Source organism: Mesorhizobium sp. C264A, assembly GCF_040324515.1.
Taxonomy (GTDB): Bacteria; Pseudomonadota; Alphaproteobacteria; order Rhizobiales; family Rhizobiaceae; genus Mesorhizobium.
In genome coordinates this window covers 1,654,769-1,711,133 of the sequence record NZ_JAMYVY010000002.1, presented here as the reverse complement: position 1 = coordinate 1,711,133, position 56,365 = coordinate 1,654,769, and the positions used below count along the sequence as shown (strand labels likewise).

At 63.1% G+C, this 56,365-nt stretch carries 51 protein-coding genes, 1 tRNA gene and 1 pseudogene (2 of these 53 cut by a window edge); 15 read left to right on the top strand and 38 right to left on the bottom strand.

Going from position 1 to position 56,365, the window contains the following annotated elements:
- Positions 1–989: the 5' portion of an MFS transporter gene (locus tag NKL04_RS27345; protein WP_023700254.1), read on the bottom strand. The gene continues 550 nt to the left of window position 1, outside the view; the window shows 989 of its 1,539 coding nt (coding positions 1–989); its start codon is at positions 987–989; its stop codon lies off the left edge, out of view.
- A gap of 142 nt (positions 990–1,131) precedes the next feature.
- Between NKL04_RS27345 and NKL04_RS27340 the strand changes: the two genes are divergently transcribed.
- The 5 genes from NKL04_RS27340 to msrB all read left to right on the top strand — a co-directional run bounded on the left by NKL04_RS27340 (position 1,132) and on the right by msrB (position 5,316).
- Positions 1,132–1,995, top strand: a complete 864-nt coding sequence (locus tag NKL04_RS27340; protein ID WP_023698426.1) for a LysR family transcriptional regulator — start codon at positions 1,132–1,134, stop codon at positions 1,993–1,995.
- Positions 1,996–2,053: 58 nt separating this feature from the next.
- Positions 2,054–2,500, top strand: a complete 447-nt coding sequence (locus NKL04_RS27335; RefSeq protein ID WP_023668728.1) for a GNAT family N-acetyltransferase — start codon at positions 2,054–2,056, stop codon at positions 2,498–2,500.
- A gap of 306 nt (positions 2,501–2,806) precedes the next feature.
- Positions 2,807–3,997, top strand: a complete 1,191-nt coding sequence (locus tag NKL04_RS27330) for a vWA domain-containing protein (RefSeq protein WP_023700253.1) — start codon at positions 2,807–2,809, stop codon at positions 3,995–3,997.
- A 16-nt stretch (positions 3,998–4,013) separates the two neighbouring features.
- Complete coding sequence (locus NKL04_RS27325; RefSeq protein WP_023684142.1) at positions 4,014–4,811, top strand: MBL fold metallo-hydrolase; 798 nt, start codon at positions 4,014–4,016, stop codon at positions 4,809–4,811.
- A gap of 100 nt (positions 4,812–4,911) precedes the next feature.
- The gene (gene msrB / locus NKL04_RS27320) at positions 4,912–5,316 is read left to right on the top strand and encodes a peptide-methionine (R)-S-oxide reductase MsrB (RefSeq protein WP_013529102.1); all 405 of its coding nucleotides are present in this window, start codon (positions 4,912–4,914) and stop codon (positions 5,314–5,316) included.
- Positions 5,317–5,377: 61 nt separating this feature from the next.
- Here msrB and NKL04_RS27315 read toward each other — a convergent pair whose 3' ends face one another.
- From NKL04_RS27315 to NKL04_RS27255, 13 genes and pseudogenes are all read right to left on the bottom strand, one after another.
- The gene (locus tag NKL04_RS27315) at positions 5,378–5,689 is read right to left on the bottom strand and encodes a hypothetical protein (protein ID WP_023688926.1); all 312 of its coding nucleotides are present in this window, start codon (positions 5,687–5,689) and stop codon (positions 5,378–5,380) included.
- A 7-nt stretch (positions 5,690–5,696) separates the two neighbouring features.
- Positions 5,697–6,137, bottom strand: coding sequence for a hypothetical protein (locus NKL04_RS27310; RefSeq protein WP_023694568.1), 441 nt, complete (start codon positions 6,135–6,137; stop codon positions 5,697–5,699).
- Between the two features lie 92 nt (positions 6,138–6,229).
- Positions 6,230–6,490: a DUF2312 domain-containing protein gene (locus tag NKL04_RS27305; RefSeq protein ID WP_023668722.1), complete on the bottom strand. Its 261-nt coding sequence runs from the start codon at positions 6,488–6,490 to the stop codon at positions 6,230–6,232.
- Between the two features lie 149 nt (positions 6,491–6,639).
- Complete coding sequence (gene pyc, locus NKL04_RS27300) at positions 6,640–10,098, bottom strand: pyruvate carboxylase (RefSeq protein WP_023700252.1); 3,459 nt, start codon at positions 10,096–10,098, stop codon at positions 6,640–6,642.
- A gap of 279 nt (positions 10,099–10,377) precedes the next feature.
- Positions 10,378–11,499, bottom strand: a complete 1,122-nt coding sequence (locus NKL04_RS27295) for a branched-chain amino acid ABC transporter substrate-binding protein (RefSeq protein ID WP_023668720.1) — start codon at positions 11,497–11,499, stop codon at positions 10,378–10,380.
- A 137-nt stretch (positions 11,500–11,636) separates the two neighbouring features.
- Entirely contained in the window at positions 11,637–11,984 is a 348-nt protein-coding gene (locus tag NKL04_RS27290) for a DUF6867 family protein (protein ID WP_023668719.1), read from the bottom strand.
- Positions 11,985–12,096: 112 nt separating this feature from the next.
- The gene (locus NKL04_RS27285; RefSeq protein ID WP_023668718.1) at positions 12,097–12,825 is read right to left on the bottom strand and encodes an ABC transporter ATP-binding protein; all 729 of its coding nucleotides are present in this window, start codon (positions 12,823–12,825) and stop codon (positions 12,097–12,099) included.
- A gap of 20 nt (positions 12,826–12,845) precedes the next feature.
- Positions 12,846–13,952 (bottom strand): annotated as a pseudogene (locus tag NKL04_RS27280) (ABC transporter ATP-binding protein); the annotation flags it as partial.
- Positions 13,952–15,547 carry a high-affinity branched-chain amino acid ABC transporter permease LivM gene (gene livM, locus NKL04_RS27275; protein WP_023688923.1) on the bottom strand — a complete coding sequence of 532 codons (1,596 nt, stop codon included), beginning with the start codon at positions 15,545–15,547 and terminating at the stop codon, positions 13,952–13,954. The pseudogene NKL04_RS27280 and the gene livM, both read right to left, overlap by 1 nt.
- 4 nt (positions 15,548–15,551) lie before the next feature.
- Positions 15,552–16,454, bottom strand: coding sequence for a branched-chain amino acid ABC transporter permease (locus NKL04_RS27270; RefSeq protein ID WP_023688922.1), 903 nt, complete (start codon positions 16,452–16,454; stop codon positions 15,552–15,554).
- Positions 16,455–16,912: 458 nt separating this feature from the next.
- Positions 16,913–17,914 carry a 4-hydroxyproline epimerase gene (locus NKL04_RS27265; protein ID WP_023700251.1) on the bottom strand — a complete coding sequence of 334 codons (1,002 nt, stop codon included), beginning with the start codon at positions 17,912–17,914 and terminating at the stop codon, positions 16,913–16,915.
- Positions 17,915–17,927: 13 nt separating this feature from the next.
- Positions 17,928–19,109, bottom strand: coding sequence for an NAD(P)/FAD-dependent oxidoreductase (locus tag NKL04_RS27260; protein WP_245271364.1), 1,182 nt, complete (start codon positions 19,107–19,109; stop codon positions 17,928–17,930).
- 287 nt (positions 19,110–19,396) lie between these two features.
- The gene (locus tag NKL04_RS27255) at positions 19,397–20,290 is read right to left on the bottom strand and encodes a dihydrodipicolinate synthase family protein (RefSeq protein WP_023700249.1); all 894 of its coding nucleotides are present in this window, start codon (positions 20,288–20,290) and stop codon (positions 19,397–19,399) included.
- Between the two features lie 69 nt (positions 20,291–20,359).
- On the opposite strand from NKL04_RS27255, the gene NKL04_RS27250 reads away from it, so the two are divergent.
- Positions 20,360–21,049 (top strand): GntR family transcriptional regulator, encoded by a 690-nt coding sequence (locus NKL04_RS27250; protein ID WP_050589759.1) that lies wholly within the window; start codon positions 20,360–20,362, stop codon positions 21,047–21,049.
- Between the two features lie 36 nt (positions 21,050–21,085).
- On the opposite strand, the gene NKL04_RS27245 is transcribed toward NKL04_RS27250, so the two are convergent.
- Both NKL04_RS27245 and NKL04_RS27240 read right to left on the bottom strand, forming a co-directional pair.
- Positions 21,086–21,385 carry a hypothetical protein gene (locus NKL04_RS27245; RefSeq protein ID WP_023684132.1) on the bottom strand — a complete coding sequence of 100 codons (300 nt, stop codon included), beginning with the start codon at positions 21,383–21,385 and terminating at the stop codon, positions 21,086–21,088.
- 202 nt (positions 21,386–21,587) lie between these two features.
- Positions 21,588–23,084, bottom strand: coding sequence for a CoA-acylating methylmalonate-semialdehyde dehydrogenase (locus NKL04_RS27240; RefSeq protein WP_023684131.1), 1,497 nt, complete (start codon positions 23,082–23,084; stop codon positions 21,588–21,590).
- A 364-nt stretch (positions 23,085–23,448) separates the two neighbouring features.
- On the opposite strand from NKL04_RS27240, the gene NKL04_RS27235 reads away from it, so the two are divergent.
- From NKL04_RS27235 to NKL04_RS27225, 3 genes are all read left to right on the top strand, one after another.
- Entirely contained in the window at positions 23,449–24,330 is an 882-nt protein-coding gene (locus tag NKL04_RS27235) for a LysR family transcriptional regulator (RefSeq protein ID WP_023693153.1), read from the top strand.
- A 123-nt stretch (positions 24,331–24,453) separates the two neighbouring features.
- A complete protein-coding gene (locus NKL04_RS27230) occupies positions 24,454–24,894 on the top strand; it encodes a phospholipase A2 family protein (RefSeq protein WP_023700248.1) in 441 nt (146 codons plus the stop codon).
- On the top strand, positions 24,891–27,041 hold the full coding sequence (locus NKL04_RS27225) for a phospholipase D-like domain-containing protein (protein WP_023700247.1): 2,151 nt from the start codon (positions 24,891–24,893) through the stop codon (positions 27,039–27,041). Before NKL04_RS27230 ends, NKL04_RS27225 begins: the two co-directional genes overlap by 4 nt.
- Before the next feature lie 101 nt (positions 27,042–27,142).
- Here NKL04_RS27225 and NKL04_RS27220 read toward each other — a convergent pair whose 3' ends face one another.
- From NKL04_RS27220 to rsfS, 8 genes are all read right to left on the bottom strand, one after another.
- Positions 27,143–28,399: a D-amino acid dehydrogenase gene (locus NKL04_RS27220; protein ID WP_023688912.1), complete on the bottom strand. Its 1,257-nt coding sequence runs from the start codon at positions 28,397–28,399 to the stop codon at positions 27,143–27,145.
- A 93-nt stretch (positions 28,400–28,492) separates the two neighbouring features.
- Positions 28,493–29,602, bottom strand: coding sequence for an alanine racemase (gene alr / locus NKL04_RS27215; protein WP_031209187.1), 1,110 nt, complete (start codon positions 29,600–29,602; stop codon positions 28,493–28,495).
- A gap of 271 nt (positions 29,603–29,873) precedes the next feature.
- Positions 29,874–30,389, bottom strand: coding sequence for an RNA pyrophosphohydrolase (locus NKL04_RS27210; protein ID WP_023700245.1), 516 nt, complete (start codon positions 30,387–30,389; stop codon positions 29,874–29,876).
- Between the two features lie 2 nt (positions 30,390–30,391).
- Complete coding sequence (locus NKL04_RS27205; RefSeq protein ID WP_023700244.1) at positions 30,392–31,573, bottom strand: divergent polysaccharide deacetylase family protein; 1,182 nt, start codon at positions 31,571–31,573, stop codon at positions 30,392–30,394.
- Between the two features lie 183 nt (positions 31,574–31,756).
- On the bottom strand, positions 31,757–33,082 hold the full coding sequence (locus tag NKL04_RS27200; RefSeq protein ID WP_023668701.1) for a S41 family peptidase: 1,326 nt from the start codon (positions 33,080–33,082) through the stop codon (positions 31,757–31,759).
- A 1-nt stretch (position 33,083) separates the two neighbouring features.
- Entirely contained in the window at positions 33,084–34,442 is a 1,359-nt protein-coding gene (locus NKL04_RS27195; RefSeq protein WP_352724658.1) for a murein hydrolase activator EnvC family protein, read from the bottom strand.
- Positions 34,443–34,564: 122 nt separating this feature from the next.
- Entirely contained in the window at positions 34,565–35,047 is a 483-nt protein-coding gene (rlmH, locus tag NKL04_RS27190; protein WP_023700243.1) for a 23S rRNA (pseudouridine(1915)-N(3))-methyltransferase RlmH, read from the bottom strand.
- Positions 35,048–35,109: 62 nt separating this feature from the next.
- On the bottom strand, positions 35,110–35,487 hold the full coding sequence (gene rsfS / locus NKL04_RS27185; RefSeq protein ID WP_023668698.1) for a ribosome silencing factor: 378 nt from the start codon (positions 35,485–35,487) through the stop codon (positions 35,110–35,112).
- A 241-nt stretch (positions 35,488–35,728) separates the two neighbouring features.
- Between rsfS and NKL04_RS27180 the strand changes: the two genes are divergently transcribed.
- Positions 35,729–36,583: a mechanosensitive ion channel family protein gene (locus NKL04_RS27180; RefSeq protein ID WP_023736854.1), complete on the top strand. Its 855-nt coding sequence runs from the start codon at positions 35,729–35,731 to the stop codon at positions 36,581–36,583.
- Positions 36,584–36,598: 15 nt separating this feature from the next.
- Here the strand turns inward: NKL04_RS27180 and NKL04_RS27175 are convergent, their stop codons facing one another.
- From NKL04_RS27175 to NKL04_RS27165, 3 genes are all read right to left on the bottom strand, one after another.
- Entirely contained in the window at positions 36,599–37,879 is a 1,281-nt protein-coding gene (locus NKL04_RS27175) for an MFS transporter (protein WP_023700241.1), read from the bottom strand.
- A 74-nt stretch (positions 37,880–37,953) separates the two neighbouring features.
- Positions 37,954–38,586 (bottom strand): nicotinate-nucleotide adenylyltransferase, encoded by a 633-nt coding sequence (locus NKL04_RS27170; protein ID WP_023700240.1) that lies wholly within the window; start codon positions 38,584–38,586, stop codon positions 37,954–37,956.
- 203 nt (positions 38,587–38,789) lie between these two features.
- Entirely contained in the window at positions 38,790–40,070 is a 1,281-nt protein-coding gene (locus NKL04_RS27165) for a glutamate-5-semialdehyde dehydrogenase (RefSeq protein ID WP_023700239.1), read from the bottom strand.
- Positions 40,071–40,148: 78 nt separating this feature from the next.
- Here NKL04_RS27165 and NKL04_RS27160 point away from each other — a divergent pair, with 78 nt between their 5' ends.
- Positions 40,149–40,634: a hypothetical protein gene (locus tag NKL04_RS27160; protein ID WP_023668693.1), complete on the top strand. Its 486-nt coding sequence runs from the start codon at positions 40,149–40,151 to the stop codon at positions 40,632–40,634.
- Between the two features lie 26 nt (positions 40,635–40,660).
- Here the strand turns inward: NKL04_RS27160 and proB are convergent, their stop codons facing one another.
- Positions 40,661–41,788 carry a glutamate 5-kinase gene (gene proB / locus NKL04_RS27155; RefSeq protein WP_023668692.1) on the bottom strand — a complete coding sequence of 376 codons (1,128 nt, stop codon included), beginning with the start codon at positions 41,786–41,788 and terminating at the stop codon, positions 40,661–40,663.
- 2 nt (positions 41,789–41,790) lie between these two features.
- Entirely contained in the window at positions 41,791–42,822 is a 1,032-nt protein-coding gene (gene obgE / locus NKL04_RS27150; protein WP_023668691.1) for a GTPase ObgE, read from the bottom strand.
- Positions 42,823–42,989: 167 nt separating this feature from the next.
- Here obgE and NKL04_RS27145 point away from each other — a divergent pair, with 167 nt between their 5' ends.
- Positions 42,990–43,853, top strand: a complete 864-nt coding sequence (locus tag NKL04_RS27145) for an endonuclease/exonuclease/phosphatase family protein (protein WP_023700238.1) — start codon at positions 42,990–42,992, stop codon at positions 43,851–43,853.
- A 190-nt stretch (positions 43,854–44,043) separates the two neighbouring features.
- Here NKL04_RS27145 and NKL04_RS27140 read toward each other — a convergent pair whose 3' ends face one another.
- The 3 genes from NKL04_RS27140 to NKL04_RS27130 form a co-directional block, all read right to left on the bottom strand.
- The gene (locus NKL04_RS27140; RefSeq protein ID WP_023700237.1) at positions 44,044–44,631 is read right to left on the bottom strand and encodes a GNAT family N-acetyltransferase; all 588 of its coding nucleotides are present in this window, start codon (positions 44,629–44,631) and stop codon (positions 44,044–44,046) included.
- A 132-nt stretch (positions 44,632–44,763) separates the two neighbouring features.
- A complete protein-coding gene (rpmA, locus tag NKL04_RS27135; protein WP_015315190.1) occupies positions 44,764–45,033 on the bottom strand; it encodes a 50S ribosomal protein L27 in 270 nt (89 codons plus the stop codon).
- Between the two features lie 99 nt (positions 45,034–45,132).
- On the bottom strand, positions 45,133–45,840 hold the full coding sequence (locus NKL04_RS27130) for a 50S ribosomal protein L21 (RefSeq protein ID WP_023700236.1): 708 nt from the start codon (positions 45,838–45,840) through the stop codon (positions 45,133–45,135).
- Positions 45,841–46,203: 363 nt separating this feature from the next.
- On the opposite strand from NKL04_RS27130, the gene NKL04_RS27125 reads away from it, so the two are divergent.
- Positions 46,204–46,293, top strand: a tRNA-Ser gene (locus NKL04_RS27125).
- Between the two features lie 140 nt (positions 46,294–46,433).
- Here the strand turns inward: NKL04_RS27125 and NKL04_RS27120 are convergent.
- Positions 46,434–48,413, bottom strand: a complete 1,980-nt coding sequence (locus NKL04_RS27120) for a putative bifunctional diguanylate cyclase/phosphodiesterase (RefSeq protein WP_023700235.1) — start codon at positions 48,411–48,413, stop codon at positions 46,434–46,436.
- Positions 48,414–48,680: 267 nt separating this feature from the next.
- Between NKL04_RS27120 and NKL04_RS27115 the strand changes: the two genes are divergently transcribed.
- Positions 48,681–49,727 (top strand): class I SAM-dependent methyltransferase, encoded by a 1,047-nt coding sequence (locus NKL04_RS27115; protein WP_023684116.1) that lies wholly within the window; start codon positions 48,681–48,683, stop codon positions 49,725–49,727.
- 276 nt (positions 49,728–50,003) lie between these two features.
- Here NKL04_RS27115 and NKL04_RS27110 read toward each other — a convergent pair whose 3' ends face one another.
- Positions 50,004–50,897 carry an SDR family oxidoreductase gene (locus NKL04_RS27110; protein ID WP_023700234.1) on the bottom strand — a complete coding sequence of 298 codons (894 nt, stop codon included), beginning with the start codon at positions 50,895–50,897 and terminating at the stop codon, positions 50,004–50,006.
- A gap of 126 nt (positions 50,898–51,023) precedes the next feature.
- Between NKL04_RS27110 and NKL04_RS27105 the strand changes: the two genes are divergently transcribed.
- Positions 51,024–51,962, top strand: a complete 939-nt coding sequence (locus NKL04_RS27105) for an AraC family transcriptional regulator (RefSeq protein WP_023693170.1) — start codon at positions 51,024–51,026, stop codon at positions 51,960–51,962.
- 769 nt (positions 51,963–52,731) lie between these two features.
- On the opposite strand, the gene NKL04_RS27100 is transcribed toward NKL04_RS27105, so the two are convergent.
- From NKL04_RS27100 to kduD, 4 genes are all read right to left on the bottom strand, one after another.
- Positions 52,732–52,884 (bottom strand): hypothetical protein, encoded by a 153-nt coding sequence (locus tag NKL04_RS27100; RefSeq protein WP_023684112.1) that lies wholly within the window; start codon positions 52,882–52,884, stop codon positions 52,732–52,734.
- 396 nt (positions 52,885–53,280) lie between these two features.
- The gene (gene recQ / locus NKL04_RS27095) at positions 53,281–55,119 is read right to left on the bottom strand and encodes a DNA helicase RecQ (RefSeq protein WP_023700232.1); all 1,839 of its coding nucleotides are present in this window, start codon (positions 55,117–55,119) and stop codon (positions 53,281–53,283) included.
- A 264-nt stretch (positions 55,120–55,383) separates the two neighbouring features.
- On the bottom strand, positions 55,384–55,722 hold the full coding sequence (locus NKL04_RS27090) for a cupin domain-containing protein (protein WP_023700231.1): 339 nt from the start codon (positions 55,720–55,722) through the stop codon (positions 55,384–55,386).
- 10 nt (positions 55,723–55,732) lie between these two features.
- Positions 55,733–56,365: the 3' portion of a 2-dehydro-3-deoxy-D-gluconate 5-dehydrogenase KduD gene (gene kduD, locus NKL04_RS27085; protein ID WP_023700230.1), read on the bottom strand. Its footprint extends 135 nt past the window's final position; 633 of the gene's 768 nt are visible here — the last part of the coding sequence; its start codon lies beyond the right edge, outside the window — the gene reads right to left on this strand; it ends in the stop codon at positions 55,733–55,735.

Below are 56,365 nucleotides of genomic sequence, written 5' to 3'. Positions count from 1 at the left end.
AGCGGGATGGCAATTCGTGCCTGATAGCGCGCGCGAATGCGCTCGGCGATCGGCGGCATCACCATGAAGGGCAGCGTGTAGACGAGCAACAGCAGGCCGGTCGTCGTGCTGTCATAGCCGAGAACGCCCGAATAATAGATCGGCAGATAGATGATGAACGGCCAGTAACTGAAATTCATGCCGATGGCGCCCATGATCGCGCCGGAAAACTGGCGGATGCGGAACGCGGAGAAATCGAACATCGGATAGGGATTCACCCTCTCGGCCACAAGGAAAGCGATGAACGCAGCCACGGAGGCTGATATCACGCCGATGCGGGCGCTGGTCCCGAGATCCGCACCTTGCGTGATCAGATAGGAAAAGCCGAACACCGCCGCCGACAGCGTCAGCATGCCGGCCCAGTCGAGCTTCTGGGCGTTGTGATCGCGCGATTGCGTGACACCGGCGCCGATAAAGGCGAGCGCCAGGATCGCCAGCGGCACGTGGATGAGGAACACCCATTGCCAGTTCGACAGCGCCACGATCAAGCCACCGATGGCGGGCCCGAAACCGAGCCCGATGCCTGAGACGACGCTCCAGGCGACGAAAGCCTTGCCGCGTTCGCGGCCGTCCTGGAACTGGTGAGACAGCACGGCGACGCTGCAGGTCAGCATCGCGCCGCCGGCGAGGCCTTGCAGGAAGCGGGCGGCTATCAGCAGTGCAGCACTCGGAGCCAGGCCGCACAGCAGCGAGGCGAGGCCGAAGGCGACGGTGGTGATCACCATCACGCTCTTGCGGCCGAAACGGTCGGCCAATGTCCCTGTCGCCATCAGCACTGTCGTGCAGGCGATGGTGTAGGCATTCATGATCCACTGCAAATCCCTGAAATTGCCGGCGAGCACGCTTTCCAGTTTCGGCAGGATCACCGGCACGCTGGAGATTTCGAGCCCGAACAGCAGCGACGCCAGGCACACGCCGGTGAGCGCTATGGTGTTTCGTTGAATTGGCATATCGATCTCTTTCCATCCGAGCATGAGGCGCTCTTCAAACCGCGACCAGTTTGAGATAGAGGAGACTCGACCATGAAAAAAGGCTATGCTCGGCTATATCAGAAATGACAAAACGGAATGATCGGCCCAATGGAGTGCTGCGATGACCAGTCTTGATGTGGACGCCGTACGAACCTTTGTGATGGTGGCCGATCTGCAGAGCTTCACCCAGGCGGCATCGGCGCTGGGCAGCACGCAGGCGACGATCAGCGTCAAGCTGCGCCGCCTTGAGGAGAAGCTCGGCGCGCGATTGATTGAAAGAACGCCGCGCCGCGTCAGCCTGTCGGCACGAGGCGCCGTCTTCCTCCCCGCCGCGCGTGACTTCCTTGCCGCGCACGAGCGCGCCATGGCGGAGTTTGCGTCAGCACCGTGCCGGCTTGCGCTCGGCTTTGTCGATCATGCCGCCGGTCCGGCGCTGTCCATTCTGATTGCCCAGCTCCATGCGCACGATCCATCGCTGACGCTCAGTTTGAGGATCGATACCAGCACGGTGCTCAAGGAAGCTTTCGATCACGGCGAGCTCGATGCAGTCATCGTGCACCGCGAAGGCGACAGCCGTCCTGGCCGGACCTTGTCGCGCAACCACTATGGCTGGTTCGCAGCACCTTCCTTCGAGTGGCAGCGCGGAACGCCGTTGCGCCTCGCGCTCTTAAGCACCGTGTGCAACTGTCCGGATCGTGTGCGGGCGGTCGAGGCGCTGGACAAAGCAGGCATCGCCTGGGAGGAGGCCTTCGTCGGCGGCGGCGGCGCGGCCGTCAACATTGCGATATCGGCGGGCTTTGCCGTTTCGGCGCTGGCTCACTGCGTCGCTCCGCCCGGCCTGATCGAGGTTGGCCGCAAGCTCGGCCTGCCGTCGCTTGACCCCTCCGAAGTGGTCCTGCATTCGCACAATCTGGCGCCGCGGGCGCGTGACGCGCTGCAAATGCTGGCGACCGCATTTCGCGAGTACAATTCGCCGGTGGATTAGGCGATGGTGTTTCCGATCTGATTCCGCCGGAATCCGATAAGGCTTTGGAGGAACCGAAATGACGGAGATCACCGTCCGCCCGCTGGCGCTGGCCGACCATGCCGACTGGCGGCGGCTGTGGACTGCCTACCTCACCTTCTACGAGACCAAGCTGCCCGACGAGGTCTACGACATCACCTGGAAACGACTGTTCACGGAAGGTGAATTCGAACCGAAGGGGTTTATCGCCACGCTCGACGGCAAGGCGGTCGGCCTGACCCATTATCTCTATCACCGCTCCGGCTGGTCGGAGAAAAACAACTGCTACCTGCAGGACCTGTTCGCCGACCCTGATGTGCGCGGCAAGGGCATCGGTGCGGCCCTCATTGAAGCGGTCAAGCAGGAAGCCGGCAAGATCGGCGTCAAGAACGTCTATTGGATGACCCACGAAACCAACGCCACAGCGCGCAAGCTCTACGACCATGTCGCGCGGCGGACAGGTTTTATCGAGTATGATCTGCTATGATGCGAGCGCGATCGAAATAACGCGGAAGGAGCCGAATGATCCGCTATGTCGGAATCGTGGATGGCAGTGACGGCGTTTGGGGAGTGCGGATGCCCTATCTCGCCGGCTGCCACGGGGCCGGCGCAAACCCGGCTGAAGCGATAGCCGATGCCGCGTCGGCTATGCGCGAATGGGGCGGAAGCCCGCATCGCAAAGCACTTGCCCATGCCCAACCCACGTACTGTGGCAAATCTTCTGCAATCCGGCGAAATCGACAGTGCCCGTGGCGACTCCGCCGTGACCGTTCGGCATAGATAACGGCCAACCATGTTCCTCCCCTTCTTTCTCGAACTAAAGGCCGCGCGGGTTCCCGTTTCGCTCAGGGAATATCTGTCGCTGCTGGAAGGGCTGGAGGCCGGGCTGGTCGACTATGACGTCCAGGGTTTTTACTACCTCGCCCGCGCCGCGCTTGTGAAGGACGAACGCCATATCGACCGCTTCGACCAGGTGTTTGCGCATGTCTTCAAGGGGATCGAGGCGCTCACCGGCCCCGATGCCGTCGGTGTCGCCAACATCCCTGAGGAATGGCTGCGCCGGCTCGCCGAAAAGCACCTGACCGAGGAAGAGAAGAAACTGATCGAGGCGCTCGGCGGTTTCGACAAGCTGATGGAGACACTGAAGCAGCGGCTGGAGGAGCAGAAAGGCCGCCATCAGGGCGGCTCGAAATGGATCGGCACCGGCGGCACTTCGCCTTTCGGCGCCTATGGCTACAATCCCGAAGGCGTGCGCATCGGCCAGCATGAAAGCCGCAATCGCCGTGCGGTGAAAGTCTGGGACAAGCGCGAGTTCAAAAATTTCGACGACGCCGTCGAGCTCGGCACCCGCAACATCAAGGTGGCGCTGAAGCGCCTGCGCCGCTGGGTGCGCGAGGGTGCGGAGGAAGAGTTCGACCTGCCCGGCACCATCCATGCCACCGCCGAGCACGGCTATCTCGATGTGCAGACGCGCCCCGAACGGCGCAACGCCGTGAAGCTCTTGATGTTCTTCGATGTCGGCGGCTCGATGGACGACCACATCAAAAGCGTCGAGGAGCTGTTTTCGGCCGCCCGCGCCGAATTCCGCCAGCTCGAATATTTCTACTTCCACAACTGCCTCTACGAGGGCGTCTGGAAGGACAACCGCCGCAGGCATGCCGAGACCATCCCGACCTTCGACCTGCTCCACAAATACGGCCCGGACTACAAGGTCATCGTCGTCGGCGACGCTTCGATGAGCCCTTACGAGATCGCGCATCCCGGCGGCTCGGTCGAGCATTGGAACCCGGAAGCCGGCAGCGTCTGGCTTGGCCGGCTGCTGCAGCAATGGCCGAATGCGGTCTGGCTGAACCCCGAAAACCAGAAAAACTGGGGCTTCACCCATTCGATCGCGATGATCCGCGATCTCTTCGGCGGCCGCATGTTCCCGCTGACGATGGCCGGGCTGGAAGCCGCGACCAAGCAGCTTTCACGCAAGCATTGATATGAGAGGAAAACCGATGACCTGCTTTCTTTGCCCGCAATGCGGCGTCCAGTTCGCGGCAACGCAGACCCCTCCAGAAAATTGCCCGATCTGCGAGGACGAGCGGCAATATGTGCGCTGGGAAGGCCAGGCCTGGATCACTGGGGAAGAACTCTCTGCCGGGCATAGGCTTGTGATGAAGGACGATGCCGGCGTTCTCGCTTTCGGCATCGAGCCGCGCTTTGCTATCGGCCAGCGGGCGCTGCTGGCGCAGACGCCGCACGGCAATGTGCTGTGGGATTGCATCTCGATGGTGAGCGACGAGGCGGTAGCCGAAATCAACCGTCGCGGCGGCCTGGCCGCGATCGCCATTTCGCACTGCCACTATTATTCGGTGATGGTCGAGTGGAGCGAGGCGTTTGGCGGCGTGCCGATCTATCTCCATGCCGACGACCGCCAGTGGATCATGCGGCCGCACAACGCCATCGTCAGCTGGGCGGGCGAGACGCTGGCCATAAACCCGTCGCTGACACTCGTGCGTTGCGGTGGCCATTTTGCCGGCGGCCAGGTGCTGCATTGGAAACGCGATGACGGTAACGCCCTGCTGTCCGGCGACATATTGCAGGTGACGCCGACGCGTCGCCATGTCAGCTTCATGTACAGCTATCCGAACTACATTCCGCTCAATGCGCCGGCCGTGCGACGCATCGCGGCGGCACTTGAGCCTTTCGAATTCGACGACATCTACGGCGCGTGGTGGCAGCAGAACATCATCGGCGGCGCAAGAACGGCATTTCATGCGTCGATCGCCCGCTATCTTCAGGCGATTGGGTAGGAGCTCGGCTGAAAATGCGAGCAAAACACGTAACAAACGCCTATCTCTAAGCGAATATAGCTTGCAACCAACAACAAGCCGCCAAGGCTGAGGAGATCAAATGGACACCCACACCTACCCTGTCACCCGCACCGACGCCGAATGGCGCGCCCGCCTGACGCCCGAGCAATATGCGGTCATGCGCGGCCATGGCACCGAACGGCCCGGAAGCTGCGCGCTGCTCTACGAAAAGCGCGCCGGCACCTTTTCCTGCGTCGGCTGCGACCAGCCGCTGTTCGAATCCAAGCTCAAGTTCGAGAGCGGCACCGGCTGGCCGAGCTTCAATGATCCGGTGCCCGGTTCGGTCGAAAACACCGTCGACCGCAGCTACGGCATGGTCCGCACCGAATGCCACTGCGCCCGCTGCGGCAGCCATCTCGGCCATGTCTTCGAGGACGGCCCGCCGCCGACCGGCCTGCGCTATTGCATCAACGGCGTGGCGCTGAAATTCGAGCCGGCGGCTTAAGCCGCGGCTTGACCACCATCTTCAAAGGGCGGCTTCGGCCGCCTTTTTCGTGTCAATCTTCTCAGACAACCACCACCAGGATCAGCCAAAGCGTAGCCCCGAGCGTCATCAACGAAGCCTTGGCGCCACTGGATTTTTCCGTGGTTCGCCAGACGGCAAAGGTCAGAAAGATGTTGTAGGGCACGGGCGCGAAATGCACCGCCAGGACGACGGCGAGCGGCAGCTTCAAGCCGAGCAGAATGAGCGCGGCCACCGACGAGGCGATGTTGATCGCAGTGCCGACAAGGACTAGATCGCGCCAGAACAACCGCTCGACCGGAACCGCGCCTTGCCAGCGCGAGCCGAAGAAGGATCCGATGCTTTGCACCAACACCTGATAGCTATCCCTCTCTCAGCACGTCGGTGACGGCGCGCTCGAAGCGCGAGCATTCCGTCACCAGCCAGTCGGCCATGGCCGGCCAGTTGTCCTCGGCATAGCAGTTCACCCGCCACATCGAATTGATGCCGAGGGCCTCGCAGCTCTGCTCCGGCCTGAGCTTCAGCCTGTCTTCGATTGCCGGTTGGAACGGCTTCAGCCGCGACCAGACCCCGGTCGCGCCGAACTTCTCGTTACGGCCGAAAAAGACGCCAACTTGGCTTTGCGCCGGCGCGACATACATGGACAGGACCAGAGCGAAGTCGGGCAGCCCGCGCTGCCAGAACCAGGGTCCGCGCCGCGCCATGGAAGCGCGTTCCTCCGGATGCCGTTCGGCGAACAGCGCCCAGAAGCTGCGTTGGCGGAATTCAGAGGCGCGGCGGGCGCCGAAGTCGAATTCGCTCATGGTTCGATGCCCGTTCCAGCATCATTCCTTGGCCCGAGACTGTTTCGAATTCGCTCTGGCGATATCAGCCGGAGTAGAATTTCCAGACTGCCTTACACCATGCCGAGCGCGGCCTTGTAGAGATCGAGGATGGTTTCCTCTTCCTGGCGCTCGGCCTGGTCCTTCTTGCGCAGCCGGATGATCGACCGCATCGCCTTGGTGTCGAAGCCGGTGCCCTTGGCCTCGGCGAACACTTCCTTGATGTCGTCGGCGATGGTCTTCTTTTCTTCCTCGAGCCGCTCGATGCGCTCGATGAAGGCGCGCAACTGGCCGGCGGCAACAGTCTGGCTGGTATCTGTGATGTCGTCGGCCATGTTTTTTCTCCGCTACTTTTTCGCACCGCGATTCTGGCGCGGTAAATTGGGAGCGGGTTCGATGCCCGAGCAGGCGCGGCGGGTCAAGCCATTATCGGCGCTTCGTGAACGGCTGCTGCCAGCCGTCCCCAGTGTGATGGATCCGCGCGTCAGCCAAACGCGATCAACAGATCCTTCGCATCGATCTGATCGCCGGCCTTGACCAGCACTTCGGCCACTGTGCCGTCGCGCTCGGCATGCAGGGCCGTCTCCATCTTCATGGCTTCGATCGACAACAGCACGTCGCCGGCCTTGACAGCTTGGCCGGCGGCAACCGAAAGGGCGGAGACCACGCCCGGCATCGGCGCGCCGACATGCGCCTCGTTGCCGGGCTCGGCCTTGCGCCGAGCCTTGGCCGCCGAGGCGCCATGCGCCCTGTCCGGCACCCGGACACGGCGCGGCTGGCCGTTGAGCTCGAAGAACACGGTGACCATGCCCTTCTCATCGACGTCGCCGATCGCAAGGCAGCGCACTACAAGCGTCTTGCCTTTTTCGATGTCCAGGAAGATCTCATCCTCGGACTTCATGCCGTAGAAATAGGTCGGCGTCGGCAGCACACTGACCGGCCCGTAGGTTTCCTGCGCGGCGGCGAAGTCGGTGAACACCTTCGGATACATCAGCCAGGAGGCGAATTCGTACTCCGAGAGCTTGCGCTCCAGCTTCTGCTCGATCTCCCTGCGGCTGGCCTTGAGGTCGGCTGGCTTGAGCAGCGAGCCCGGCCGTACGGTGATCGGCTTGGTTTCCTTCAATGCCTTCTTCTGCAGCTTCGCAGGCCAGCCGCCGGGCGACTGGCCGAGATCGCCGTGCAGCATCGAGACGACCGAGTCCGGGAAGGCGATGTCCTTGGCCGGGTTTTCGACGTCGGCAACGGTCAGATCCTGGCTCACCATCATCAGCGCCATGTCGCCGACCACCTTGGACGACGGCGTCACCTTGACGATGTCACCGAACATCAAATTGACGTCGTGATAGGCTTGTGCCACCTCGTGCCAACGCGTTTCCAGCCCCAGCGAACGCGCCTGTTCCTTGAGGTTGGTGAACTGGCCGCCCGGCATTTCGTGCAGATAGACTTCCGAGGCTGGCCCCTTGAGGTCGCTTTCGAAGGCGGCATACTGGTTGCGCACCGCTTCCCAGTAGAAGGAGATTTTGCGGATCCATTGCGGATCGAGGCCGGGATCGCGCTCGGTTCCCTTCAGCGCCTCGACGATCGAGCCCAGGCAAGGCTGCGAGGTGTTGCCGGAGAAGGAATCCATCGCCGCGTCGATGGCGTCGACGCCACTTTCCACGCCCGCCAGCACCGTCGCCGCCGACAGGCCTGACGTGTCGTGGGTGTGGAAATGGATCGGCAGGTCGGTGGCCTCGCGCAGCGCCTTGAACAGCACGCGGGCGGCGGCAGGCTTCAAAAGCCCGGCCATGTCCTTGACGGCGATGATATGCGCGCCGGCTGCCTGCAATTCTTTCGCCAACCCGACATAGTATTTAAGGTCGTATTTGGCGCGCGCCGGATCGAGGATGTCGCCGGTGTAGCAGATCGCCGCTTCGACCAGCTTGCCCTCGGCGCCCACCGCGTCCATGGCGACGCGCATATTCTCGACCCAGTTCAGGCAGTCGAATACGCGGAACAGGTCGACGCCGCCGGCCGCCGCATGGCTGACGAAATGTTGCACCACATTGTCGGGATAGTTGGTGTAGCCGACGCCGTTGGCGCCGCGCAGAAGCATCTGCAGCAAAAGGTTGGGGGCGGCTTCGCGCACTTTGCTCAGCCGCTCCCACGGATCCTCGGTCAGGAAGCGCATGGCGACGTCGAAAGTGGCGCCGCCCCAGCATTCCAGCGACAGCAGCCGCGGCAGCGCCCGCGCATATGTGCCGGCGATGCCGGCAATGTCATGCGTGCGCATACGGGTGGCGAGCAGCGACTGGTGGCCGTCGCGCATCGTCGTGTCGGTGACAAGCACCTCTTTTTGCTCACGCATCCAGGCAGCGAATTTCTCCGGCCCCAACGCGTCGAGCTTCTGCTTGCTGCCATCAGGCACATTGCCGTTGAGATAGGGCACGACAGGCGCTGCCGCATCGGCCTTGGGCATCGGACGGCCGCGGGTTTCGGGATGGCCGTTGACGCTGACGTCGGCCAGATAGTTGAGCAGCTTGGTGGCGCGGTCCTGCCGCTTCACCTGCGCGAACAGCTCCGGCGTCGTGTCGATGAACCTGGTCGTATAGGAATTATCGGCGAAGCGCGGGTGGTTGATGATTGCCTCGAGGAAGGTGAGGTTGGTCGCCACGCCGCGGATGCGGAACTCGCGCAACGCCCGGTTCATGCGGGCGATCGCCTCGGCCGGTGTCGGCGCCCAGGCAGTCACCTTCTCCAGCAGCGGATCGTAGAAGCGGGTGATGACCGCGCCCGAATAGGCGGTGCCGCCGTCGAGGCGGATGCCGAAACCGGCGGCTTCGCGATAAGCGGTGATGCGGCCGTAGTCCGGAATGAAACTATGCTCCGGATCCTCGGTCGTGATGCGGCACTGCAGCGCATGACCGTTCAGCCTGATGTCGGCCTGCGCCGGCACGCCCGACTCTTTCGTGCCGATGGCAAAGCCTTCCAGTATGTGGATCTGCGCCTTGACGATGTCGATGCCGGTCACCTGCTCGGTGACGGTGTGCTCGACCTGGATGCGCGGATTGACCTCGATGAAGTAGAATTTGCCGGTGTCGGCGTCCTGCAGGAATTCCACCGTACCGGCGCCGATATAGCTGGTCTCCCGCGCGATCTTGAGCGCATAGCCGCAAAGCTCCTGGCGCAATACCTCGCTGAGATAGGGCGCCGGCGCCCGTTCGACGACCTTCTGGTTGCGGCGCTGGATCGAGCAGTCGCGCTCGAACAGATGTACAGCGTTGCCATGCGTGTCGCCGAGCACCTGGACTTCGACATGGCGGGCGCGCTCGATCAGCTTTTCGAGATAGACCTCGTCCTTGCCGAAGGCGGCCTTGGCCTCGCGCTTGCCTTCCATCACCTCGCGGGCGAGGTCGGCTTCCGTGCGGATGGCGCGCATGCCGCGCCCGCCCCCGCCCCACGATGCCTTGAGCATCACCGGATAGCCGACTGTCTTGGCGAGCTGCTTGACTGCTTCCATGTCGTCCGGCAGCGGTTCGGTTGCCGGCACCACCGGCACGCCAACCTCGATGGCCAGATTGCGCGCGGCGACCTTGTTGCCGAGCCGGCGCATCGTGTCGGGCTTCGGTCCGATGAAGGTGATGCCGGCCTCGGCGCAGGCATCTGCGAATTCAGGGCTTTCCGACAGAAGGCCATAGCCTGGATGGATGGCGTCGGCGCCGGACAGCCTGGCGACGCGGATCACTTCCTCGATCGACAGATAGCTTTCGATCGGCCCCATGTCCCTGGCCAGATGCGGCCCGCGCCCGACCTGGTAGCTTTCATCGGCCTTGAACCGATGCAGCGAATATTTGTCCTCCTCGGCCCAGATCGCCACGGTTTTGAGGCCGAGCTCGTTGGCCGCGCGAAAGACGCGGATGGCAATTTCGGACCGGTTGGCGACGAGGATCTTCGTGATGGCCAAGGAAGCAGGCTCCGGACAGGAGGGTGGGGCAGAGGCATGATTAACGCGAAAATGCTGCAGTGCAACCAAAATCGGGGAGAGGTTAAACCGATTTAAATGCGATTCTAGCACCACCGATCGAAAAGATGCGTGCGATTGGCGTCGCGAGGTGACGCTAATTGTCGTGCCCGCACAAATTCGACCCGGCTAGCGGCTTATCCAGCCACCCTCGCTGCGCCCTGTCACCAAAGAAAAATGCCCGGCGCGAGCGCCGGGCATTCCATAGAGCTGTGTCCCGAATTACGACTTCGGGAACCAGGAGATCTTGCCGTCCGGACCCTTCTTCCATTCGTACATGATGTAGCCCGGGAGCTTCGGATCGCCCTTCGCGTCATAGGCGAGATCGCCCAGAACGGTCTTGAACGGACCCTTCTCGTGCAGCGCCTTGGCCACTTCCACGGGGTCGTTCGACTTGGCCACGGCAGCAGCCTCGGCGATCACCTGCATGGCGGCGTAGGAGTAGAGAGTGTAGGCTTCCGGCTCGAAGCCCTGAGCGCGGAACTTCTCGACCAGTGCCTTGTTCTCCGGGATCAGGCGCGGATCGGGACCGAAGGTGTTGAGCGTGCCGATAACCGCATCGCCGGCGATCGCAGCCAGCTCGTCGGTGACGATGCCGTCGCCCGACATCAGGGTAGCCTTGAGGCCCTGGTCCGCCGACTGGCGGATGATCAGGCCGGCTTCGGTATGCAGGCCGCCCCAATAGATCAGGGTAACACCGGCATCCTTCATCTTGGCAATCAGCGCCGAGAAGTCCTTGTCGCCGACATTGACGCCTTCGTACATGACTTCGGTCAGGCCGGCTGCGTTCATCGCCTTCTTGGTCTCGTCGGCAAGGCCCTGACCATAGGGGGTCTTGTCGTGGATGACGGCAACCTTGGCGTCCTTGAAGTTGGTCGCGATATAGCCGCCGGCGATGCCGCCCTGCTGGTCATCGCGTCCGCAGGTGCGGAACACGTTCCACAGGCCGCGCTCGGTGAATTTCGGGTTGGTCGCCGCAGGCGTCACTTCGACGATGTTGTTGTCGACGTAGACTTCCTGCGAAACCGGGATCGAGACGCCCGAGTTGAAGTGGCCGATCACGAACTTCACGCCGTCGCCGACGAACTTGTTGCCGACCGAAATGCCCTGCTTCGGATCGGAGACGTCGTCGCCGACTTCGAGCTTGATCTGCTCGCCGTTCATGCCGCCTGCTGCGTTGATGTCGGCAACGGCCGCTTCCGCACCCTTCTGCAGCTGCGCACCGAAGGCCGCATTCGGACCGGTGATCGGACCTGCGACGCCGACGATAACGTCAGCCCATGCATTGCCACCGAACGCGACAAGCGCGGTCAGGGCAACGGCGGACAAAAGTGATTTCTTCATTTAAACGCTCCCATTTACGAGGTGGGCGTGGATGAAACTTTCATGCGATGCCCACCCTTATCGCAGAAAGCGTACTTTGCCGATTTTCAGGCCCTTGTCACGCCGATTCATCCCCGGAACGGCGTTAATGATGAACGTCAACCTTTCGGTTTCCAGCTTAAGATCGAAGCCCGTTCGTAAAGCCAATTATACTGCGTCACCATCTGGTTCGTACGCGTGTATTGATAGCCGACAAACCCCAATATCATGAGCACGATTGTGTCCACGACATAGTATTGTAGCGAAAACATCGTGCCGCCGAACAAGGCATGATGGATGAACCTGATGCCGATGCCGAGGCCCAGCAGATAGGCGAACAGCGCCGGCAGGCTGCGCCATGTCTGGGCGCTGGCCTTGCCGGTCATCCATGCCGCCCAGCCGCCGAGCAGACAGGTGACGAAGAAGAACTGCCAGATGGAAGGTTCCTCGTGAAGAATGCCTTGCATGATGAAGACTCCCTAGCATGATCCCGAAAAGTTGCAGACTTTTCGGACAAAGGTCATGCGACAAACAAACAAGTTGGAGCGGAATACCGTATGCATACATTCCGCTCCAAAATCAGTGATGGCCGCCTTCGAGATAGGCCGCCCGCACTTCCGGATTGGCGAGCAATTCCTTGCCTGTGCCGCTCATGGTCACGTTGCCGTTGACCATGACATAGCCGCGCGTGGCGAGCTTGAGCGCACCGAAGGCGTTCTGCTCGACCAGGAACACGGTCAGCCCTTGCGTGCGGTTCAGCTCGCGGATGGCATCGAAGATCTGCTTGACGATCAGCGGCGCCAGACCCAGCGACGGCTCGTCGAGCAACAGCAGCTTAGGCCGCGCCATCAGCGCACGTCCGATCGACAGCATCTGCTGCTCACCGCCCGACAGCGTGCCGCCGCGCTGGGCAATGCGCTCCTTGAGGCGCGGGAACAGCGCGAACACCTTCTCAGCATCTTCGTCATAGTGCTTGAGATTGTCGAGACCGGCGCCCATCTGCAGGTTTTCCATCACCGTCATGCGCGGGAAAATGCGCCTGCCTTCCGGCGACTGCGCAATGCGCATGCGGGCGATCTCGTGCGTCGGCATCTGGGTGATGTCGGTGCCGGCGAAAGTGATTGAGCCGGCACGAGCGCGCGGCGCACCGAAGATGGTCATCATCAGCGTCGACTTGCCGGCGCCGTTGGCGCCGATCAGCGCGACGATCTCGCCCTGGTTGACGTGGACATCGACGCCGTTCAGCGCCTTGATGTTGCCGTAGTAGGTCTCGACGCCCTTGATGTCGAGCAGCGTTGTCTCGGCCATCACTTACGCCCTCCGCGCGGCTTGCCTGTCGGGGATTTGGTGGCCGCCGGTTTGGACTTGGCCGTTAGACGCTCGGACGGTGCTCTTGGCGCGGAGTTGGCTCTTGTATCGTATTGGGTGGCCTTTGAAGCTCCCTTCGACACTGTGACCCGCTCGCCCTGGCTGTGGCCGATCGTGTCGCTTACCGGGCCGGCGAGATAGGAAGACGATGTGCCTGGTCCGTGAGCCGAATCCGGCCCGATGTCCAGCTGCTCGATGACGTCTTCATCGCCGACCTCGGTCAGCACCGTCTCGACCTCCTCGTCGTCGACGCCGAGATAGGCGGCGATGACGCGCGGGTCGGTACGCACCGATTGCGGGCTGCCGTCGGAAATCTTGCGGCCATATTCAAGCACCACGACATGGTCGGAAATCTGCATGACCACCGACATGTCATGTTCGATCAGCAGGATCGAGGTACTGCTCTTGATGTCCATCAGCAGCGAATTCAGCGCAGCCGACTCCTTCGGATTGAGACCGGCCGCAGGCTCGTCGAGGCACAGAAGTTCGGGCCCAGTGCACATGGCGCGCGCAATCTCGAGGCGCCGCTGCGCGCCATAGGGCAGGTCGCCGGCCGGATCGTCGGCGCGATCGACAAGGTCGGCCTTCTCCAGCCAGTGCTTGGCAAGCTCCACCGATTCAGCCGAGGCTCTGCGGTAGCCGCCGATCCCGAACAGGCCCAGGATCGTATAGCCGGATGCCTTCATCAGCTTGTTGTGCTGGGCAACCAGCAGATTCTCCAGCAGCGTCATGCCCGAGAACAGGCGGATGTTCTGGAAGGTGCGCGCCACCTTGGCGCGCGCCGGGATCTCATGATTGGGCAGCCGTTCGAGCAGGAAGCTCGAGCCGTCGGCCCGGTTGAGCGTAATCATGCCTTCCGACGGCTTGTAGAAGCCGGTGATGCAATTGAAGACGGTGGTCTTGCCGGCGCCATTGGGTCCGATCAGAGCGGTGATCTCGCCGCGCTTGGCCTGGAACGACAGATCGCCGATGGCGATCAGGCCGCCGAACTTCATCGAAAGATGCTCGACCTGGAGGATGGCGTCTTTCATACCCGGATTGGTCTTCTGAATGGAGGTCGCGCTCATCAGCCGTGCCCTTCCTTGGTGAAGGAGGAGGAGACCGCTTTTCGTTCACTGAGGAAGGCCGTCGGTTCACGGCTGCCGACAAAGCCGCGCGGCTTCCACAGCATGACGATGACCATCGCCATGCCGAACAAAAGCATGCGGTAAAGCTCCGGGGTGAAATCTTTTCCGAAGACACTTTTCAGGAAATCGAGTTCGCGCAGCGCCTCGGTGCCGCCGATCATCACCAGCGCGGCGACCGCGATGCCGACCAGCGAGCCCATGCCGCCGAGCACCACGATGGCCAGGATGATCGCCGATTCCAGGAAGACGAAGGATTCAGGGCTGACGAAGCCTTGCCGTGCGGCGAAGAAGGCGCCGGCAAAACCGCCGAACATGGCGCCGGTGGCAAAGGCGGTGAGCTTGGTGGTGGTGGTGTTGATGCCAAGCGAGCGGCAGGCAATCTCGTCCTCGCGCAGCGCCTCCCAGGCGCGGCCGACAGGCATGCGCCTGAGCCTGATGGTGACGAAGGCGGTCAGCAGCGCCAGCCCGAGAATCAGATAGTAGAGGAAGATCTTGTAGTAGGCGCTCGACTGGGCAATGTGCAGCACCTTGCCGATGTAGTTCGGGTCGGTCGAATTAAACGTCATCAGGCCGAAGAAGGTGACCTTCGGGATGCCGGAGATGCCGGCCGAGCCGTTGGTGACTTCACGCCAGTTGATCAGCACCAGGCGGATGATCTCGCCGAAGGCCAGCGTCACGATCGCCAGGTAATCGCCACGAAGCCTGAGCACCGGAAAGCCGAGCATAACGCCCCAGAAGGCGGCCATGGCGCCGGCGGCGGGCAGCAGGATCCAGAACGACAGGCCGTATTGCGAACCGAGCAACGCATAGGCATAGGCGCCGACCGCGTAAAAGGCGACGTAGCCGAGATCGAGCAGGCCGGCGAGGCCCACGACGATGTTCAGCCCCCAGGCCAGCATCACATAGATCAGGATCTGGATGCCGAAATTATCGACCCACTTCAACGAGCCCTGCAGGCCGCCGGTTATCGACCACGCGTAGATCGACAGCACCACGACGACGAGGATCGGGTATAGCACCAGCGCCGCAATGCCGAGCTTGGTGAAATTGGCGTGGATGAAGGAGCGGAAATAGAAGATCACGCAAGCGAGCGCGTAAATGACAGCCAATGCGCGCAGGAACTGAAGGTAGCCGGCCAGATCGGGTCCCACCAACGCCGGCAGGGCGCTGCCAGACGCAACCAGGACAACCGCCAGCACGACGGCGACGATGAAGGCCGGAAGCAGGAAGAAGCGCGACGCGACGCTCGCCGGCAACAGGCCGGTGGCGACATTGGTGATCTTCTGATTGGCCATGAACGGCTGGCCATATGCAATGTAGAAGAAGCGGCCAAGCATGGTCAGCACGACCACGGTGATGAGCAGCAACCAGCGCTGCACCAGGATCAGCTGGTTGCTGATGTTCTGGTCGGTCTTCAGGCCGATGAAGAGAATGAACAACCCCAGCGAGATGGCGCCGGCATAGAACGCTTCGCGCAATGCACGCTGCACGGGGGAGGCGACGGTGTCGCGCTCCGAGGATACGGAAACCGCCATTGTCTCAGACCTTTTCGACTTCTGGCCGGCCCAAAATGCCGGAAGGCAGGAAGATCAGCACGATCGCCAGGATCGAGAACGCCGCGACGTCCTTGTAGTCGATCGAGAAATACGCCGACCACATGCTCTCGATGAAGCCGATCAAAAGCCCGCCAAGCACCGCGCCCGGCAGAGACCCGATGCCGCCGAGAACGGCCGCGGTGAAGGCCTTGACCCCCGGCACAAAGCCGTCGGAAAAGGCGATGACGCCGTAATACATCAGGAATAACGTGCCCGCGACGGCCGCAAGCGCTGCACCCATGATGAAGGTGATCGAGATCGTACGGTCGACATCGACGCCGAGCAGCGCCGCCATCTTGCGGTCCTGCTCGCACGCCCTTTGCGCCCGGCCGAGGGAAGTCCTGTTGACCAGGTACCAGAACAGCGCCAGCAGCACGGCGGTGACGACGACGATGATGATCTGCTTCAGCGACACGCTGATGCCGTTGATGTTGTAGACTTGGCTGACCATCGGCGGGATCGGCTTGTTGCGCGGACCTTGCGTCACCTGGATGAAGTTCGACAGCGCGATCGACATGCCGATGGCGGTGATCAGCGGCGCCAGCCGGAACGAACCGCGCAGCGGCCGGTAGGCCACCTTCTCGATCGTCCAGTTGTAGAGGCTGGTGAGCAGCATCGCCACGATCATCATGATCAGCAGCGCCAGGACGACCGGGACCGAATAGAACAAGGAGCCGAGGATGAGGAAGACAACGAGGGCGGCGAATGCCCCGACCATGAAAATGTCGCCGTGGGCGAAGTTGATCATGCCGATGATGCCGTAGACCATCGTGTAGCCGATTGCGATCAGCCCATAGATCGATCCCAGCGTCAGCCCATTGATAAGCTGCTGGACAAAGTACTGCATGTGTACGTGGCTCCCCTGGAATGTCGCCCATGCAGACGCATTCCTTTTGGTATTTCCCCTAGTCGTAAAGTTTCGAGCCCGGATTGCAACGTGATTTTTCAAACGTCCAGCGTGTTTTGCCGGCACGCCTTCCGATTGCCCGTTTTTTTGCTCCCGACCCCTGGACTATCGCGGACCCTATCATTGGCATAACGCAATGTCTTTGACGATTCAGCCGGACCAGCGACCTCATTTCGAAGAAATCCCGGTCAGAATTAGGTGATGAGACGAATCCTTGCGTTGTTGGCGGCTTCGTTTTTTAGCCACATTCCGTAGTGACCAGCTGCAACATGGGTTACTTCCGACTATGGCGGTGGATGCCTCGCCCAACGCGCTAACCTTTCGCTGACTGGTTTCGCCAAGAGGTCCCGCCCTGGGTCCAAGTCCTGGCCTCGGTGGATGATCGGCAGCCTACCGTATCACTTAACCACAAAACCGTGCGCGAACGGATCGCGGTCGTCGATGAAGATGGTGTTCAGGCCGGTCATCCGCGCCCAGCCGCCGATCGAGGGAATGATGGCCGGCTTGCCGGCAACAGTGACATCCCTCTCGACCTTGCCCTTGAACAGCGAGCCGATGATCGATTCGTGGACAAAACTGTCGCCGGCCTTGAGCTTGCCCTTGGCGTGGAGCTGCGCCATGCGCGCCGAGGTGCCGGTGCCGCAAGGTGAGCGGTCGATCGCCTTGTCGCCATAGAAGACCGCGTTGCGCGCATCGGCGCCCGCCATTGTCGGCTCGCCCGTCCACAGCATGTGGGACAGCCGGTTGATGCCGGGGTTTTCCGGATGCACGAACGAGTACTTCTCGTTGAGCCGCTGCCGCACCACGGGGCTCCAGGCGATGAAATCGCTGGCGGAATAATCAGCCATGTCGCGAAAATTCGCCTGCGGCTCGACGATTGCGTAGAAATTGCCGCCATAGGCGACATCGACAGTGATCTCGCCAAGCAGCGGGCAGTCGACCGTCAGTCCCTCGGCATAAAGGAAGGACGGCACATTCGTGATGCGCACCTCCTCGACATAGTCGCCGACTTGCTTGTATTCGGCGATAACCAGCCCGGCCGGTGTGTCGAGCCGGAGCACGCCGGGTGTCTTCGGCTTGATCAGCCCATGTTCGATGGCCATCGTCACCGTGCCGATCGTGCCGTGGCCGCACATCGGCAGGCAGCCCGACGTCTCGATGAACAGGATGGCTATGTCGCAATCCTCGCGCGTCGGCGGATAGAGGATCGAGCCCGACATGACATCGTGGCCGCGCGGCTCGAACATCAGCCCGGTGCGGATCCAGTCATACTCCGCCAGGAAATGCGCCCGCCGCTCCATCATCGTCGGCCCCTGAAGCAAAGGGCCGCCGCCGGCGACCAGCCGCACCGGATTACCGCAGGTATGGCCGTCGATGCAAAAGAAGGATTTTTTGGCCATGATTTCCTCGAACTCAAAACCGTTGCGGGCTGAAGGGAGCAAGATCGATCGGCGAAGTTTGCCCGAGAACAAGATCGCGGATCAAGCGGCCGCTGGCCGCCGCCTGGGTCAGGCCGAGATGGCCATGGCCAAAGGCGTAGACGACGTTGGACGCGGTGCGCGCCGTGCCGATGACGGGCAACGAATCCGGCAGCGACGGGCGACACCCCATCCACTCGCGGCCACCTGACGCGTCCAGCCCCGGAAGGAATTGTCTGGCTTTTTCCAGCATGGCCTTCGAACGCGCAAAATTCGGCGGCCGGTCGAGACCGCCCAACTCGACGGCGCCGCCGACGCGCAAGCCCGTCTCGAGTGGCGTGATGACGAAGCCATGGCCGGAAAAGATCAGCATCCGCTGCACGTCGAAAGCGGTCTTCGGCAGTGTCGTGTTGTAGCCGCGCTCGGTTTCGAGCGGGATGGTGTCGCCAAGCGCCTTCGTCAGCAGATGCGACCATGCCCCGGCGGCCACGACAAGATGTCTTGCCTGCCTGGTCGTGCCGTCCGTCAGCGTCAGCGTCGCGCCATCAGGATTGGCGGCGACGCGCTCTATGCGCGCCTTTTCGAAACGCGCGCCCAGCCTTTCGGCATAGGCCCACACCCCCTTGCCGAGCAGTTTCGGATCGGCGACGGTCTTCCAGCCCGGCACGAAGGTGCCCTTGATGAAGCGCGGCGACAGTCCCGGCTGCAGCCGCGCCAGTTCGTCGCCTTCGACATGGCGAAAGCCGATGCCGAAGCGCTCGCGCGCCGCCCAGCCCGGCAGCCCGGCCTGAAATTCGGCCTCGCTTTCATAAAGCTCCAGCGAGCCGTCCTCGCGCAGCATCAGCCGCGTGCCGGAACGGTCGAGCAGGCCCATCCATTCAGCCTCGGCGAGCTTCATCATGCCTGCCTGAGCAGCAAGGCTCGCCTCATATTTTTCTGGTGCGCCAGCGCGCCAGAAGCGCAACAGCCAAGGCAACAGCTTCGGCAAGTAGGCCGGCGGGATGCTGAGTGGCCCGAGCGGATCGGCAAGCCATTTCGGCAAGTGCCGCATCATGCCCTTGTGCGCCAGCGGCAGCACGTCGGAGAAGGCGAAGGCGGCGGCATTGCCGGAGCTCGTCTCCTCGCAGATGCCGGTGCGGTCGAAGACCGTGACGCTGCGCCCGGCCTCGGCCAGCATGGCCGCCGCGCAGATGCCGACAATGCCGCCACCGACAATGGCGATATCTACCCCTTCTCCCCGTTCACGGGGTGAGGAGTGGTCCGCGAAGCGGTGGAAAAGCCGACTGCTTGGCTTTCCGAACGACGAACGCCCGGAGCGCCAGCGAAGGGCTGCGGGGCCCGAAGGGCGGATGAGGGGCGGCGGCCCTCCTCTGTGTCCCTGGAATTTCCTTGCACGTCGGCGCTGCCCCTCATCTGGCTGCCGCCATCTTCTCCCCGTGCACGTGCACGGGGAGAAGAAAGCCTTCAGAACTGCGGCAGCTTCGGCCGTACCGCCAGCGCGTCCTTGACGATCTTCTCGACCGCTTTGCGGCGCTCGCCCGACAGCGGCTGGCGCGGCATGCGCACGCGGTCATTTGTGTCGATCGCGAGCACTTCGGCAAGCTTGATGTTTTGGACCAGATAGGTCGAGACATCGAGATCGAGCAGCGGCCGGAACCAGCGGTAGATCGAAAGCGCCTCCTCGCGGCGGCCCTGCTTCATCAGCTGGTAGATGGCGACGGTCTCGCGCGGGAAGGCGACGACCAGACCCGCCACCCAGCCGATGGCGCCCACCGACAGCGCCTCGAAGGCGAGATTGTCGACGCCGGTGAACAAATCGTAGCGGTCGCCGAAGCGGTTGATGATCTCTGTCGAGCGGCGGATGTCGTCGGAGGACTCCTTGATGGCGACGAAGCGCTTGTCGGCGGCCAGTTCCTCCATCTGGTCGACGGTGACGTCGACGCGGTAGGCGAGGCGGTTGGAGTAGATCATCACCGGCAGGTCGCCGGCCTGAGCGACGGCGCGCAAGGCGGCGACCGTCTCTTCCGGGTTGGTGTGATAGATCGGGCTCGGTACCACCATCAGCCCGTTGGCGCCTTCCCGGCTCGCGCGCTTTGCGATGCTCGCCGCCTCGCGGGTGCCCGCCTCGTTGACCGTCAGCAGCACCGGCTTGTTGCCTGCAACTTTCTGGGCAGTCTTCAGCACCTCGATCTTCTCGTCATGCGACAGCATCGGCCCTTCGCCGAGCGAACCGCAGACGATGATACCGTCGCAGCCTGCCTCCATCTGCAAAGCAAAGCAGCGCTCCATCTCGGCATGATCGAGGCGGTCGTCATCAGTAAACTTGGTCGTGACGGCGGGGAAAACTCCGGTCCACATGATCGTCTCTCCATCTGATATATCAGCCGTATATCTATTTGAAAACCGGCTGTCAACGCGGAATTCGTTATGATATATGTGAGATATATCAGGAGCCCACCTTTGATATCCAGTGAGACAGCATACCCCGAGCCGGCCGCCGCCAAGGCCTACCATGTACTCGAGCATATGATCGTGACGTTGGAACTGGCGCCGGCGAGCTTTGTCACCGAAGGCGCCCTCATCGAGAAGCTGGCGCTAGGACGCACGCCGGTGCGCGAAGCGATCCAGCGCCTCGCCTGGGAAGGACTGCTGGATGTCAGGCCACGCGCCGGCATCGCCATTGCCCCGCTTCATCCCGGCGACTGGCTGCGCGTGCTGGATGCCAGGCGCGGCGTCGAGGTGGTGCTGGCGCGCTCGGCCGCCCGCTTCGTCACCCGTGAGGCCGCCGACCTGTTTCATGAGGCAGCCCTTGCCATGCAGAAGGCCGTCATCTCGGGCAATGTGCTGGCCTTCATCCAGGCCGACAAGGCGCTCGACGAGGCCTTGGCGATGGCCGCCGACAACCCGTTTGCGGCCCGTCTGGCCGCGCCCCTGCAGACCCACAGCCGCCGCTTCTGGTTCCGCTACAGGGCCGACACAGGACTGGCCGAATCGGCTGAGCACCACGTCGCGCTAATCCGCTCGATCCTGGCTGGTGACGAAGAGGCTGCCGCCAAGGACGCCAAACGCCTTATGGCACTGCTGCGCGGCCATGCCGAAGTGGCCGCCACACGCTGAACTCCGTCTCTGCTCCAGACTTCCGACCGGTTTTTATCAGGTGCCCGGCAAGACTGCGGCCATGGTCGCCCCGTCCCAGCCTTCGCCAGCCGTGATGATGCAGCTTTGGCCGTGTGTGTCGGTGGCCAGGATGGTCCAGGTGCCCTGGTCGGAGACGAATATCTCAAGCACCACATTCGGGTTCACCAGGCCACGAGCGGCTTGGTTTTCGTGGAACTTCTCGCCGAGCGCCTTGACCAAGTCGGTCCGCGCCGCGCATTGATCGGCTTTGGCCTCGGCGATGCCGGACATCGCGAACACCGCAAAGAATATCGCCGCCACAAGACGTCGTGTCATCTGACACCTCCTTGCGCCAGACGAGAACCCCGGCTGCAACCGGCGCTATTTTGATGGCCTGCACACGGCAGGAATGCAATTTAAGGCAGATGACAGGCTCTTGGTTCCATCGCTTGAACGTGATCGCCAATGTCGGTTTCGTACAAAGAAAGGCCCGGGACGTTGAACCCGGGCCTTCTTGCCGATCTTCGAAATCGTCCGGTCAGTTCATCGTCGGGATGACGAACTCGGCACCGTCCTTGACGCCGGAGGGCCAGCGCGAGGTCACCGTCTTGGTCTTGGTGTAGAAGCGGAACGCGTCCGGACCATGCTGGTTGAGGTCGCCGAAGGACGACGCCTTCCAGCCGCCGAACGTGTAGTAAGCGATCGGAACTGGGATCGGCACGTTGATGCCGACCATGCCGACCTGGACGCGCGAAGCAAAATCACGAGCAGCATCCCCGTCACGGGTGAAGATGGCCACGCCATTGCCCATCTCATGATCGTTGGCGAGCTTGATGGCGCTCTCATAGGTCGGCGCACGCACCACCGACAGCACCGGACCAAAGATCTCTTCCTTGTAGATGCGCATGTCAGCGGTCACATTGTCGAACAGGCAGCCGCCCATATAGTAGCCATCCTCGTAGCCCTGCATGGAGAAGCCGCGGCCATCGACGACCAGCTTGGCGCCTTCCTTGACGCCGGTGTCGACATAACCCTTGACGCGTTCCAATGCCTGCGCCGTCACCAGCGGGCCGAAATCGGCGGACGAATCCGTCGACGGGCCGACCTTGAGGCTTTCGACACGCGGGATCAGCTTTTCCATCAGCCGGTTGGCGGTGTCGTTGCCGACGGGAACGGCAACCGAGATCGCCATGCAGCGCTCGCCGGCCGAGCCGTAGCCCGCGCCGATCAGCGCGTCGACGGTCTGGTCCATGTCGGCATCGGGCATGATGATCATGTGGTTCTTGGCGCCGCCGAAGCACTGCACGCGTTTTCCCGCGGCCGTGCCGCGCGAGTAGATGTAATGCGCGATCGGCGTCGAGCCGACAAAGCCGATAGCCTTGATATCAGGATCGTCGAGGATGGCGTCGACGACATCCTTGTCGCCATTGACGACGTTGAGAACGCCAGCCGGCAGGCCAGCCTCGAGGAACAGTTCGGCGATGCGCATCGGCACGCCAGGGTCACGCTCGGAAGGCTTCAGGATAAAGGCGTTGCCGCAGGCCAGCGCCGGGGCAATCTTCCACAACGGGATCATCGCCGGGAAATTGAACGGGGTGATGCCGGCAACGACGCCAAGCGGCTGGCGCATCGAATAGACATCGATGCCGGGGCCGGCGCCGTCGGTGAACTCGCCCTTCATCATGTGAGGCGCACCGATGCAGACTTCGACCACTTCGAGGCCGCGCTGGATGTCGCCCTTGGCGTCGGCGATGGTCTTGCCGTGCTCGCGCGCCAGGAGATCGGCCAGTTCGTCATAGTCGCGAGCAACCAGTTCAAGAAACTTCATCAGCACGCGCACACGCCGCTGCGGGTTGGTCGCAGCCCATTTGATCTGTGCTTCCTTGGCGTTCAGCACAGCCGCACGCAGTTCCGCCGGCGACGCCAGCGCCACCGTGCCGCGCACCGAGCCGTCCATGGGCTGCATGACGTCCTGCTTGCGCCCGCTGGTCCCGGCGACATGCTTGCCGCCGATGAAATGACCGTATTCGATCATGGTTTCTCTCCCTGAGTTTGTGATGAAGCATTCAACGCCTTTGCAGGCGCGAAGGCAACGCGAGGGGAAACGCAACCGTTGTGCAAGAAATAGACAACGAAGGACGAGTGTGCATTAATTGCCGCAAATTACAGATTGCTGAAAGGCCCGAAGGTTGCGCTCCGTCACACCCCCCTCTGTCCTGCCGGACATCTCCCCCGCAAGGGGGAGATCAGATGTGGCCGCCGCCTTCGCAAATCTTCAACGCAGCAAAAGAGACGCAGGTGGCGGAGCTGCCAATCTCCCTCCTTGCGGGGGAGATGGCCGGCAGGCCAGAGGGGGGTGGGCGGGAACGCCGCGTTCGCCGCTAGCCCGGACCACCCCCATGAACTGGGATGACGTCCGCATCTTCCTCGCCGTGGCCCGCGCCGGGCAGATCCTTGGCGCCGCCAAGCGGCTGGAACTCAATCACGCCACCGTCTCGCGCCGCATCGCAGCGCTTGAGGATGCGTTACGGACAAAACTGTTTCGCCGGCTTACCACCGGCAGCGAGCTGACGCCGGCCGGCCAGCGCTTTCTCGACATTGCCGAGCGCATGGAAGCCGACATGATCGCCGCGCGCTCCGCCGTGTCGGGCGAAGGCGACGATATCTCAGGCACCGTGCGCATCGGCGCGCCCGACGGGTTTGGCGTCGCATTCCTCGCCACGCGTCTTGGCGCGCTGACCGCGCTGCACCGCGAACTCACCATCCAACTGGTGCCGGTGCCGCGCTCCTTCTCGCTGTCGCGGCGCGAGGCCGACATCGCCATCACCGTCGAGCGGCCGAGCGAAGGCAGGCTGGTGGCGGGAAAGCTGGTCGACTACACACTCGGCCTGTTTGCCTCGCGCGCCTATGCGCAGGCGCACGGCTTACCCGAAACCGCTGCCGAACTCGGCCAGCATACGCTGATCGGCTATGTCCCAGACCTGATCGTCAGCCCGTCGCTCGACTATGCGGCAGAGTTCAGCCCGGACTGGCGCACCAGCTTCGCCATCTCCTCAGCGCTGGGCCAGGCCGAAGCGGTGCGGTCGGGCGCTGGCATCGGCATCTTGCACACCTTTGTCGCCCGCTCGATGCCGGAGCTGATCCCCGTCGACATCGTGACGCCGATCCGCCGCGCCTACTGGCTGGTCTATCATGAATCGGTCCGGCCGCTGCGCCGCGTGCAGATCGTCGCCAACTTCATCACCAAGGCGGTCGAGAGAGAGCGCGGGCTGTTTGTCTGATGGCCGCGCCGCCTTGCCTTCGCCACAAAATCGGCCAGTGTGGCAACAAGCGCGATGTCGCCTATCATTAGGGATTGGCTGCGCCGGGTGGGACACTTTTTTGCAAAGCTGGTGCGGATCAAAATGCGAGCGGTGCTCGCCATCTTGCCGCTTGTCGCGCTTTCCGCCTGCGCCAATCCATGGACCGCAGTTCCGGAAGCCGAACTGCCCAAGCCGGTCCGCATCGCAATGGCCCGCCCGTCGCCTTTCGTCTTCGGCAATTACTGCGGTCCCGGCACCCGCACCGGCGACCTCTCGGCTCGCCCTGTCAATCGCCTCGACAGCGCCTGCCAAATCCATGACGCCTGCTACATCGCGCGCCATAATCATTGCGACTGCGACGCCGCGCTCGTCGCCTCGGCAAAGGCGATCCGTGATGACAAGACAGCGCCGAAAAAGGTGCGCGGCGAGGCCGAGCTTTTGATCGCCACTTTCGCACTTCCCGTCTGCAAGGTCTTTCCGCAAGGCTTTATGCCGCCGCGCGACCCGGCTGAGCTGAAGACGATGAACGGGGCCACGGGATGAACCGCGCCATCTGCCTGGCTCTGGCCGGGCTGGGGCTGGCGGCCCTTGTCGGTTGCGCCGCCCCGATCCGGCACAGCTGCGATTTCTTCCCCGATGCGAAGGATTGCGGCCGGCCGTCGGTATCGGCCGGCACGCCCGGACCGCAGACTGCAGCAGCAGCGTTTTTCGGCGATGCCGGTGCCAGCGACTATGAAAGGCAGTTCCTGGCGCTGCTCGCCCACAACCAGATCGGCGCCATCGACAGGGCGAACGGCACCGGTCCGTTCGGCCATGACCGCCACGCCATCGCCAACCGCGATTTCCAGGCCACCTACCGGACGCTGGAACAGCTGGCGAAGCCGGTTAGCGCCGAACAGATGCCGGCAGGTAGGGGCACCGGCGAAGGCCATTTCAACGGCCGTTGGCGCGTGTCGCGGCAGACGCTCTATGTCAACGCCGCCGCGCGGCCCTCCGCGCCAAAGACGTTCAGCTTTTCCGGCCTGCAGGCGCGCTCGATCGAGATCGTGATGCGCCAGGCGGGAAAGCAGCCGGTTGAGATATCTGGCGCCTGCGACGGGGCGCTGGCGATTCGCGCCGGCGGTGGCTCGCGCAGCGTGGCGAGCGGTGCCGCCTTCCGCCTCCGCCTGTCGGCCGGGCAAACCGCCAGCCTGTTCCCCAGCGATGGTTTGAACCGTTGCAGCCTCAAGCTCAGCTCCAGTCTGGCGCCGGCAGGCGCCCCGCTCACCATCCTGCGCGAAGAGGTTGCCTATCCGGCGATAGCCGCGCTCGACAGCCGCTACGAGCGTTGTCCAGTGCCCGATCCATCCCGCCTGGATAAGCTTGCCAGCGTCTTTTACGCCGGCCGCTGGCTGTCGCAGAGCTGTTCGCTGCCGCTCGGGTCACCGCGCCTGTTACGCAAGTCGCGCGACGGCTTTAACGCCAAGGTCGAAGCGCTGCTCGGCGCGCCTTTACCCGACAGCGCCTTCGACAAGGCCGACCCCGAACTGCCGCTCGATTTCTCGCGCGCGCCGAAACTCAAGCTGGTCTATCTGTCGTCGCTGGAGTTCAAGGCCGATTTTTCCGGCCGCGTCATCGAGCGGCTGATCCGCCATCACGCAGGCCTCGGCACCAAAGTGCGCATCATGGTCACAGACGTGCTGGAGCGCGACAAGGACGACGCGCTGCTGCACCGGCTGGCGGCCGATTATCCCAATGTCGAGTTGCAGGAATATCGCTGGCGGGCCGACCACGGCGCGCCGGTCGACGAGCAACTGTCACAGCTGCACAAGACCCATCACGTCAAGATGCTGGCGACACTTGCCGAGGATCCCGCCCGCTCGCGCGTCATCATCGGCGGCCGCAACATTCATGACGGCTTCCTGTTCCACAAGCCGATCGACCTGTCGCGCTATCCGAACCTCGAGCAATACGGCAAGACCGACGGCCTCTCGCTCAACTACTATTCGAACTGGAGCGATTTCGACATCGAGTTTGCTGACCCGGCCACGGTCGAGACGCTGGCCGCGCATCTCTCGACATTGTGGCTGCGCGACGCCGACACCAACATCGCAAGACCCTTCTCCATTCCGGTGCGCTCCGACAGCCGGCGCCCGCCGGGCACGGTGCGCCATTTCATTTCCGTGCCCTACGAGGACAACCATGCGCTCGAGACCTATTTCGTCGAGCTGATCGACACTGCCCGGCACCATATCGAGATCGTCAATCCCTACCTTAATCTGACGCCGAAGCTCAGCCTGGCCATCGAGCGGGCGCTGGCGCGCGGCGTCAGGATCGACATTGTCGGCCGCATCGACCTCAAGGGCGATATTGGCGGCAAGCTGCTGACCGCGCTCAACAAGCTGTTCGTCGAGAAATATGGCGACCGCATCAACATCCGCGAATTCAAGGCGCCCGATGTCGTGCTGCACTCCAAGATAATGATGATCGACGAAAGGCTGGTGACGATCTCGTCGGTCAATCTCAACAACCGCAGTTTCTTCCACGATCTGGAGAACGGCATGACGGTGCTCGACCCTGCCTTCTACGCCAGGATGCAGCCGGTCTATGACGACTATGTCGCCCATTCGAACCCGGTATCGACCAAGGTGACGATACCGTGGGCCTACCGATGGCTGTTCTCGAAGGGTTGGGTGAAGGAGGCGTTTTGAGGGGCTGGCGAGGCTGAAGGAATGCCGTTCTGTAGCGATCCTTTACACCCCTCTGTCCGGTAGGACAGAGGGGTGCTGGCCGCCAGCTTTAAAAAGCACCCCTACCTCAAATACCGCTCCGGCCCCAGCTCCCGCACATCGATATCAGGCACCTTGCTGGAGATGATGTCGGACAGCACCTTGGCCGAGCCGCAGGCCATGGTCCAGCCAAGCGTGCCGTGCCCGGTGTTGAGATAGAGGTTGGAGAACTCGGTGCGGCCGACCAGCGGCGGCCCGTCCGGCGTCATCGGCCGCAGCCCGCACCAGAAGGACGCCGCCTTGAGGTCGCCGCCATCCGGGAACAGATCGCCGACCGAATGTTCGAGGGTGCGCCGGCGCGATTCATGCAGCCTGAGATCGAAGCCGGAAATCTCCGCCGTGCCGCCGACGCGGATGCGGTCGCCGAGCCTGGTGATCGCCACCTTGTAGGTTTCGTCCATTACCGTCGACACCGGGGCGGCGGCCGCGTCCTTGATCGGAACGGTGATCGAATAGCCCTTGACCGGATAGACCGGGATCGGGCGCCTGAGCAGGCGCATGAAGCGCGCCGAATAGCTGCCCAGCGCCAGCACATAAGCGTCGGCCGCGCGCGAGCGCTGGTCGGTGCCGACGCTGACGATGCGATTGCGGTTCTTGGAGAAGCGCCGGATCTGCGTACCGTACTCGAACGTGACGCCGCGCGCCACGCAGAGCTCGGCCAGCCGATCGGTGAACATCTTGCAGTCGCCAGTTTCGTCGCCGGGCAATCTCAGCCCGCCGACAAACTTTTCCCGCACGCCGGCCAGCGCAGGTTCGGCGCCAATGCAGCCTTCGGGATCGAGCAACTCGTAGGGAACGCCATATTTCTTCAGCACCTCTACATCGCCGCCGGTGCCGTCGAGCTGCTTTTGCGTGCGAAACAGCTGCAGCGTGCCCTTGGTCCGCTCATCATAAGCGATGCCGGTCGCCTCGCGCAGCGCCTTCAGCGTGTCGCGGCTGTATTCGGCGAGCGGCACCATGCGCGCCTTGTTGATGGCATAGCGATCCGCGGTGCAATTGCGCAGCATCTTGATGAGCCATGTCCACATATACGGATCGAAGGCCGGCCGCACCACCAGCGGGCCGTGCTTCATCAACAGCCACTTGATTGCCTTCAGCGGAATGCCGGGGCCGGCCCAGGGCGAAGCATAGCCCGGCGAGATCTCGCCGGCATTGGCGAAGCTGGTTTCCAGCGCCGGCCCTTTCTGGCGGTCGAACACCGTCACCTCGTGGCCGGCCTCAGCGAGATAATAGGCAGTGGTGACCCCGATAACGCCGCCGCCCAACACGAAGATCTTCATCGCATCACTCTCCACGACGACTTCCGTCAGAGGGCCGCCGCCTCCTGTCTGCCGGATTCTGCGGCGTCCGCCAAGGGGCGGCGTGTCGCGGCTCTATTCGTTGATATAGCGGCGGTGGAAGCGGGGGCCGAGACTGGTCAGGATTTCATAACCGATCGTGCCGGCATGACCGGCGGCGTCATCGACGCTCTGCGAGGGGCCCAGGAGTTCGACAAGGTCGCCCTCGCGCAGCCGGCCGGCCGGCAGGGCCGAGATGTCGAGTATGATCGAATCCATCGACACCCGCCCGACAAAGGGCAGTCGCACGCCGTCGAGCCAGGCAGCCGAAGCCGCGCGCCGGTGCCAGCCATCGGCATAGCCGAGCGAGATCGTGGCCGCGCGCAAGGGACCGCTGGCCAGAAACGCATGTCCGTAGCCGACGCCCGCGCCCTTATCGATGCCGCGTGTCTGGATGATCTTTGCCTCGAGCCGCACCACCGGCAGCATCGGGTTCGCCTCATCAGGCGTCGGATTGATGCCGTAGAGCGCAGCGCCCGGACGCGCGAGGTCGTACTGATAGCGCGGCCCAAGAAAGATGCCGGAGGAATTGTCGAGCGACGCCGGCGCCTTGGGCAGCATTTTGCGCAGCCGTTCGAACTCTTTGAGCTGCGCGTCATTGGCCGGATTGCCCGGCTCGTCGGCGCGGGCCAGATGGCTCATGACGAGGACGACATCGACGCCGGCGAAAGCATCGGCCGTAAGCGCCTCGACCTCTGCCGGCGCCATGCCCAGCCGCGACATGCCGCTGTCGACCTGGATGGCGGCCTTGAGCTTGCGGCCGGCCTTTTGGCCTGCCTCGCTCCACGCCTTCAGTTGCCCGGTGCTGTTGATGACGGGAACAAGGTCGGCGGCCACCGCTTCAGGTTCCGAGCCCGGCGGCAGGCCGTTCAGCACATGGATTTCCAGCTTCGGTCCGAGTGCGTCGCGCAGCGCGACACCCTCGGTGAGATGCGCGACAAAGAAGCTGTCGCAGCCTTCGGCAACCAGTGCCGCCGCCACTTGCCGCGCGCCGAGCCCGTAACCGTCGGCCTTGACGACGCCGGCGTAGCGCACGCCGCCGAGCTTTGCCTTCAGCCGCCGGTAATTCTCCCTGACCGCGCCGAGATCGATGGTGAGAATGGCGCCGGCCGCCGCTTCGCTGATGGTATCTTTGGCTTTATGCATCGCAGATCCGACGAAGTCGGCGCTGCCCCTCATTGTCCTGCCGGATATTTCTCCCCGGCCCTGTACGGGGAGTTGAAGAGCGGTCCGCGTAAGGCGGACGAAAAGCCAACTGCTTGGCTTTTCGAGTGACGAAAGCCGGCAGGCAGGTGAGGGGCAGCCCATACGCTGCGCTAAGAGGCCATTGCCCGGCGTCGTTCATATGGATCTCGTGGCTGCGGGTGTCCCGATCAATAAAGCACGAATCAGGTGCCGTGCGAACCGTCACATCCAGCTAGGCAAGATGACGGAACGTCGCCACCACATCCTCATAGACGTTACGTTTGAACGGCACTATCAGATCGGGCAGGTCCTGCATTGGCCGCCATGCCCATTCATCGAATTCGGCGGTGTGGCCGCCGGGCGGCGGATTGATCTGGATCTCGCTGGCCTCGCCGTGAAAGCGGTAGGCGAACCATTTCTGCGTCTGGCCGCGATAACGCCCCTTGAGGGCTATGCCGACCAGATCGGGCGGCAGGTCGTAATTGATCCAGTGCGGCGCCTCGGCCAGCAGCGTGACCGAGCGCATGCCGGTCTCTTCATAGAGCTCGCGCCCGGCCGCCTGCAGCGGCTCCTCGCCCTCGTCGATGCCACCTTGCGGCATCTGCCAGAGCTGCGTGGTGCCGGCGAATTCGCTGTCCGGCTCGGCGATGCGGTGCCCGACCCAGACCAGCCCGTCGCCATTGAGGATCATCAGCCCGACACAGGGGCGGTATGGCAGCGTCTCGGGGTCGACAGGTTTCTTCGTCATGATCAGCCTTTTTCCGGGTCGATGGCCACCGCCGAGATCGGCACGATCTCGATGCCGCGCTTTTTTGCTTGGACCACCCAGGACGCCACGGTATCGACGGTGAGGTCGAAGGCCGAGCCGATGCCGACGGCGGAGCCTTTGGCACGCGCGGTCGCTTCCAGCGCGTCGAGCTTTTTCAGGATGGCGCCGCGGTCCTGCACGGCGTCGATTGCCGTATCGCCGGCGACGAACGGCACACCGTCCTTCAAGGCGAGATCGGACGCCAGGCTCCGCGCGGACGAGCCGTCATCGACATAGGCAAGGCCGCGCTTGCCAAGCTCGGCCATGAACGGCCCCATCGCCGTTGCGTCGGCCGAAAAGCGCGCCCCCATATAGTTCATGACGCCGGTATAGTTGGTGGTCCGCGACAGCGCCCAGCGCAGATTCTTCAGATTGTCGTCCTGGCTTGCCGCCACCGTCAGCGTGTTGCGGCCGGGATTGACGTTGGGATAGTCGAACGGTTCGAGCGGCACCTGCATGACCACCTCATGCCCGCTCTGCCGTGCCGCCTGCATCCAGCGGCCGATGCTGTTGCCTTGCGGCGCAAAAGCCAGCGTCACTTCGGCCGGCAGCTTGGCGATCGCGGCCTGCGTGCCGGTCTGCGACACGGCAAGCCCGCCGATGACGATTGCCACTCGAGCGCCACGCGAACCCGACCACGGCCGCGCATAGACATCGAACGGCCGCCGGCCGTCAGCGGCGCGAACCGGCAACGGGCCGGTGTCGCTGGCCTCGATCAGCGCCCTGTCGGGGATATGCGCGATCTTCAGGTTCTGGCCGATCGTCGACGGGTCGTGGATGACGATGGCTGCATTGGGCGGGCCATCACCCTCCTGGGACTGCACATGGATGATCTGCGGACCGCTGGCCTTGGGCGTTTCCGCCTTCGGCGCTGCCGCCGTCGCTTGAGCAGTGGGCGCTGCGGCCGCGGGCTCGGCCGCCGCCGTCACCTTCGGCGTCGAGACCGCGATTGCTTCCGGTTTGCGGAACGGCTTCTCGCGCAGCGCGATCGCGCCGGAGATGCCGACCGCGGCCAGCACGACCAGCGTCGCCGCGACGGCGCCAGCGCTGATCCCGCGCGACGCGGCACGCGGTCGGACGGTCTGTCCGAGCGGGCGTTCGATGTCCTTGCCGACGTCAGCCAAGCCGCATCCCCGGGCGCGTGATCAGCGAAATCTTTTCGCCATGCGCAGATCCAAAACTGACGGCGCGTCCCCTGCGCCTTTTGAGGCGCAGCGCCCAGCTGCCCCCGAATCAAACTGCCGGAACCTCACGGTCCCGGCAGCATTGCATCGCTTCGATTGGGCAGCCAGAGCTACCAGTCGATTTTACTGGTTAAGCACTGCCTTCTCCGGATTCGGCGGGAATGCCGGGTCGGTCTTCTGGCCGCGCAGCAGCTGTTCGGCATAGATCAGCTGCAGATCGTCCTTCGGATCCGGCGGCACATAGGCAGCCGAGCCCGAACCGGTATCGCTCTCGTCGGCGCCCTTGATGTGGCCCTTGAGGTCAGATTCACCGCGCGTCAGGTCCCTGCCCTGCAGTTCGGGCGGCAGCGGCTGGTCGACCTTGATGTCGGGCGTGATGCCCTTGCCCTGGATCGACTTGCCGGACGGCGTGTAATAGAGCGCCGTCGTCAGGCGCAGCGCGCCGTTCTCGCCAAGCGGGATGATGGTCTGCACCGAGCCCTTGCCGAATGACTGCGTGCCGACCACTGTGGCGCGGCGCAGGTCCTGCAGCGCGCCGGCGACGATCTCGGAGGCGCTGGCCGAACCGCCATTGACGAGCACGATCAGCGGCTTGGCGCCGATGTCGTCGCCTGCCTTGGCGTCGAAGCGTGTGACGTCCTTCGGGTCGCGGCCGCGGGTCGAGACGATCTCGCCACGGTCGAGGAAGGCGTCGGACACGCTCACCGCCTGGTCGAGCAGGCCGCCCGGGTTGAGCCTGAGATCGAGCACATAGCCCTTGAGCTTGTCGTTCGGCACCTGCTTCTTGATGGTGTCGATGGCGTTCTCGAGGTCGTCATAGGTCTTTTCGGTGAAGGAGGTGATCTTCATGTAGCCGATGTCGTTCTCGACCCGGAACTTGACCGCCTTGACCTTGATGATATCGCGCACCACCGTCAGCTCGATCGGCTTGTCGGCGCCCTGGCGCAGGATCGTCAGCTTGATCGGCGTATTGACCAGGCCGCGCATCTTTTCGACCGCATCGTTGAGCGTCAGGCCGCGAACCTCTTGGCCGTCGATCTTGGCGATATAGTCGCCGGCCAGCACGCCTGCCTTGGCAGCCGGGGTGTCGTCGATCGGCGTGATCACCTTGACCAGGTCGTTCTCCATGGTGACCTCGATGCCGAGGCCGCCGAACTCACCCTTGGTCTGCACGCGCATGTCCTGCGCCTGCTCGGCATTCATGTAGGAGGAGTGCGGGTCGAGCGAGGTGAGCATGCCGTTGATGGCGTTTTCGACCAGCGACTTGTCGTCCGGCGGCGTCACATACTGCGCCCGCACGCGCTCGAAGATGTCGCCGAAGATCGCCAGTTGCTTGTAGGTCTCGGAGCCTGCAGCGTTCGCCGTCGAGCCGGGCGCGCCATAGACCAGGCTCATCGCTGACGCGCCCATCAGCGCACCGGCAATAAGAAGCGACAGTTTCCGCATCATTTCACGTCCTTCCAGAGAAGCGGTCCGCCCACCATGGGGTCGGATCGACGGGTTTTCCATCCTTGCGGAACTCGACATAGAGTTCCGGCGTGGCATTTCCATTCTTCGAGGCCGAGGTGCTTGCCACCCGGGCCTCTCCCATCGCGCCGACCGGCTCTCCTGCGAGCACCGACTGGCCAGACGCGACGCTGATTCTGCTCATCCCCGCCAGGACGACATGATAGCCGTCTCCCGCATTGAGGATCAAGAGTTGACCATAGGAGCGAAAAGGCCCCGCATAAAGCACATTTCCGTCCGCCGGTGCCGTGACGATGGCTCCCGATTGTGTCGCAACCATGTCGCCAAGCATCACCGCGCCGTTACCGTCATCGGCCCCGAAACGCAGCTTGATCTTGCCGGTGACCGGCAGCGAGACTTGTCCCTGAAGTGCCGAAAACGGCGCGGCGGCGGTGAGGCGGTTGCCTTCCGGCACGGGCAGCGAAGCCAGCTCCGTCGACGCGGTTGTGCCTGCATCGGCGTTATCGGCGTCCGGCTTATCGCTGTCGGCCGCTTTCTGTTCGCCTGCCTTGACGGCATCCGCCGCCTTGCGGCTCTTGTCGGCTTCAAGCGAAGCGATCAGCTCTTTCAGGCTGCCGGCCTTGGCCGCAAGCGCATGGGACCGCTGCTTTTCAGCGGCCATCGCCGTCCAGGTGTCCGCCTCGAGCTTCTGCTTGGCTTCGAGCAGCATGGAGAGGCGTTTCTTTTCCGCCGTCTGCTCGCCGACCGCCGCCGTCAGCCGCGTCCGCTCGGCCTCGATCGAGGCCGTCACCCGGGTCTGTTCCCTGAGGTCGGCCAGCAATTTGTCGGTCTGCTGGCGCAGTTCCGGCACCACTGCGCCGAGCAGGATGGCGCTGCGCACCGACGACAGCGCGTCTTCCGGCTTGACCAGGATCGCCGGCGGCGGATTGAGCCCCATGCGCTGCAGCGCGCCCAGCACCTCGGCCAGCACGTCGCGCCGCGCCGCCAGCGAGACACGGATCTTCTGTTCCTCGCCCTTCAGTCCTTCGAGCCTGGCGCCGATATCCTCGATGTCCTGGCCGAGCTTCTGCTCGGTCATCGCCGACTGGATAAGCGCCGCGGTGATCGAGGCATGGTCCTTCTTGACCGAAGCAATGTCGGCGGCGAGCTTGGCCAGCCGTTCGGACGACAGCGTGATCTCGGCCGACACCTTCTCATATTCGGCACGGCTCAGATCGGGGTCGGGCGCCACGTCCAGCGTATTTTCGGCCCGCGCAAGCCCGAGCGAAAGCAAAACCACCGCTGCAGCGATGCCGCAGCGCGCGTGCCGGAAGCCCGTTCGTAATTTCCCGTTGTCAGCCATTGAAGCCCGACTCTATGCGTGGCTTCGTTAACGAACCATCAACCATGATCGAACCGAAGCCTAGCACAAAACAGCCGCGCATTGGGGCGGAAATCCGGACGATTGACCCACCACCCAGTGATTTACGAACGGTGGTAGGGATGTCCCGAAAGAATCGTTGCCGCCCGATAGAGCTGCTCGCCCAGCATGACGCGCACCAGTTGGTGCGGCCAGGTCGCCGCGCCGAACGAGACTATCAGCTCAGCCTGGTCGCGAACCGACTGGTCGTGCCCGTCGGCGCCGCCAATGGCGATGACCAGCGCCTTGCGGCCGCCGTCGCGCAACTGGCCGATACGGTTGGCGAAATCGTCTGAGGACAGGTTCTTGCCGCGTTCGTCGAGCAGGAACAGCGCCGTGCCCGGCTGCAACTGTGCCTGCAGCTTCTGGCCTTCCTCGCGGCGGCGCTCATTGGCGTTCTGGGCTCGTCCCTCGGCGATCTCGGCGACACCAGAGAATTCGAACCCGATCGCCGGGCCGCTCTTGGCGAAACGCTCGAAATAGCGGTCGGCGAGTTCTCTATCGGGGCCGGCCTTCATCCGGCCCACGGCATGAACTGCTATCTTCATCCCTGCCTCGGCGAGCTTTCAATCCATGTCGCACCCAGGATGGTTACGACATGAGACGGAGCTCAGTGCAAGGTCTCTTCCTCGAGGTCCGGCGCCTGCCACATCTTTTCAAGATTGTAGAATTCGCGGACTTCTGGGCGGAAGACATGGACGATGATGTCGCCTGAATCGATCAGGACCCAGTCGGCGCCGGACAGCCCCTCGACGCGCGCCGTGCCGAGACCGGCATCCTTGAGCGCCTTGAGCAGGTGGTCGGCGACAGCCGAGACATGACGGTGCGACCGGCCCGACGCGATGACCATATAGTCGCCGAGGCTCGATTTCCGCTGAATGTCGATTGAGACAATATTTTCGGCCTTGGAGTCTTCCAGACTGGCAAGGACTGTCTTGATGGCACGGGACACGGCGTCATCTACGCTGATCCTGGCCGGCGAAGGCATGATGTCAGCCTTCTTCCGCAATGCTGTTCTCAGTGTATTTCCTTTCGCAGCAAGAACAACCAAATCACCCACGAAATCAGGTGACACCCTATAGATAGGCAGAGTTCCCTTGCAGTTTCAAGACGGGAGGCCCTGCCACCGCGAACGCAGTGCACGACTTCCGGTTCCGGAGCCTTGAGAAAAATCGGAACCCATGGCCGCGGCAGGGGTTATCGACACACCCCCCAAACGGATTTTCCTGATGCCAATCGACCCCCAGAACACGCTGCTCACCGTGCAGGCTGGCCTTGCGCAACTCAGCACGCTGATCGTTTCCTATTCCTTCTCCGCCATCGGCGCCATCATCCTGCTGGTCGTCGGCTATCTCGTCGCCGGGCTCGCAGAACGATCGATCTCAGCCGGCCTCGGCCATATCCATGGTTTCGACGCGACGCTGCGCCATTTCTTCTCGAAGATCGTGCGCTACGCCATCCTGATCCTGGTGGTCATCATGGTGCTCGGCCAGTTCGGCGTTCAGACGGCCTCGATCATCGCCGCCATCGGCGCCATCGGGCTGGCAATCGGCCTGGCGCTGCAAGGCACGCTGCAGAACATCGCCGCAGGCATCATGCTTCTGGCGCTCAGGCCATTCCGCATCGGCGAATATGTCGAGGTCGGCGCCATTTCCGGCACCGTCGAGGAAATCGGCCTGTTCGCCACCAAGCTCCGCACGACAGACGGCGTCTATGTGCTGGCGCCCAATTCGACGCTGTGGAACCAGCCGGTGCGCAATTTTACCCGCAACGGTGTGCGCCGCGGAGACATCACGCTGAGCATCGGCTCCTGGAACGACATCGACCTGGCGCAGAAAACCATGCTGGGCGTTGCCGGCGGCGAGCGCCGCGTCAAGCGAGAGCCGGCGCCGATCGCCTTCGTCGCCACGGTGGGCGATGCCAGCGTCGCCATCACCTTGCGCTACTGGACCACGGCGGCGGATTTCTTCGCCACCCAGATCGATCTCACCAAACGCGTCAAGCAGGCGTTCGACGCCGAAGCCATTTCGGTTCCCGCACCTCCGCCGGAGGCTCGACAGGAAACTGCCGCCACCAGGCAGTAGGAGCTGTGAAACCGTTCAGCGCTTATCTTCCGGGGCGTAGGCGAGCTCCACCGGCAGCGGCGCCTGCGCCGACATCGGCGCGAAACTGCTGGTCTCCGTAGCGGGGACGGCGCGCGTGGTGGCCACTCGCCACAGCACGAACAGGCAGAAGACAGTGGCGATGACGATGGCCACATAAATGAAGGCCTGCGTGCCATAGACAGCCGACAGGGCCGTCACGATACCCGGCACGATGAACCCCGACAGCGACCAGGCAAACAGCAACGAACTCGACAGCGCCACCATGTCGTCCTTGCCGGCGCGGTCGGCGGCATGCGCGCTGGCCAGCGAATAGATCGATTCCGAGGCGCCGTCCCAGACGATGTAGATCACCACGAGCACCATCAGCGCGCCGCCGTCGAAGCCGATGGCCAGAATACCGGCGACGATGGCCAGTGCCGCAGCGCCGGCCAGCACGTAACGGCGATCGGTACGGTCGGAAATCCAGCCGAGCGGTATCTGCAGGATCAGCGTGCCGACGGGCATCGCCGACAAAAGCAGCGCCACATCGGCCTGGCTATAGCCTTTGGCCGTGGCATGGATCGGTGCGAACCCGGCGATCGCCATCGACAGACCGCCGACGGCCAGCATGCCGGCCAGGCCGACCGGCGAGATCCGCCAGGCGCGGCCAAGCGCCACGGAGGCTGCGCGAGGTGGCGGCGGTTGAGCCAACCGCGTCATGCCGACCGGCAGGATCGACACTGCGGTGAAGGCAATGCCGATCAGCGGCGCCTGCGCCGTCGCGATGTCGACCGCCGCCAGCAGGGCATAGCCGACGCCAAGTCCGGCGACATAGGCGACGTAAAACACCGCCATCACCCGGCCGCGAATGGCGTTTGCGACGGCATCGTTGAGCCAGCTCTGGGCGACGATGAACAGGCCGCATATTGCAAAACCGTAAAGCGCGCGCGCCGCGATCCACAGCAGCGGGTAGGTGCCGGCGCCAATGGCGGCATTCGACAGCGCTATCAGCGCCGACAGCACCATGAAGGCGCGGGCGTGCCCGACGCGGCGCACCAGCGGCCCGGTCAGGATACAGCCGGCAAGTCCGCCGGCAGACAGGCCGGTGATGATCAGCCCGGCCCAGGTCGGATCGAAGCGCTCGACGCCAAGCCGGACCGGGATATAGGCGAACATCAACCCGTTGCCGACCGCGATCAGCGCCATCGACACGATTACGCTGGCAATGGCGATCACGGGCGCCGGCGGGGCGCCATGATTGGGGCCGATGTCGGTCTGGTTCACTGAAGTGGCCATATCCAGCGCAGCATCGCCCAGCCAATCGCGAAAGGCCGCCGTAAAAGCGACATCGGCGATCTGGTCTTACGGAGTTACCCCTTGGCTTGCTTGCGAATAGCACTCGATGACAGCGACGAACGCGGGCCGTGAATAAAAGTCCAGGCCGGCGCCTTCATGCGGGCGAGCCGGGGCGCGTCACCCTCGTCGACGCGGGCATAGTCGAAGGTTTTGGCCACGACCGAGGACAGGAAGGACAGCGTCGCGCCCGGGCGGTCGATGACGGCGATCGGGAAGGTCATGACGATCTGGCGCCAGCGCTGCCAGCGGTGGAAATCGCGAAGCGAGTCGGCGCCCATGATCCAGACGAAATCGACGCCGGGATTGCGTGCCTTGACCAACGCCAGCGTGTCGGCGGTGAAGCGAATATGATGCGCCGCCTCGAAGGCGGTGACCTTGATCTTCGGGTTCTTGGCGATCTGCTCCGACTGCAGCAGCCGGTCGCTCAGCGGCGCCAATTCCCTCGTGCTCTTCAGCGGATTGCCTGGAGTGACCATCCACCAGAGCTGGTCGAGCGCGAGGCGCCGCAAGGCAATTTCCGCCACCAGCGCATGGCCGGCATGCGGCGGGTTGAACGATCCGCCGAACAGGCCGACGGCGAGGCCTTTCTCGGCATGCGGCATGCGGAGGTAGTGCGAGGGGATGGCGGGCTGAAGGGACGACAGCATGGTGCTAGGCACCCCCCTCTGCCCTACCGGGCATCTCCCCCGCAAGGGGGGAGATCAGCAGCTCCGGCAAAGGCACTTTTCTTGCAACGTTAGTGATTGGCGAAAGCGGAAGAAAAAGCTGATCTCCCCCCTTGCGGGGGAGATGTCCGGCAGGACAGAGGGGGGTGTCTGGGCTCAATGCCTCAAGCCCTGACGCGAATGATTCAAGGCCTCACCTGTCCCGACCCGCGCACGCGGTATTTGAACGAGGTCAGCTGTTCGACGCCGACCGGACCGCGCGCATGCATCTTGCCGGTGGCGATGCCGATCTCGGCTCCCATGCCGAATTCGCCGCCATCTGCGAACTGCGTCGAGGCATTGTGCAAAAGGATCGCCGAGTCGATCTCGTTGAAGAACCGCTCGACCGCTTTGGTATCCTCGGCGATGATCGCCTCTGTGTGGTGTGAGGAGAACGTCTCGATATGGTCGATGGCGCCGGCAATTCCGTCTACCAGCTTTACCGCGATGACGGCGTCGAGATATTCGGTCACCCAGTCGGCATCGGTCGCCGGCTTGGCGTCGAAGAACAGCTTCATCACTTCCTGATCGGCATGGATCTCGCAGCCGGCGGCGCGTAGCGCGTCAAGGATCGGCACCAGATGCGTGGAGGCCGCCGCGCGGTCGACCAGCAAAGTCTCTGCAGCGCCACAGACACCGGTGCGCCGCATCTTGGCGTTGACGGCGATCCTGACCGCCATGTCAAGATCGGCCGAGCGGTCGATGTAGAGATGGCAGATGCCTTCAAGATGGGCAAAGACCGGCACCCGCGCCTCGCTCTGGACGCGCCCGACCAGGCTCTTGCCGCCCCGCGGAATGATGACGTCGAGATTGCCGGAAAGCCCTTTCAGCATCTCACCGACGGCGGCGCGGTCAGTGGTCGGCACGAACTGGATGGCGTCTTCGGGCAAACCAGCGGCCTTCAGGCCCTCGACCACGCAGGCATGGATGGCGGCGGATGAATTGAGCGAGTCCGAGCCGCCGCGCAGGATCACCGGATTGCCGGCCTTGAGGCAGAGTGCGCCGGCATCCGCCGTCACATTCGGCCGGCTTTCATAAATGACGCCGACAACGCCGAGCGGCGTGCGCACGCGCTCGATCTGCAGGCCGTTGGGGCGATCCCAGGCCGCGATCACATCGCCGACCGGGTCCCTGAGCTCGGCGATTTCACGGATGCCATCCGCCATGGCACGGGTGCGCGCCGGATCGAGCTTCAGCCGGTCCATGAACGAGCCGGACAATCCCGATTCGTGGCCATTCGAGACATCGATGGCGTTGGCGTCGAGAATGTCCTGCTCACGCGAAATGATCGCGTCGGCCATGGCGACGAGTGCGGCATTCTTGGCGTTGGTCGTGGCGATAGCCAGCGGTCGGGCGGCGGCGCGCGCATTGCGGCCTATCCGTGCCATCAAACTGGCTACATCTTCGCCTTGGTGTTTGTTCAACATCTGACCGCTCCGGTGAAGCCTGGTGGATTTACACGCGGCCGGCCTTCGCGGCAATGGCCGCAAATTCGGGAGAGCAGAATGAAGAGCGCCGCAGTCTTGTTTGCTTTGGCCACGATGCTGGCGCCCACCGGCCTTCGCGCAGCCGATTACTGCGATGACAAGATCGAACTCGGCGAGAGCCCCGATGGCCTGGCCATGACCATGGTAGGTTCGATGATGTCCCTCGTACTCGCTGAGCGCTATTGCGGCGCGCTACCGACGCCGTTTTCCCAAATCTACGTCGTAGTTGAGGAGGGACATGGATGTGGGCCGCGTGTGAGGCTTGAAGCAGAATTCAAGAAAAAGATGGAGGAGGAAAAAGCGACAGACGCAATGATGGCCGACTCAGTCATGCACGACCTCATCGCAGACGGGACGGACCTCCCCCAAGCCGAAATGGATAAACGTGCCAAGGCTATCATTGAAGGACAGTTGGGAGGTTGCAGCAAGCTTCTGAAAATTCAACGGGACGTTCAGGAGAGGTACCGCAACCCGCCCAAATGGCCGCGTGAACCTGACAAGTAGCGCGCCGTCAATCGCAGGGCCGCGCCTCACTCGGCCGCGCCGCTCACTACCAGATCGTCGCGGTGAATCATCGCCGAGCGCGCCTCGTAGCCGAGCACGGTTTCGATCTCGGCGGTCTTCAGGCCTGCGATCCTTACGGCATCGGCGGCATCATAGGCAACCAGCCCGCGCGCGATCTCGCGCCCTTCGGGCGACAGGATCGCCACCGTGTCGCCGCGCGAGAAATTGCCGCTGACCAGCCTGACGCCCGCCGGCAGCAGCGATTTGCCGGACAGCAGCGCACCGATGGCGCCGGCGTCGACGGTGAGCCGCCCGGCCGGTTCGAGCTGGCCGGCGATCCAGGTCTTGTAGCCTTTCACCGGATTGGCGCTCGGCCTGAAGAAGGTGGCGCGCTCGCCACGCTCGATCGCCATCAGTGGCGACAGCCTGGTGCCCGAGGTGATGATCATGGCGGTGCCGGCGGCGGTGGCGATCTTGCCGGCATCGAGCTTGGTGCGCATGCCGCCGCGCGACAGTTCGGATGCGGCCGCCCCGGCCATAGCCTCGATATCGGGCGTGATGCGGTCGACCACCGGAATGAATTTTGCATCGGGATCGCGCGCCGGCGGCGCCGTATAGAGCCCGTCAATGTCGGAGAGCAGCACAAGCAGGTCGGCGCCCATCATCGTCGCCACCCGGGCCGCCAGCCGGTCATTGTCGCCATAGCGGATTTCGGAGGTCGCTACCGTGTCGTTCTCATTGATGACCGGCACCGCCTTCATCTTGAGCAGCGTCGAGATCGTCGCGCGGGCATTCAGATAGCGTCGGCGCTCCTCGGTGTCGCCGAGCGTCAGCAGGATCTGGCCCGATTTCAGCGCACCCTTGCCCAGCGCATCCGACCATGCGCCGGCGAGCGCAATTTGCCCGACGGCGGCCGCCGCCTGGCTCTCCTCGAGCTTCAGCGCCCGTTTTCCGAGACCGAGAATGGTGCGGCCGAGCGCAATGGCGCCGGACGACACGACCAGGATCTCGGCGCCGCCATTGGCCAGCACCGCAATATCCTCGGCAAGCGAAGCCAGCCAGTCGCGCTTCAGGCCGCTGGTGCGGTCGACCAGCAAGGCCGAACCGATCTTGACCGTGATGCGCCGGTATTTTGTCAGCGACCGCGCCGTCATCGTTATCGGTCCCAGCGGGTCTCGACGGGAGCGGCAGCCCTGTCGCGCGCTTCGCCGACAACTGCCATCAGCGCGCGCAGCACCGCTTCGACGCCCTCGCCGGTGGCCGCCGACAGCAGCATCGGCGCGCGGCCGGCAGCGCGTTTGAGGGACGCAACCTTCTTCTTGCGCTCATCGGCGTCAAGGATATCCACCTGGCTGAGCGCGACGATCTCGACCTTCTCGATCAGCCCATTGCCATAGGCGTCGAGCTCGGCGCGCACGGTCTTGTAGGCCTTGCCCGGGTTTTCCTCCTGCGCCGAGACCAGGTGCAGAAGTACACGCGTGCGCTCGACATGGCCGAGGAAGCGGTCGCCGATGCCGACACCCTCATGCGCGCCCTCGATGAGGCCCGGAATGTCGGCGATGACGAATTCGCGCGCATCGATGCGGGCAACGCCGAGGCCGGGATGCAGCGTGGTGAAGGGGTAGTCTGCGATCTTCGGCTTGGCCGCGGTGACGGTTGCCAAAAAAGTCGACTTGCCTGCATTGGGCAGCCCGACCAGGCCGGCGTCGGCAATCAGCTTCAGCCGCAGCCAGACATTCATCTCTTCGCCGGGCTGGCCGGGATTGGCGCGGCGAGGCGCCTGGTTGGTCGAGGTCTTGAAATGCTGGTTGCCGAAACCGCCATTGCCGCCCTTGGCCAGCAGGAAGCGCTGGCCGACCACGGTCAGGTCGCAGATCAGCGTCTCATTGTCCTCGGCAAACACCTGGGTTCCGGCCGGCACCTTGAGCGTCACATCGGCGCCCTTGGCGCCGGTCATGTTGCGGCCCATGCCGTGGACACCAGTCTTGGCCTTGAAATGCTGCTGATAGCGATAGTCGATCAGCGTGTTGAGACCGTTGACCGCTTCCAGCCAGACATCGCCGCCGCGGCCGCCGTCGCCGCCATCCGGGCCGCCGAACTCGATGAATTTTTCGCGCCGGAACGACACAGAGCCGGCGCCACCGTCGCCGGAGCGGATATAAACCTTGGCTTGATCGAGAAATTTCATTGGACTACGCAGTTTCTGTTGGCCTTGCGGCTTTGCTCTAGATCTTGCGCCTTGCTCTAAACCAAGGCGCGGCCAAGGGCGAGGCCGTTTTGCGACTAAAGCGCCGGATGCCCTTTTGTCGGGGACGCGGTAGCAGTGTTCGCGGACGGAGCTTGAGGGGCGCGGGAATGAAGGTTGTAAGCTACAACATCCAGTACGGTATCGGTCTGGATGGCCGCTACGATCTCGGCCGCATCACCGAGGCGGTTCGCGGCGCCGACGTGATCGCGCTGCAGGAAGTGACCCGCAACAATCCGAGGAACGGCAACCGCGATATGGTGGCCGAGATCGGCGAGGCGCTGCCCGAATATTTTGCCGCTTACGGCAGCAATTTCGAGGTCAATGTCGGCTCGCGCCTGGAGGCCGGCCGCGCCATCACCACCACTTTCCAGCTCGGCAACATGGTGCTGTCGAAGACACCGATCCATCTGTCGCGCAATCTGCTTTTGCCGCGCAGCCGCAGCCTTGAGGCGATGAACTTCCAGCGCGGCGCACTCGAGGCGCTGGTCGAGACCCCGCTCGGCTTCATCCGCTTCTATTCCACGCATCTCGACCATCGCAGTCCGGTTGAACGCGCCAGCCAGATCCGTTTCCTGCGCCAGCGCCTGTTGAACTATGCCTTCGAGGGCGGCGGCCTCTCCGGCATTCCCGAGATCGGCCTGCCGGACCTGCCCTATCCCGAAGCCTTCATAGTCATGGGCGACTTCAACATGCTGCCCGGCTCGCCCGAATATGTCGAACTCGTCGGCCGCCCGGACCATGAATTCGGCATGCCGCTGACCGCCGATCTCGCCGTCGACGTCGCCCAGCGCCTGAACACACCAGACGTCGTCACCTGGGTCGATCCCACGCGACCCGAAGACACAAGCCGCCACAAACGCATCGACTACATCTTCACCTCGGCCTCGCTCGCCGGATCGCTGAAGCGCCTGTGGGTCGACCGTGAAGCGGTCGGCTCGGACCATCTCCCGATTTGGGTCGAGATGGGCTGAGTTGAGTCCGATCCACAACCAACGTTGCCAAACCTGTCGTTTGGAGGCACGCGCTAGGTGTGTTGAGATTCAGGTCAGGCCGAGCCGAAAACACTGGTTTTCGAGAACCGGAGCGGAGCGTACTTAAGTACGTGCACCGGAAGCGCATAAACCCGCGTTTGCAGGCCGGCCTCACCTAATATCAAAACACCTAGAAATGCACCCAGTTTCGAAGACTGATCCAGGTCTTTCTGTCCAGCCGGTACCGCTCGACCGGCACCTGGCCGGCGACGATCGAGTTCAGCATGCCCTGGCCGGCATACTGGAAGCCGCATTTGTGGATGACGCGGCGCGAGGCCGGATTGATCACCCGCGTCGAAGCCTGCAGCACCTGGATCGAGGTCCGTTGGAAGGCGAGGTCGACCAACGCGTGCGCGGCCTCCGTCGCATAGCCGCGCTTCCAGTAGGGCTCGCCGATCCAGTAGCCGAGCTCCAGCCCGCGGTCGGTCATGTTGAGGCCGGCGCAGCCGACGAAAATGTCGGTACTGGCCAGCGTCAGCGCATAGGCGATGCCGGCCCGGCGCGATCTCGTCATAGCCAGGAAGGCGCGTGCCTCGGCCTCGCCATAGGGGTGCGGCATGCGGGCCAGCATCTCGGCGACGTGACGGTTGTCGGCAAGCTCGACCAGTTGCGCGATGTCGGCTTCGCACGGGGCGCGCATCACCAGCCGCTCCGTGGCCAGCACCGGGCAATCTATCGCGTAACTTTCGTCTTCGGTGTCTTCCGCTTCGGCAACCATTCGACGTCCTCCAGGCAAGAAAAAAGGGGAGATGGAAAACCCATCTCCCCTGATCCTTTTCCTGGCTCCATTCAATGGTTTGGCCAGACACCGGTTCCCGAGATGGGCGCCGGTTTTATAGTGCGGAACCGGCTACTCCGCGGCTTTGGTAATCGGGTTGACCGATACGTAGGTTCGGCCGTTGGCTTTTTTGTTGAAGGTGACTGCGCCGGTCTCGAGCGCAAAAAGGGTGTGGTCCGTGCCCATGCCGACATTGACGCCGGGATGCCAGGTGGTGCCGCGTTGACGGATGATGATGTTGCCCGGGATGACGGCTTCGCCGCCGAACTTCTTCACGCCCAGACGCTTGGAATGCGAGTCGCGACCGTTGCGCGACGAGCCGCCAGCTTTCTTGTGTGCCATCTAACTAACTCCGATGCGCCCTGGGGCGCTTGAATGGTCTTATGAACGCGTTCGCGTTCCGTTTCAAGTCCGATCCGGCAACCTTGTCGCCGGTTCGTTTTACTTCTTCGCCAGTTCCTTGGCCTGCTCGCGCCAGTCGTTGATCTGGTCGGTGCTGAAGGGCATGTGCGCGTCGATCTTGGCCACGTCCTTGTCCGACAGCTTGGCAAGCTGGGCGAAGGTGGTGATGCCCTGCTCGTGCAGCTGGCCGGCGGCAACCGGGCCGATGCCCTTGATCACGGCCAAATCGTCCGGCTCGCCCTTCGGCGCCTTGAACAGCGGCGCGGCGACGGCGGTCTCCGTCTTGGCTTCATCCTTCGGAGCAGCCTCGGCTTTGGCTTCCTTCTTCGCCTTGGCTTCCTTCGGCGCGGCCTCAGCCTTCGCCTCGGGCGCTACGTCAGCCTTGACTTCCTTGGCTTCCACCTTGGCTGCGGCCTTCTTGGAAGGCTTGGCGCCACCCAGCAGGATCTCGGCGATCCGCACGGTGGTCAGAAGCTGGCGGTGGCCGATCTTGCGGCGCGAATTCTGCCGGCGGCGCTTCTTGAAAGCGATGACGGTGCGGTTCTTGCCCTGCTCGACGACTTCCGCCGTGACCAGAGCGCCATCGACGAACGGGGCGCCGAAGGTGACATTTTCGCCTTCGCCATGGGCGAGGACGCTGCCGATTTCGACGATATCGCCGACATTGGCTTCGAGCTTCTCGATCTTCAGGAGATCGTTGGCGGCAACGCGATACTGCTTACCGCCCGTTTTAATGACTGCGAACATTTTTTGCCTTTCGCTGTTCGGTCGGCCTCGATGAGCCGCGTCACGCGGTTCGGCCGTCTTTTGTCAGTCTGCGGGTTCGAAAAACAAGCGGCGTGGAAGAACCCTCCACGCCGATTGCGCGCTTCCCCTAACCGAAGGTTCGGTACGAGTCAAGGCAAACGGGCGGAATCCTTGGCCACGCCGCCTCCTTGCCGCCCCCGATCTCTCCGGTCGAGGACCGGTTGGCCCCATCTGCCGACGTGGCCGCAACGCAGCCCTCCAGACAGAGCCCGCACAGGAAGCTGAATTCCCCCGCGGATTTGGCCTTGTAACCTGCCCGCCCAGCCGTTATCTAGTGCGCCGGCAACGGCCGACCATGACCGCGGAGAGGTGGCAGAGTGGTCGAATGCACCGCACTCGAAATGCGGCATGGGTGCAAGCCCATCGGGGGTTCGAATCCCTCCCTCTCCGCCACCCTACGCCCTGCGGGCTTCGGGTGGCAGGCCACCCGGAACCGCATCTGGGCGTAGGAGTGTCGCCCGAAGCTACGAAGTAGCGTAGGGGGACCGGAATGAAGCAGGATGCCCTCCGAAGCTTCAGCGTAGAGGCTCCCGCTAGGCAACGAGGCCTTGCCTGATCTGGTTTACCTCTTCGATCGGCACGGGATGCCCGGTGAGGAAGCCCTGCATCAAATTTACCCCCAGGCGCTGCAGCAATATGTACTGCTCCTCCGTTTCGACGCCCTCGGCGAGCACGACATGGCCGAGATTGCGAAGCAGCACGACCATGTCCCGCAACAGGCTCAAGCCACGAGACGTCTGGCAATCGTGGAGGAAGCTGCGATCAATCTTGACCACGTCGAATTTGAAGCGGCGGAGCCATGTCAAGCCGGCAAATCCCGTTCCGAAGTCGTCCAGCCAGATCTGAACGCCGAGTTTTCGCAACCGCTCCACGTTTCTTACCGCTTGCGCCTCCAGAAAGATGTCACTGCCTTCAGTGATTTCGATGGCCAGTTTCTGGGGCGCAAGGCCGTGCCTGCCAAGAATCTCGGTGATCCGGAGTGAAAAGTTAGGAGCCTTGAGCTGAAGAACGGAGACGTTCACCGTCACGACCGAGCCCAATCCGTATTCCGCCATGTCACCGCAGGCTCGATCGATCAGCCACGTACCCAGTTCCACGATCGCTCCGGTCTGCTCGGCAACGGGTATGAATACGGACGGACTGATCATGGTGCCGTCGAAGTCGCATACCCGCATCAGACTCTCGTGGCCCAGCACGCGTCCCGACGCCAGCTCGCGAATTGGCTGGTAGGCGACAGAAACGAGCTGGTTGGAAACTGCCACCTTCAGCAGTTCTGAAAGATTTTCGCCGGAGCGATCCTGGCTGGTGGCATGCGGGTCGTAAATCGTGAACGTAGCCCGACCGGCAAACTTGGACGCGTAGAGCGCGCGGTCAGCTTCCTGCAGCAGGATTCTAAGCTCTATGCTCTGATCGGCGCGCGTCAACGACGCCCCGGCACTGATCGTTACGATGTTGAGCTTGTCGCCCCGATCAGGGTGGTAGATATCCAAATCCTCTACAGCGCGACAGAATTTCTTCGTTATCTCATGAAGGTGAGCCCGCCCGGTGACCTTGCAGAGAATGACGAATTCTTCTCCGCCATAGCGGGCCGCGATGGCGTTGTTGGCAGCCGCCATCTCGGAGAGGACATGGGCGAGTTTGATCAGGCAATCGTCGCCGGCCTGATGACCAAGTCCGTCATTGAACCTTTTGAAGTAGTCGACGTCGATCAGAATGAGCCCTATCTCGTCGTCGTCCGCGGCCCAGTCTTCGCGCAGCTCCGAGAATTCTCGAATGATCGCCCTGCGGTTCTTCATTCCCGTGAGCGGATCGGTGTCGGCGATTTCGGTTAGCTTTTGCCCCTTCTTGATAGCAGCCTGCTCCTGGAATTGTGCCCGAAGCGCGTGCAGGAAGGTCTGGTAACGCTCCAGGCTCAGCCGCCACGAAAGATAAAGCGACAAGACGAGGCAGTTCACGAAATAGGCCGACAACACGACCCGACCGGCGATGTCGGCCTGAAGGGAGAACATCGCGGCGTACACAAAGCTTGCGGCGACCGTCGCGGAGGCAAGGGCTGAAAGCCAAAAACGGAAGTTGAAGAACAGATTCGCACCCAGGATGAACACGGTGCCAAAAACCATGAAATGGGAGAGGGCATCCTGATGCTCTGTTCCAACAGCGGAGACGAGCCACCCAAGGGCACCGGATACAATCGCCAGCGCTGCTACAAGGTGCAAGGTGGCAAGGGCAAAGCCCCGTCGGGCGACAAATTCGACAAGCGCCAGGGAAGTGATCCCTAGCGTAACGCGCGTCAAAACAAGCCGGCCGGCGATATCCGGAAAAAGAAACCAATCGAAAAGGCCATAGGCCACATAGCTGAATACAGCAGCCGCAATACCCCATCGCACAAGGCTGCGATTCTCATCGGCATCCTTCTGCAGGAACAGTGTCAGGAGTTCCGGATCGGCGGAATGCCACCGCGGACGTCCAATCGCTGCCGCCACCTTCTGGGCAACGTCCTCGCTCAGTTGCATCGCAACGCTCCTCCGCGATCTGCAGTAGCGAATGCAACAGCCGACGTCGCCTGCGGTCGGGGAATGAAGACGTCCCTGTCCGCAAGAAAAGTCAGATGTCGCTAACCGAGGGTAAACGGGCGGTTCGGATTTAGCCAGTTTGCAGGATTGATGGCCGTTCCGTTGATTAAAATTTTACTAAAATTTTATTAAAATTGTTAGCATTGGTTGGCGGCGCACCTATGCTGCTGGCCGGGGACCGGGGCGGTAAACCGGAGAGTAAACGGCATGCCTATCAAGCCAAAACTGCAGCTCGACCAATACAGCCTGGTCACCACCAGGCTGATGAAGAAACATGTTGCGACCTCCGAAGAGGCGGCTGACTCCGACGAGTTGAGGGACAGCACGGCCCAGCTCGCCCTGATACTGGACCTTGCTCATCAAGCCTTTGCGCGAAACAAACCGGCCGCCCCCGTCGTCCATCGTTTGGCGGGGCGACTCCACAAGCTCCGCCGGCAGGTTGCTACCGCGGTTTGGCAGAAACTCGTTCCTTTGGCTCAGCAGCATCGGGTCGCGGAATATTTGCTCCAGGACCCGTTCACGCGGTGGTCGGTCGAAAAACCGCGCGGGTATTCGGGCGATGCAGGCCTGCTGGATATTTACTACAAGCATCCGATCGCCGACGAGATCGTGGCCTCGTCGACCTTACTTGGTCGGCAAATCTATGCGTACACCAGTGAAGCTGCCAGTTCGGTGGCGGGGCGCGAGCGGCGGGATATTCTGGCCAGGACCGTGGACGAGACGGCCAGCAGTGTGGAAAAGGCTGAGGTGCTGGCGATTGCCTGCGGCCACCTCAGGGAAGCCGAACGCTCCGACGCGTTGGCCAGGCATAAACTGCAACGTTGGATCGGCCTGGATCAGGACCCCGTCAGCGTAGCCACGGTGAACCACGACTTTGCCGGCACGGCAGTCGAGGCAGTCCAGGGTTCCGTACGCGGCATCCTACGCCGCGCCTACGCCCTTGGCACATTCGATCTCGTCTACGCATCGGGGCTTTACGATTACCTGCCGCGTGCCATCGGCGTCCGCCTGCTTCAAAGAGCCATGGAACTCGTCAAGCCCGGTGGCGAATTCCTGTTTGCCAATTTCAGCGACGAGATAACGACGGATGGTTACATGGAGACTTTCATGGATTGGCCGCTCATCCTACGTTCGGCCGACGATATGTGGGACATCATCAATGCCGCCCTCGGCGGGAGTCCTTTCGACGCGAAAGTCTACTATGGCTCGAACCGGAATATCGTTTACGGCAAGGTGAGGAAGGGCGATCTCTAACTAGGCGCGGGAATCGCGCGCGCATCCCCGTAACAAGGTAGGTCTGCCATGACGAGGCCATGCCTTCGCCGGCTTTCCGGCGACGGGCGAGCAGGTCGTCCGGGCTGCGGGCGGCCTACGCCGTGTTCGTTCTGCTTGCCGCCATACAGATGTGGCGGCGGTTCCAGCAGCACGACGGTGCTGCCCGCTCGGCGGGCTGCGTCTGGCCGTGTTGCTGGCACTGCCGCTGATCGCCAGGCTGTCGGTCGTGCAATGCAACGCGACTGGCCGGCCTGATCAGGCCTCGAAATAGCGGGCACGATCGAGATCGGCGATGAGCCCCGGCCCGGTCGGCTGCCATCCCAGCGCAGTGCGGGTCTGCTCACTTGACGCCGACAAGTCCCTGCCGATGAAATGCCCGAGAAAGCCGAAATGCGCAGCCGCGTCCTCGGGGCCTATGGAAGCGACCGGCAGGCCGAGCCGGCGGCCGATGATCTCGGCGATCTCTTTGCTCGCCACGCCCTGTTCGGCAACCGCATGATAGCTGACGCCGCCCGCCCCCTTCTCCACCGCCAGCCTGTACAGGGTGGCGGCGTCGAACCGGTGCACCGCCGCCCAGCGATTTGCGCCGTCGCCAACATAGGCCGAGACGCCCTTTTCACGCGCAATGGCAATCAGCATCGGCACGAAACCGTGATCGCCCTCGCCATGGACCGTCGGCGCCAGCCGCACCGTCGATGCGCGCACCCCGCGCGCTGCGAACGCCACGGCCGTTGCCTCCGAAGCGCGCGGCATGGAGGCCGACGGCGGCGCGGGTTTGTCGTCTTCGGTTGCCGGCCTTCCCTGCGCAAAACCGGCGAGGCCGGAGGTGACAAGCAGCGGCCGCTCGGAACCCTCGAGCGCCGCGCCGAGCGTTTCGATGGCGCGCTGGTCAACTGCGCAACTGGCGGCGAATCTCGAAAAGTCGTGGTTGAAGGCCGTGTGGATGACGCCATCCGATTGGGCAGCGCCGCTGCGCAGGCTGTCGAAATCCTCGATATCGCCGCGATGCGCCTCGGCACCCGCTGCCACGATCGACTTCGCACCTGCTCCCGACCGTGCGAGGCCAAGCACCTGATGGCCCGCCCCGAGCAATTCCCGCACAACCGCCGAACCGACAAAACCGGTGGCGCCCGTAACGAACACACGCATGATCATTTCTCCTTGGTTTTTGTCGAACGCCGTAAAGGCAGCCCGTTGCGAAGGAGATAGAAGTTTGAGATCATACGATCTATACTGTAAAATCCGAGATATCTTCGCAATCGTCCGAGAACGCTCATGGATCCGCTGTCAGACGTGCTGTCGCTACTGAAGCCGCGCAATTACCTGTCGGCTGGGCTGGAAACCGGTGGCGACTGGGCGATCCAGTTTCCTGACCAGCAGGCCGCCATCAAATGCGGCGCCGTGGTGTCCGGCCGATGCTGGCTGTCGGTCGAGGGCGTCCCTGACGCGGTGCGGCTGGACGTGGGCGACTGCTTCCTGTTGCCGCGCGGCCGGCCTTTCCGCCTTGCCAGCGATCTCGGCCTGCCGACGGTCGATGCGCGAACGATCTTTTCACCGGCGCGGACCGGCGGCATCACCGTCCATAATGGCGGCGGCGATTTCCTCCTGGTCAGCAGTCGCTTCACGCTGTCCGGCGACCATGCCGGCATCCTCTTGCGGATGCTGCCGCCCATCGTCCACATCCGCGGCGAGAGCGACCATTCGGCGCTTCGCTGGCCGGTGGAGCGGATGATGCAGGAATTGCGCCAGCGGCGTCCCGGCGGCTTTCTCATCGTCGAGCACCTCGCCCACATGATCCTGATCGAGGCCTTGCGCCTGCATATGACCGCGCAAGGCAATGTCGGCTGGCTGTTCGCACTGACCGACAGGCAGATCGGCGCGGCGATCGGCGCCATGCACGAGGACCCGGCGCATGGCTGGACATTGCAGCAACTGGCGGAGCGCGCGGGCATGTCGCGATCGACTTTTGCGCTCAGATTCAAGCAGACGGTCGGGGCCTCACCCCTGGATTATCTGACGCGCTGGCGCATGATGCTGGCCGGCGACAGGCTGATGCATTCCGGCGATCCGGTTTCCGTCATCGCGCTGGCGCTCGGCTACGAATCCGAAAGCGCCTTCAGCACGGCATTCAAGCGCGTCATGGGCTGTTCGCCGCGGCAGTACAGCCGCCGGGAGCCGGACCTGACTGCGCAGGCCGAACGCGAAGCCGCCTGAGGCGGCGATCCGATCGCCTTGATCACCTTGCCCTTAAAGGCTGAAGCGCGAACGAAACTCGGTGAACGACATCGCCAGATGGTTCTCGTCCACATGGCCGGTGATTCCGTCCACACTGCGCGAGTCGAGTTGTAGCGGGCGAGCCAGAGCGGACAATTGCCGAAGCCGCTCGGATTTCCCAGCGCGCTTCGACCGCTGCGGCCCTTCTGCTCAGATCGATCCCTTGCTTGCTCCATGGCATGCGCTTGACAATCGACTGATTCGCAACCCTTCGGGAATATAAGTATTTCAGTTAACTTAGGGATAATCGGCAGCAGGAACTAGATTTCAGACGCTCAATTGACACGAGCAAAATCGCGTTTTTCATGCTTTCAGAATGACTTGCTCGCGTGCTGGCGGTTAACCGGCACCAACTTCTCCGATTTCCTTGCCTCTACGGCTGGGTAGCGCAATAGGGTTAATTGCGCGATTGCTAATATGCCTATATCTTAGGCGGCGCGGGGGGCCTCATATCTTCCCGCAGTGGCCGGTGCGGTGAAGCCCCACAAGCATGCCCAACCTGCACCGGCCATTCCCTATGGCTGGGTATGGTGTTCCCGCTCGGCAATCTTTTCCAAGAGCTTCCGTGAAGCCTCTAGGACGCGTCGCGTTTCGGCGATGGTCGATTGCAGGGAGTCCAGTTGGCTCTCCGCTCGGAGCTGGCTACGGCGGGCGATTTCAATGAACTGGTGGTCAGGTTCCCACCGGTCTTTCATCGGGCTTAGCCTCTCTACAGACGAACGAACTTGTCGAGAAGCAGGCGTATCCGCTGGCCCTCAGCATAGGACAGCGCAAACGGTTCAATCACGAATGATCGGGTAATTTCCTGGTCTTCCTTGGCCACAGGAACGGACCATTCGCCGCCGGCTTCGACCACTTCCACGCAAGGCAATGCTTTGCGGATTGGACCCACGTTTCCACCACAGCCTCTATACGAAAAGCAATGGTAACCTCGAGTTTTATACTCCCGTCGAAAGCGGGTTTTCAACAACAAAGATGGTCTGAATCATACCATTCGGGTCAGGGATAGCGGCTGCCGACGTAGCGTCTCCAAGGCCGAGAAAACCGCCATCCGCGCGCAACAGCGGGTTTCCATAGTCACGGCTACATCCGAAGAATCGACCGCATAGATTCAGGAATGTGTGTTGTCGTCACGGTTCCATACAATTTGGAAGGCCATTCCCCTACGGCAGGGTAGCGCCAAAATGAAAGGATAAGCGGGCGGGCAAGTTGAAGGCGTACTGATGCCGGATCGGGCTTTGGTCCAGCAAAACCCCTTTCAGCCTGGCGTCTCGGAAAGGTGCGCGGCAATGGCGCTGACAAAAATCGCGCCGAACTCCTTGAGCTTGGCCGCACCTACGCCGTTGACCCCGGCAAAATCGTCGAGGTCTTGCGGACGACGCTCGGCCATGTCGATCAGTGTACGATCCGAAAACACCACATAGGCCGGCACCTGGCGTTCCTTGGCCAGACGCAGCCGCAGCGTCTTCAGCGTCGCGAGCAGCGACGCATCTACATTTTCGCTCTGGGGGCTCTGCCCGGCACGAGCCGCGCGGCGCGCGGCGCGCGTGCGCATCTCGACCCGATACTGGAACGGCACCTCGCCCCGGCCGAGTGCGTGGCCCTTGTCCGCGATGGCCAACCCGCCATGGCCGGCCGGGTCCGGCATCAGGAAACCGTTCGCGACCAGCTGGCGAATCATAGATTGCCAAAAATCCTTCTTGTGCGCGGCGCCATTGCCGAAGGCTGCCAGCCTGTGATGCCCCCTTGCCGCGATCTTTTCAGTCTCGTGGCCGATCAGGATGTCGATGACATGGCCGGCGCCGAAGCGCTCGCCGCTCTGCGCCACCGCCGCCAGGATGAGGCGCGCCTCGGCGGTGCCGTCGGCGCGCGGCGCCTGTTCCAGGCAATTGTCGCAATTGCCGCAAGGGACCGCCTCTTCACCGAAATAACCGAGCAGCACCTGGCGGCGGCACTCGGCCGTCTCGCAATAGCCGATCAGCGTATCGAGCCGGCCATGCGAGCGGCGCTTGTGTTCGACAGCGGCGTCCTCGTCGTCGATGAACATGCGGCGCATGCGGATATCGCCGAGGCCGTAAAGCATATGCGCCTCAGCCGCCCGCCCGTCACGACCGGCACGGCCGATCTCCTGGTAATAGGCTTCCAGGCTGCCGGGCAGATCGGTGTGGAAGACATAGGCGACATCAGGCTTGTCGATCCCCATGCCGAAGGCGATGGTCGCCACCATGACGACGCCCGACAGGGTCATGAAGGCGTTTTGATTCGCATCGCGCGCCTCCTTGCTCATCCCGGCGTGATAGGCGAGCGCGGTCACGCCGTTCTTTTCGAGAAACGCCGCCATCTCTTCGGTCTTCTTGCGCGACAGGCAGTAGACGATGCCGCTGCGCCCCTGATGGCGCTCGATGAAGTTGAGCAACTGCCGCTTGCTGTCCTGCTTGGGCTCGATGGCAAGCTTGATGTTGGGCCGGTCGAAGCCAAGCACCTGCGTTTCGACACGCCCGCCAAACAGCCGTCTCTCGATGTCTGCCCGCGTCGTCTCGTCCGCCGTCGCCGTCACCGCAATGATCGGTACGTCGGGAAAGATGCCACGCAGCTGCGACAGGTCATCATATTCGCGCCGGAACGCCGGCCCCCACTGCGAAATGCAATGCGCCTCGTCGATGGCGATCAGGCTGACATCGAGCCTGGCAAGCGCATCCAGCATCCGCTCGGTCATCAGCCGTTCCGGCGCGAGGTAGAGCAGCCGCGTCTGGCCCGACGCGACGCGGCGCCATGCCGCGACATTGGCATCACGGTCTATCGAGGAATTGATCGTATCGGCGGCGACGCCGGCGAGGCGCAGTGCCGCGACCTGATCCTGCATCAGCGCCACCAGCGGCGAAACGACAATGGTCAGCCCACCCTTGACCAGCGCCGGAACCTGGTAGCACAGCGATTTGCCGGCACCCGTTGGCATGACGGCCAGCACATGGCGGCCGCCAAGCAGCGCCTCCATCACCGCGGCCTGTCCGGGACGGAAATCGTCGAAGCCGAACACGTCCTTGAGGACGCGCCGTTTGCGATCGTGCGTCGGCACGCTTGTCGTCGATATCTGCATCACTGATGTTTTTGCGATCGGCCGCCCGAAGCAGCGGCGTGGCCAGAACGATTAGCGCAGCCCCTGCGTGACCACAACAAGCAGCAGCAACACCCCACCGGCGATCGACCTGATTGGCATCGTTAAACCTATCTTCACCATGTTGCGGCACCGTCCAACCCTGCGGCGATGTTTCGAGTACCGCTGCGCCACGAGCGCACAGGCAACAGCCCGCGCCTCCCCAGGAGGCGCGGGTTTCCTGTTTCTGGAATTGCCGAAAAAGGTTCAGGCCAGGAAATCGGCGCGGTGCGGGGTAAAGCTGTCGACCAGGCGCCCGGCCTCCAGCGCCTTGACGCCGTGCACCAGATTGGACGGCACGATGAAGCTGCCGCCGGTCTCGATGGTCGCGGTGCGGCCGTCGATGGTCACCTCGAAGCGACCTTCGGCGACATAGCTGGCCTGGACATGCGGGTGCGAATGCAGTGCGCCGACGCCGCCCTTGTCGAAACCGAACTCGACCATCATCAGTTCGTCGGTGTGCAGGAGAACGCGCCGCCTGTTGCCGTCCGGCGTCGGCGTCCAGGCGCTCTCGCCGGGCTGCGCGAAGATCTTTGCCTCGGTCATTGTCCTCTCCTCATCGCGCCAGCCAGCCGCCGTCGACCGGAACCACGGCGCCATGCATATAGTCGGACGCCGGCGCCAGCAGGAAGACGGCGGCGTCGCCTATGTCTTCCGGCCCGCCCCAACGGCCGGCCGGGATGCGCGCCAGTATGGCGGCGCTGCGGTCGGGATCGGCGCGCAGCGCCTGCGTGTTGTTGGTTTCGATATAGCCGGGCGCAATCGCATTGACGTTGATGCCTTTCGCCGCCCATTCGCAGGCGAGCAGCCTTGTGACGCCGAGCGCGCCATGTTTCGACGCGGTGTAGGAGGCGACACGAATGCCGCCCTGGAAACTCAGCACCGAGGCGATGTTGACGATCTTGCCGCGCCGGCCCGGATCGGCCAGCACGCGCCTGGCAAAACCCTGGCTCAAAAAGAACAGCGTCTTCAGATTGACGTCGATGACGTCGTCCCAGTCGGTTTCCGAGAAATCGACCGCATCGGCGCGGCGGATGACGCCGGCATTGTTGACCAGGCCGTCGAGCGGTCCGGTCTTTTCCCACACCTGGTCGAGCATGGCCTTGGCGGCTACGTGATCGGCGAGATCGCACTGCACGGCCTCAAATGGCCCGCCCAGTTCGCTGACCCTCTTTTGCGTATCGTCCAT

What these genes read in the sequence shown, in the direction of transcription:
- NKL04_RS27170 (WP_023700240.1), bottom strand. Translation starts at nt 38,586, where the DNA reads ATGCTGTCGTCCCTTCAGCCCGCCATCCCCTCGCACTACCTCCGCATG.
- NKL04_RS27110 (WP_023700234.1), bottom strand. Translation starts at nt 50,897, where the DNA reads ATGCGTGTGTTCGTTACGGGCGCCACCGGTTTTGTCGGTTCGGCGGTT.
- NKL04_RS27145 (WP_023700238.1), top strand. Translation starts at nt 42,990, where the DNA reads ATGAAGGTTGTAAGCTACAACATCCAGTACGGTATCGGTCTGGATGGC.
- NKL04_RS27140 (WP_023700237.1), bottom strand. Translation starts at nt 44,631, where the DNA reads ATGGTTGCCGAAGCGGAAGACACCGAAGACGAAAGTTACGCGATAGAT.
- NKL04_RS27195 (WP_352724658.1), bottom strand. Translation starts at nt 34,442, where the DNA reads ATGGCTGACAACGGGAAATTACGAACGGGCTTCCGGCACGCGCGCTGC.
- NKL04_RS27245 (WP_023684132.1), bottom strand. Translation starts at nt 21,385, where the DNA reads ATGACACGACGTCTTGTGGCGGCGATATTCTTTGCGGTGTTCGCGATG.
- NKL04_RS27200 (WP_023668701.1), bottom strand. Translation starts at nt 33,082, where the DNA reads ATGATGCGGAAACTGTCGCTTCTTATTGCCGGTGCGCTGATGGGCGCG.
- NKL04_RS27325 (WP_023684142.1), top strand. Translation starts at nt 4,014, where the DNA reads ATGACCTGCTTTCTTTGCCCGCAATGCGGCGTCCAGTTCGCGGCAACG.
- rpmA (WP_015315190.1), bottom strand. Translation starts at nt 45,033, where the DNA reads ATGGCACACAAGAAAGCTGGCGGCTCGTCGCGCAACGGTCGCGACTCG.
- NKL04_RS27285 (WP_023668718.1), bottom strand. Translation starts at nt 12,825, where the DNA reads ATGGCCGAGACAACGCTGCTCGACATCAAGGGCGTCGAGACCTACTAC.
- recQ (WP_023700232.1), bottom strand. Translation starts at nt 55,119, where the DNA reads ATGCAGATATCGACGACAAGCGTGCCGACGCACGATCGCAAACGGCGC.
- NKL04_RS27180 (WP_023736854.1), top strand. Translation starts at nt 35,729, where the DNA reads ATGCCAATCGACCCCCAGAACACGCTGCTCACCGTGCAGGCTGGCCTT.
- NKL04_RS27290 (WP_023668719.1), bottom strand. Translation starts at nt 11,984, where the DNA reads ATGCAAGGCATTCTTCACGAGGAACCTTCCATCTGGCAGTTCTTCTTC.
- rsfS (WP_023668698.1), bottom strand. Translation starts at nt 35,487, where the DNA reads ATGCCTTCGCCGGCCAGGATCAGCGTAGATGACGCCGTGTCCCGTGCC.
- NKL04_RS27270 (WP_023688922.1), bottom strand. Translation starts at nt 16,454, where the DNA reads ATGCAGTACTTTGTCCAGCAGCTTATCAATGGGCTGACGCTGGGATCG.
- NKL04_RS27120 (WP_023700235.1), bottom strand. Translation starts at nt 48,413, where the DNA reads ATGCAACTGAGCGAGGACGTTGCCCAGAAGGTGGCGGCAGCGATTGGA.
- NKL04_RS27105 (WP_023693170.1), top strand. Translation starts at nt 51,024, where the DNA reads ATGGATCCGCTGTCAGACGTGCTGTCGCTACTGAAGCCGCGCAATTAC.
- NKL04_RS27295 (WP_023668720.1), bottom strand. Translation starts at nt 11,499, where the DNA reads ATGAAGAAATCACTTTTGTCCGCCGTTGCCCTGACCGCGCTTGTCGCG.
- msrB (WP_013529102.1), top strand. Translation starts at nt 4,912, where the DNA reads ATGGACACCCACACCTACCCTGTCACCCGCACCGACGCCGAATGGCGC.
- NKL04_RS27240 (WP_023684131.1), bottom strand. Translation starts at nt 23,084, where the DNA reads ATGATCGAATACGGTCATTTCATCGGCGGCAAGCATGTCGCCGGGACC.
- NKL04_RS27305 (WP_023668722.1), bottom strand. Translation starts at nt 6,490, where the DNA reads ATGGCCGACGACATCACAGATACCAGCCAGACTGTTGCCGCCGGCCAG.
- NKL04_RS27330 (WP_023700253.1), top strand. Translation starts at nt 2,807, where the DNA reads ATGTTCCTCCCCTTCTTTCTCGAACTAAAGGCCGCGCGGGTTCCCGTT.
- NKL04_RS27230 (WP_023700248.1), top strand. Translation starts at nt 24,454, where the DNA reads ATGCGAGCGGTGCTCGCCATCTTGCCGCTTGTCGCGCTTTCCGCCTGC.
- NKL04_RS27210 (WP_023700245.1), bottom strand. Translation starts at nt 30,389, where the DNA reads ATGACGAAGAAACCTGTCGACCCCGAGACGCTGCCATACCGCCCCTGT.
- NKL04_RS27220 (WP_023688912.1), bottom strand. Translation starts at nt 28,399, where the DNA reads ATGAAGATCTTCGTGTTGGGCGGCGGCGTTATCGGGGTCACCACTGCC.
- NKL04_RS27160 (WP_023668693.1), top strand. Translation starts at nt 40,149, where the DNA reads ATGAAGAGCGCCGCAGTCTTGTTTGCTTTGGCCACGATGCTGGCGCCC.
- NKL04_RS27175 (WP_023700241.1), bottom strand. Translation starts at nt 37,879, where the DNA reads ATGGCCACTTCAGTGAACCAGACCGACATCGGCCCCAATCATGGCGCC.
- NKL04_RS27225 (WP_023700247.1), top strand. Translation starts at nt 24,891, where the DNA reads ATGAACCGCGCCATCTGCCTGGCTCTGGCCGGGCTGGGGCTGGCGGCC.
- rlmH (WP_023700243.1), bottom strand. Translation starts at nt 35,047, where the DNA reads ATGAAGATAGCAGTTCATGCCGTGGGCCGGATGAAGGCCGGCCCCGAT.
- NKL04_RS27090 (WP_023700231.1), bottom strand. Translation starts at nt 55,722, where the DNA reads ATGACCGAGGCAAAGATCTTCGCGCAGCCCGGCGAGAGCGCCTGGACG.
- NKL04_RS27265 (WP_023700251.1), bottom strand. Translation starts at nt 17,914, where the DNA reads ATGGCCAAAAAATCCTTCTTTTGCATCGACGGCCATACCTGCGGTAAT.
- livM (WP_023688923.1), bottom strand. Translation starts at nt 15,547, where the DNA reads ATGGCGGTTTCCGTATCCTCGGAGCGCGACACCGTCGCCTCCCCCGTG.
- NKL04_RS27165 (WP_023700239.1), bottom strand. Translation starts at nt 40,070, where the DNA reads ATGTTGAACAAACACCAAGGCGAAGATGTAGCCAGTTTGATGGCACGG.
- NKL04_RS27235 (WP_023693153.1), top strand. Translation starts at nt 23,449, where the DNA reads ATGAACTGGGATGACGTCCGCATCTTCCTCGCCGTGGCCCGCGCCGGG.
- alr (WP_031209187.1), bottom strand. Translation starts at nt 29,602, where the DNA reads ATGCATAAAGCCAAAGATACCATCAGCGAAGCGGCGGCCGGCGCCATT.
- NKL04_RS27130 (WP_023700236.1), bottom strand. Translation starts at nt 45,840, where the DNA reads ATGTTCGCAGTCATTAAAACGGGCGGTAAGCAGTATCGCGTTGCCGCC.
- proB (WP_023668692.1), bottom strand. Translation starts at nt 41,788, where the DNA reads ATGACGGCGCGGTCGCTGACAAAATACCGGCGCATCACGGTCAAGATC.
- NKL04_RS27260 (WP_245271364.1), bottom strand. Translation starts at nt 19,109, where the DNA reads ATGCTGGCCGAGGCCGGGCGCAGCGTCACGGTCTTCGACCGCACCGGC.
- NKL04_RS27115 (WP_023684116.1), top strand. Translation starts at nt 48,681, where the DNA reads ATGCCTATCAAGCCAAAACTGCAGCTCGACCAATACAGCCTGGTCACC.
- NKL04_RS27340 (WP_023698426.1), top strand. Translation starts at nt 1,132, where the DNA reads ATGACCAGTCTTGATGTGGACGCCGTACGAACCTTTGTGATGGTGGCC.
- obgE (WP_023668691.1), bottom strand. Translation starts at nt 42,822, where the DNA reads ATGAAATTTCTCGATCAAGCCAAGGTTTATATCCGCTCCGGCGACGGT.
- NKL04_RS27255 (WP_023700249.1), bottom strand. Translation starts at nt 20,290, where the DNA reads ATGTGGACCGGAGTTTTCCCCGCCGTCACGACCAAGTTTACTGATGAC.
- NKL04_RS27310 (WP_023694568.1), bottom strand. Translation starts at nt 6,137, where the DNA reads ATGAGCGAATTCGACTTCGGCGCCCGCCGCGCCTCTGAATTCCGCCAA.
- NKL04_RS27335 (WP_023668728.1), top strand. Translation starts at nt 2,054, where the DNA reads ATGACGGAGATCACCGTCCGCCCGCTGGCGCTGGCCGACCATGCCGAC.
- NKL04_RS27250 (WP_050589759.1), top strand. Translation starts at nt 20,360, where the DNA reads ATGATATATGTGAGATATATCAGGAGCCCACCTTTGATATCCAGTGAG.